This window comes from Pseudomonas carassii (assembly GCF_036324045.1).
GTDB classification, from domain to species: Bacteria; Pseudomonadota; Gammaproteobacteria; order Pseudomonadales; family Pseudomonadaceae; genus Aquipseudomonas; species Aquipseudomonas peradeniyensis.
On sequence record NZ_JAZDCT010000044.1, the window covers coordinates 1 to 41,046 of the forward strand.

Annotated in this window: 44 protein-coding genes; 19 read left to right on the forward strand and 25 right to left on the reverse strand. The window is 64.4% G+C overall.

The features are described 5' to 3' along the window. Positions 1-697 precede the first annotated feature (697 nt). The 11 genes from V0R62_RS23870 to V0R62_RS23920 all read right to left on the reverse strand — a co-directional run bounded on the left by V0R62_RS23870 (position 698) and on the right by V0R62_RS23920 (position 10,204). Positions 698-1,999: an IS4 family transposase gene (locus tag V0R62_RS23870; protein WP_207853417.1), complete on the reverse strand. Its 1,302-nt coding sequence runs from the start codon at positions 1,997-1,999 to the stop codon at positions 698-700. A gap of 280 nt (positions 2,000-2,279) precedes the next feature. Beyond that, the gene (hisC, locus tag V0R62_RS23875; RefSeq protein ID WP_050704105.1) at positions 2,280-3,329 is read right to left on the reverse strand and encodes a histidinol-phosphate transaminase; all 1,050 of its coding nucleotides are present in this window, start codon (positions 3,327-3,329) and stop codon (positions 2,280-2,282) included. A 2-nt stretch (positions 3,330-3,331) separates the two neighbouring features. Continuing rightward, positions 3,332-4,654, reverse strand: coding sequence for a histidinol dehydrogenase (hisD, locus tag V0R62_RS23880; RefSeq protein ID WP_330105478.1), 1,323 nt, complete (start codon positions 4,652-4,654; stop codon positions 3,332-3,334). Between the two features lie 126 nt (positions 4,655-4,780). Further along, positions 4,781-5,416, reverse strand: coding sequence for an ATP phosphoribosyltransferase (gene hisG / locus V0R62_RS23885; RefSeq protein WP_330105479.1), 636 nt, complete (start codon positions 5,414-5,416; stop codon positions 4,781-4,783). A gap of 90 nt (positions 5,417-5,506) precedes the next feature. Continuing rightward, on the reverse strand, positions 5,507-6,772 hold the full coding sequence (gene murA, locus V0R62_RS23890) for a UDP-N-acetylglucosamine 1-carboxyvinyltransferase (RefSeq protein ID WP_330105480.1): 1,266 nt from the start codon (positions 6,770-6,772) through the stop codon (positions 5,507-5,509). A 23-nt stretch (positions 6,773-6,795) separates the two neighbouring features. Further along, the gene (locus tag V0R62_RS23895) at positions 6,796-7,035 is read right to left on the reverse strand and encodes a BolA family protein (protein ID WP_028689666.1); all 240 of its coding nucleotides are present in this window, start codon (positions 7,033-7,035) and stop codon (positions 6,796-6,798) included. A gap of 118 nt (positions 7,036-7,153) precedes the next feature. Then, a complete protein-coding gene (locus V0R62_RS23900) occupies positions 7,154-7,456 on the reverse strand; it encodes an STAS domain-containing protein (RefSeq protein WP_186735120.1) in 303 nt (100 codons plus the stop codon). Beyond that, entirely contained in the window at positions 7,453-8,106 is a 654-nt protein-coding gene (locus V0R62_RS23905; protein ID WP_330105481.1) for an MlaC/ttg2D family ABC transporter substrate-binding protein, read from the reverse strand. The genes V0R62_RS23900 and V0R62_RS23905 overlap by 4 nt, the downstream gene beginning before the upstream one ends. A 9-nt stretch (positions 8,107-8,115) precedes the next feature. Continuing rightward, positions 8,116-8,601: an outer membrane lipid asymmetry maintenance protein MlaD gene (mlaD, locus tag V0R62_RS23910; protein ID WP_028689663.1), complete on the reverse strand. Its 486-nt coding sequence runs from the start codon at positions 8,599-8,601 to the stop codon at positions 8,116-8,118. After that, the gene (mlaE, locus tag V0R62_RS23915; RefSeq protein WP_186713855.1) at positions 8,601-9,395 is read right to left on the reverse strand and encodes a lipid asymmetry maintenance ABC transporter permease subunit MlaE; all 795 of its coding nucleotides are present in this window, start codon (positions 9,393-9,395) and stop codon (positions 8,601-8,603) included. Before mlaE ends, mlaD begins: the two co-directional genes overlap by 1 nt. Next, complete coding sequence (locus V0R62_RS23920; protein ID WP_028689661.1) at positions 9,395-10,204, reverse strand: ATP-binding cassette domain-containing protein; 810 nt, start codon at positions 10,202-10,204, stop codon at positions 9,395-9,397. Before V0R62_RS23920 ends, mlaE begins: the two co-directional genes overlap by 1 nt. A gap of 244 nt (positions 10,205-10,448) precedes the next feature. Here V0R62_RS23920 and V0R62_RS23925 point away from each other — a divergent pair, with 244 nt between their 5' ends. The 12 genes from V0R62_RS23925 (at position 10,449) to V0R62_RS23980 (ending at position 18,236) form a co-directional block, all read left to right on the forward strand. Continuing rightward, positions 10,449-11,423 carry a KpsF/GutQ family sugar-phosphate isomerase gene (locus tag V0R62_RS23925; RefSeq protein ID WP_330105482.1) on the forward strand — a complete coding sequence of 325 codons (975 nt, stop codon included), beginning with the start codon at positions 10,449-10,451 and terminating at the stop codon, positions 11,421-11,423. Further along, on the forward strand, positions 11,424-11,948 hold the full coding sequence (locus V0R62_RS23930; protein ID WP_217868485.1) for a KdsC family phosphatase: 525 nt from the start codon (positions 11,424-11,426) through the stop codon (positions 11,946-11,948). 8 nt (positions 11,949-11,956) lie between these two features. Further along, positions 11,957-12,529, forward strand: a complete 573-nt coding sequence (gene lptC / locus V0R62_RS23935) for an LPS export ABC transporter periplasmic protein LptC (protein ID WP_330105483.1) — start codon at positions 11,957-11,959, stop codon at positions 12,527-12,529. Then, positions 12,516-13,040: a lipopolysaccharide transport periplasmic protein LptA gene (gene lptA / locus V0R62_RS23940; protein ID WP_203650835.1), complete on the forward strand. Its 525-nt coding sequence runs from the start codon at positions 12,516-12,518 to the stop codon at positions 13,038-13,040. Before lptC ends, lptA begins: the two co-directional genes overlap by 14 nt. Further along, positions 13,041-13,766, forward strand: a complete 726-nt coding sequence (lptB, locus tag V0R62_RS23945) for an LPS export ABC transporter ATP-binding protein (RefSeq protein WP_011532417.1) — start codon at positions 13,041-13,043, stop codon at positions 13,764-13,766. Positions 13,767-13,938: 172 nt separating this feature from the next. Next, complete coding sequence (locus tag V0R62_RS23950; RefSeq protein WP_330105484.1) at positions 13,939-15,438, forward strand: RNA polymerase factor sigma-54; 1,500 nt, start codon at positions 13,939-13,941, stop codon at positions 15,436-15,438. Between the two features lie 78 nt (positions 15,439-15,516). Next, entirely contained in the window at positions 15,517-15,825 is a 309-nt protein-coding gene (gene hpf, locus V0R62_RS23955) for a ribosome hibernation-promoting factor, HPF/YfiA family (RefSeq protein ID WP_011532415.1), read from the forward strand. 12 nt (positions 15,826-15,837) lie between these two features. After that, on the forward strand, positions 15,838-16,302 hold the full coding sequence (gene ptsN / locus V0R62_RS23960; RefSeq protein ID WP_330105485.1) for a PTS IIA-like nitrogen regulatory protein PtsN: 465 nt from the start codon (positions 15,838-15,840) through the stop codon (positions 16,300-16,302). A gap of 2 nt (positions 16,303-16,304) precedes the next feature. Continuing rightward, positions 16,305-17,159: an RNase adapter RapZ gene (gene rapZ / locus V0R62_RS23965; protein WP_330105486.1), complete on the forward strand. Its 855-nt coding sequence runs from the start codon at positions 16,305-16,307 to the stop codon at positions 17,157-17,159. A gap of 20 nt (positions 17,160-17,179) precedes the next feature. Then, entirely contained in the window at positions 17,180-17,452 is a 273-nt protein-coding gene (locus V0R62_RS23970; protein WP_050704095.1) for an HPr family phosphocarrier protein, read from the forward strand. Between the two features lie 98 nt (positions 17,453-17,550). Next, the gene (locus V0R62_RS23975) at positions 17,551-17,919 is read left to right on the forward strand and encodes a type II toxin-antitoxin system RelE/ParE family toxin (protein WP_186713852.1); all 369 of its coding nucleotides are present in this window, start codon (positions 17,551-17,553) and stop codon (positions 17,917-17,919) included. Continuing rightward, the gene (locus tag V0R62_RS23980) at positions 17,916-18,236 is read left to right on the forward strand and encodes a helix-turn-helix domain-containing protein (RefSeq protein ID WP_186713851.1); all 321 of its coding nucleotides are present in this window, start codon (positions 17,916-17,918) and stop codon (positions 18,234-18,236) included. The genes V0R62_RS23975 and V0R62_RS23980 overlap by 4 nt, the downstream gene beginning before the upstream one ends. A 52-nt stretch (positions 18,237-18,288) precedes the next feature. Here V0R62_RS23980 and V0R62_RS23985 read toward each other — a convergent pair whose 3' ends face one another. The 6 genes from V0R62_RS23985 to pmbA form a co-directional block, all read right to left on the reverse strand. Further along, complete coding sequence (locus tag V0R62_RS23985) at positions 18,289-19,182, reverse strand: ZIP family metal transporter (RefSeq protein ID WP_330105496.1); 894 nt, start codon at positions 19,180-19,182, stop codon at positions 18,289-18,291. 11 nt (positions 19,183-19,193) lie between these two features. After that, positions 19,194-19,805, reverse strand: coding sequence for a superoxide dismutase (locus V0R62_RS23990; RefSeq protein ID WP_062572908.1), 612 nt, complete (start codon positions 19,803-19,805; stop codon positions 19,194-19,196). A gap of 1 nt (position 19,806) precedes the next feature. Continuing rightward, complete coding sequence (locus V0R62_RS23995; protein ID WP_330105487.1) at positions 19,807-20,268, reverse strand: DUF2753 family protein; 462 nt, start codon at positions 20,266-20,268, stop codon at positions 19,807-19,809. 25 nt (positions 20,269-20,293) lie between these two features. Further along, the gene (locus V0R62_RS24000; RefSeq protein ID WP_330105488.1) at positions 20,294-21,670 is read right to left on the reverse strand and encodes a class II fumarate hydratase; all 1,377 of its coding nucleotides are present in this window, start codon (positions 21,668-21,670) and stop codon (positions 20,294-20,296) included. Then, complete coding sequence (locus V0R62_RS24005) at positions 21,663-22,064, reverse strand: FagA protein (protein ID WP_330105489.1); 402 nt, start codon at positions 22,062-22,064, stop codon at positions 21,663-21,665. The genes V0R62_RS24000 and V0R62_RS24005 overlap by 8 nt, the downstream gene beginning before the upstream one ends. Before the next feature lie 127 nt (positions 22,065-22,191). After that, entirely contained in the window at positions 22,192-23,538 is a 1,347-nt protein-coding gene (pmbA, locus tag V0R62_RS24010) for a metalloprotease PmbA (RefSeq protein WP_186735139.1), read from the reverse strand. A 109-nt stretch (positions 23,539-23,647) separates the two neighbouring features. On the opposite strand from pmbA, the gene yjgA reads away from it, so the two are divergent. Then, positions 23,648-24,169, forward strand: coding sequence for a ribosome biogenesis factor YjgA (gene yjgA, locus V0R62_RS24015; RefSeq protein ID WP_330105490.1), 522 nt, complete (start codon positions 23,648-23,650; stop codon positions 24,167-24,169). Between the two features lie 122 nt (positions 24,170-24,291). Here yjgA and tldD read toward each other — a convergent pair whose 3' ends face one another. The 8 genes from tldD to mreB all read right to left on the reverse strand — a co-directional run bounded on the left by tldD (position 24,292) and on the right by mreB (position 35,382). After that, positions 24,292-25,731: a metalloprotease TldD gene (gene tldD / locus V0R62_RS24020; protein WP_330105491.1), complete on the reverse strand. Its 1,440-nt coding sequence runs from the start codon at positions 25,729-25,731 to the stop codon at positions 24,292-24,294. 2 nt (positions 25,732-25,733) lie between these two features. Then, complete coding sequence (locus tag V0R62_RS24025) at positions 25,734-26,585, reverse strand: carbon-nitrogen hydrolase family protein (RefSeq protein WP_028689645.1); 852 nt, start codon at positions 26,583-26,585, stop codon at positions 25,734-25,736. A 12-nt stretch (positions 26,586-26,597) separates the two neighbouring features. Beyond that, the gene (locus V0R62_RS24030) at positions 26,598-30,413 is read right to left on the reverse strand and encodes a YhdP family protein (RefSeq protein ID WP_330105492.1); all 3,816 of its coding nucleotides are present in this window, start codon (positions 30,411-30,413) and stop codon (positions 26,598-26,600) included. Between the two features lie 82 nt (positions 30,414-30,495). Further along, positions 30,496-31,953: a ribonuclease G gene (gene rng, locus V0R62_RS24035; RefSeq protein WP_050704083.1), complete on the reverse strand. Its 1,458-nt coding sequence runs from the start codon at positions 31,951-31,953 to the stop codon at positions 30,496-30,498. Between the two features lie 81 nt (positions 31,954-32,034). After that, positions 32,035-32,634, reverse strand: coding sequence for a Maf family protein (locus V0R62_RS24040; RefSeq protein WP_028689642.1), 600 nt, complete (start codon positions 32,632-32,634; stop codon positions 32,035-32,037). Positions 32,635-32,666: 32 nt separating this feature from the next. Next, on the reverse strand, positions 32,667-33,155 hold the full coding sequence (mreD, locus tag V0R62_RS24045) for a rod shape-determining protein MreD (RefSeq protein ID WP_028689641.1): 489 nt from the start codon (positions 33,153-33,155) through the stop codon (positions 32,667-32,669). Further along, complete coding sequence (gene mreC, locus V0R62_RS24050) at positions 33,155-34,123, reverse strand: rod shape-determining protein MreC (protein ID WP_408005736.1); 969 nt, start codon at positions 34,121-34,123, stop codon at positions 33,155-33,157. Before mreC ends, mreD begins: the two co-directional genes overlap by 1 nt. Positions 34,124-34,344: 221 nt before the next feature. Further along, the gene (gene mreB, locus V0R62_RS24055; protein WP_003255163.1) at positions 34,345-35,382 is read right to left on the reverse strand and encodes a rod shape-determining protein MreB; all 1,038 of its coding nucleotides are present in this window, start codon (positions 35,380-35,382) and stop codon (positions 34,345-34,347) included. Between the two features lie 203 nt (positions 35,383-35,585). Between mreB and gatC the strand changes: the two genes are divergently transcribed. The 6 genes from gatC (at position 35,586) to V0R62_RS24085 (ending at position 40,812) form a co-directional block, all read left to right on the forward strand. Then, positions 35,586-35,873: an Asp-tRNA(Asn)/Glu-tRNA(Gln) amidotransferase subunit GatC gene (gene gatC, locus V0R62_RS24060; protein WP_028689639.1), complete on the forward strand. Its 288-nt coding sequence runs from the start codon at positions 35,586-35,588 to the stop codon at positions 35,871-35,873. Between the two features lie 15 nt (positions 35,874-35,888). Further along, positions 35,889-37,340, forward strand: a complete 1,452-nt coding sequence (gatA, locus tag V0R62_RS24065) for an Asp-tRNA(Asn)/Glu-tRNA(Gln) amidotransferase subunit GatA (RefSeq protein ID WP_330105493.1) — start codon at positions 35,889-35,891, stop codon at positions 37,338-37,340. An 11-nt stretch (positions 37,341-37,351) separates the two neighbouring features. Continuing rightward, complete coding sequence (gene gatB / locus V0R62_RS24070) at positions 37,352-38,797, forward strand: Asp-tRNA(Asn)/Glu-tRNA(Gln) amidotransferase subunit GatB (protein WP_062572899.1); 1,446 nt, start codon at positions 37,352-37,354, stop codon at positions 38,795-38,797. A 138-nt stretch (positions 38,798-38,935) separates the two neighbouring features. Continuing rightward, positions 38,936-39,310: a septal ring lytic transglycosylase RlpA family protein gene (locus V0R62_RS24075; protein WP_330105494.1), complete on the forward strand. Its 375-nt coding sequence runs from the start codon at positions 38,936-38,938 to the stop codon at positions 39,308-39,310. A gap of 61 nt (positions 39,311-39,371) precedes the next feature. Beyond that, the gene (locus V0R62_RS24080) at positions 39,372-40,415 is read left to right on the forward strand and encodes a calcium/sodium antiporter (RefSeq protein WP_330105498.1); all 1,044 of its coding nucleotides are present in this window, start codon (positions 39,372-39,374) and stop codon (positions 40,413-40,415) included. Between the two features lie 10 nt (positions 40,416-40,425). Next, a complete protein-coding gene (locus V0R62_RS24085) occupies positions 40,426-40,812 on the forward strand; it encodes a carboxymuconolactone decarboxylase family protein (protein ID WP_330105495.1) in 387 nt (128 codons plus the stop codon). Positions 40,813-41,046: the final 234 nt, after the last annotated feature.

Genomic DNA, 41,046 nt, shown 5'->3' on the forward strand with positions numbered 1-41,046 from the left:
TTCACCTTTCCGCCCTTACGGCGGGTTACTTTGGTCTTGGCCAAAGTAACCAAAGCCGTGGCGCTCCATTCATCCGGCCCTCCGCTTCGCTCCGGGTTCCCTCACTCCGGCCTTGCTCCCGGGAGGGCCACGCTGCAGGGCCCATCCTGGGCCCCAGCGCTTGACGGGCATCCATGCCCGTCACCTCCCTCCGCAAGACCTGCGTTCGGCCTCCTGAAGTCGCGAAGTTACGGGCGGCGCCTGGACTGGCGCAGCTGTCGCTAGTTGGAACTTAGTTGATCTCTCGATCGTATCGGGGGGCAAGCCCGCTCCCACGCAATAGTCGTCATATAGATCTTTGTAGGAGCGGGCTTGTCCCACGAAAGGGCCGGACCAGCCAATCTATAACTAATAGTCAAATAACTAACTTCGCGCTTCTTACTCTTGCTCTTGCTCTTGCTTCTAAGCGCGCGATAGTTCAGGCGCCACCAATTGCGACTTCAGGAGGCCGAGCGGAGTTCTTGCGGAGGGAGGTGACGGCCATGGATGGCCGTCAAGCGCTGCGCCCCAGGATGGGGCGTTCAGCGCGGTCCTCCCGGGAGCAAGGCCGGAGTGAGGGGACCCCGGAGCGAAGCGTAGGGGCCGGATGAATGGAGCGAGGATTTTTTGGTTCCTTTTTGATCCTTCAAAAAGGGACCCGCCGTAAGGGCCATCCCTTTCAAGGTCTTTTGGTTTTAGCGGCCTTGATGACCCGATCCGTCGAAACGTGGGCATGTACAGCCGTCCCTTGCACCCAGGCCTTCGCTTTGGGCACCTTGGGGCCTCGTGGGCTTTTCGCAACCTGTTTGGGCTGGATATTTCTGGCCAGCTCCAGCAGGCGCTGGGCCAGTTGTTCCATCGGTACAACCGGCATGTATTCGGATGGCAGGGCAATCTGCATGCCTTCGTAACCCCCTCTGATCTGCACCGCCAAGTGATAAATCGAGGCTTCCCAATTCTCGGGCAAGGCATCACGGTGAGCCTGTTCAACACTTCGCTTGAGCAAGGCCAGAACGTTGTATGCCAGCACGGCAGTGGTGAATCCAAGCAAGGCGGCTCGCGGACTGCCGAGGGTTTCAATTTCACTTTCCAGAATTGCCTCGAGCCGCTGGAACATCCCTTCAATGCTCCAGCGGCGCCGATAAAACTCTGCGATCTGTTGCGCACTGATGCTCTCGGGGAGGTTGCTCCAGAACATCAAACTGTTATCTCCCGAGTCGTTTGGTGAATGAAGCGTTAACTCGACACGCCGCCAGCGGTGCCCGCCTTTTACTTCGATGGATTGTTCGCGCACAGTGCCTGTGGCGGCGGGCATCGGTGCTTGCCACTCACCTTCTTGGATCAAGCGGGGATGCTTGGCCTGCTGGCGAATGACAAATGACGTGTTCACCTGTTCACACGCCTCCATTACAGGCAGCGTGCAGTAGAGCCGGTCAGCAATCCAAACCTGATTGGCCTTTGCTTCAGCTAATAACGGTAAGACACAAACTCGTTCGCTTGCGTAGGCGTCCTCGCACGGCTGGAGGTCAATTACCTGATCCAGATCGGGGTCGTAAACCACCACAGAAAACCCGGGACGAGCCGCCCCGCGCTCTTGGCGCAGCACACCAAGACGCTTTTCGGTAGAGGCCAGGTGGCTGCCATCGACCACCCGAACTTGCCAGTCAGGAAGCATGGCTGAGCAGCCCAATTCATGGATTGTCGGCGCCAAGCGCTGCGCACAGCCAGTCACCAGAGCGCGCAACAGGGCAGGTTCGGTTCGACTGATCTTGTCGTACAGGGCTGCCAGACTGACGGGAAGGTCGTCCAGTTGTCTTGCCGCAGCATGCAGCGATGGCTTCAAGCCCAATGAAACAAGCGACATCAACTTGACGATGGTCGAGAACAGCAGCTCGCGAGAATACTGCCGTTGCCGGTGCTCCTCGAAAACCTGATCGACCCACTCCGGCGCAATGGCCTGCTCCAAGGCAAGTTTGGCCATTACGCTGGCAGGTGCTTTTTTCTCGAATCGCGCTAGTACATCAGCCCACATCGCTCGGGTCTTCCTGACTGGATTTCGGTGAATTCTACCGAAGACCTTGAAAGGGATGGCCGTAAGGGCGGAAAGGTGAATAAGCGTCGACATCACAAATGAATGCGCATACAACTTCCAAAACCACCAAACAACAACAACAACAACAACAACAACAACAACAACAACAAGGGGCGAACCAGAAGTCAGAACAGCCAACTCCAATCCGCCCCCAGTCAACCCCCTGAAATCAATTCAAAGCATCAAGCAAAGCCTGGTTCATCTCCGGCGTCCCAACGGTAATCCGCAGGAACTGCGCAATCCGCTCCTGCTTGAAATGCCGAACAATCACCCCCTGCTCCCGAAGCCGCGCCGCGATCCCCGCAGCATCCTCCCCGGGATGCCGGGCAAAGATGAAGTTCGCCGCCGAAGGCAGCACCTCGAACCCCCGCGCCACCAACTCGGCAACCAACACCTCTCGGCTATCGATAACCTTGCGACAGGTCTCATCGAAATACTCACGGTCGTCAAACGCCGCCGCCGCCCCGACAATCGCCATGCGATCCAACGGGTAGGAGTTGAAGCTGTTCTTGATCCGCTCCAACGCCTCGATCAAATCAGGATGACCAACCGCCAACCCAACCCGAAGCCCAGCCAGCGAACGCGACTTGGACAAGGTCTGGGTCACCAGCAGGTTGTCGTAGCGATCGACCAGGCTGATAGCCGTCTCGCCACCGAAATCGATGTAGGCCTCGTCAACCACCACCACCGAATCCCGGTTGGCCTGCAGCAGTTGCTCGACCGCTTCGAGCGGCAACAGGCAACCGGTCGGCGCATTGGGGTTGGGGAAGATAACCCCGGCATTGGGCTTGCTGTAGTCCGAAACCCGGATCTGGAACTGCTCATCCAGCGCCACCTGCTCGAACGCGATACCGTACAGACCGCAATACACCGGGTAGAAGCTGTAGCTCACGTCCGGGAACAGCAGTGGCCCACGGTCATGCTGGAACAGGCCGTGGAAGATGTGCGCCAGCACCTCGTCCGAGCCGTTGCCGACGAACACCTGCGCCGGCGTCACGCCGTAATACTCGGCCACCGCCTGCTTGAGCCGGTCACCGTTCGGGTCCGGATACAGCCGCAGGTTATCGTTGAGCTCGCCACGCATGGCTTCCAGCGCCTTGGGCGACGGGCCATAGGGGTTCTCGTTGGTATTCAGCTTGACCAGCCGCGCAAGCTTGGGCTGCTCGCCCGGCACGTAAGGCACCAGGTCCTTGACGAAGGGACTCCAGAATCGACTCATGCTCAGTTCCCCTTCTCGTTGAGGATGCGGTATTCGGCGCTGCGCGCGTGGGCGGTCAGCGATTCGCCCCGGGCCAGCACGGAAGCGGTGTGACCCAGCTCGGACGCGCCCTGCTCGGAGCAGAAGATGATCGACGAACGCTTCTGGAAGTCATACACACCCAAGGGCGAAGAGAAGCGCGCGGTGCCGGAAGTCGGCAGCACGTGGTTGGGGCCGGCGCAGTAGTCGCCCAGCGCCTCGCTGGTGTGGCGGCCCATGAAGATCGCGCCGGCGTGGCGAATCTGCGGCAACCAGGCCTGCGGATCGGCCACCGACAGCTCCAGGTGCTCGGGGGCGATGCGGTTGGCCACCTCGATGGCCTGCTGCATGTCACGCACCTGGATCAGCGCGCCACGGCCATTGATCGACTTCTCGATAATCTCGGCACGCTCCATGGTCGGCAACAGCTTGTCGATGCTGGCGGCCACCCGATCGAGAAACTCGGCATCCGGACTGACCAGGATGGCCTGGGCGTCTTCGTCGTGCTCGGCCTGGGAGAACAGGTCCATGGCAATCCAGTCCGGATCGGTCTGGCCATCGCACACCACCAGGATCTCCGAAGGGCCGGCGATCATGTCGATGCCGACTTGGCCGAACACATGGCGCTTGGCGGTGGCCACGTAGATATTGCCTGGGCCGACGATCTTGTCCACCTGCGGCACGCTTTCAGTGCCATAGGCCAGGGCCGCGACTGCCTGGGCGCCACCGATGGTGAACACCCGGTCGACACCGGCAATGCAGGCCGCGGCCAGCACCAGCTCGTTGACCTCTCCACGCGGGGTCGGCACGACCATCACTACCTCGGCCACACCGGCCACCTTGGCCGGAATCGCGTTCATCAGCACCGACGATGGGTACGATGCCTTGCCGCCCGGCACGTACAGGCCGGCGCGGTCCAGCGGGGTGACCTTCTGGCCGAGCACGGTGCCGTCGGCCTCGGTGTACTGCCAGGAATCCTGCTTTTGCCGCTCGTGGTAGATGCGCACACGGTTGGCGGCTTTTTCCAGGGCTTCGCGCTGCACCGGGGTAATGCGGGTCAGGGCAAGTTCCAGGCGCGCGCGATCCAGGATCAGATCATTGATCGATGTGGCATCGACACCGTCGAAGCGTTGGGTGAATTCCACCAGCGCCGCATCGCCACGCTCGCGCACGGCCTTGATGATATCGAGCACGCGCTGGTTGACCGCGTCATCGGACACGCTTTCCCAGCTCAGCAGATGATCCAGATGTCGGGCGAAATCCTGGTCAGCGGCGTTGAGACGGGCAATTGCAGTGGACACGGTCATGGCGAGGGCCTCGTTATTAGCGGATGTTCAGGCGCCCTAAAGCTACCACTCCATCCGCGCGGGCACCTGAGAAAATTGGCTATGACGCGGATAGACGGGCGCGACAGCGGAGGTCGCGCGCAGAGGTCAGCCGCGGTGTCGCGATTCGACGGCGTTGCGCAGGGTGTCGATCAGACTCTGGATACGGGCGTGCTGCATTTTCATGGAGGCCTTGTTGACCACCAGGCGCGAGCTGATCGTGGCGATCAGTTCCTGGGGCTCGAGGCCGTTGGCGCGCAGGGTGTTGCCGGTGTCGACCACGTCGATGATCTTGTCGGCGAGATTGATCAGCGGCGCCAGCTCCATGGAGCCATACAGCTTGATGATGTCCACCTGGCGGCCCTGTTCGGCGTAGTAGCGTTTGGCCACATTGACGAACTTGGTGGCCACGCGCAGGCGACCCTTGGGCTCGGCCGCGCCGGTTACGCCAGCGGTCATCAGCTTGCATTGGGCGATCTGCAGGTCCAGGGGCTCGTAAAGGCCCTGGCTGCCGTATTCCATCAGCACGTCCTTGCCGGCCACACCGAGGTCGGCGGCACCATGCTCGACATAGGTCGGCACGTCGGTGGCACGCACGATGAGCAGGCGGACATCATCCTGGGTGGTCGGGATGATCAGCTTGCGGCTCTTGTCCGGATTCTCGGTCGGCACGATACCGGCTTCGGCCAGCAGTGGCAGGGTATCGTCGAGAATACGGCCTTTGGATAGCGCGATGGTCAACATTGGAACGTCGGTCCTTAAGCAGCTATAGCCGGCCGGGCACAGGGCCCGACCGCAAAAGATTCAGGGCGCGTCCCTGCGCCGTACAGACGACTAGCCCGGTACGCGACGGATCTTCGCGCCCAGCATCTGCAGTTTTTCCTCGATGCACTCGTAGCCACGGTCGATGTGGTAGATGCGGTCGATCAGGGTGTCGCCTTCGGCGACCAGCGCCGACAGCACCAGGCTGGCGGAAGCGCGCAGGTCGGTGGCCATTACCGGAGCACCTTTGAGCGCATTGACGCCAGTGACGATGGCGGTGTTGCCCTCGACCTGGATCTGCGCGCCCATGCGGTGCATCTCGTAGACGTGCATGAAGCGGTTTTCGAAGATGGTCTCGATCACCGCGCCAGTGCCTTCGGCGATGGCGTTGAGCGAGATGAACTGCGCCTGCATGTCGGTCGGGAACGCCGGATACGGGGCGGTACGCAGGTTCACGGCCTTCGGACGCTTGCCGTGCATGTCCAGCTCGATCCAGTCTTCACCGGTGGTGATGTCGGCGCCGGCTTCCTTGAGTTTCTCGAGGACGGCTTCGAGGATGGTCGGATCGGTGTCCTTGACCTTGACGCGGCCACCGGTCACGGCAGCCGCGACCAGGTAGGTGCCGGTCTCGATACGGTCGGGCATGACGCGATAGGTGGTCGGCTGCAGACGCTCGACGCCATCGATGGTGATGGTGTCGGTGCCAGCGCCCTGGATCTTCGCACCCATGGCGATCAGGAAGTTGGCCAGGTCGACCACCTCCGGCTCACGGGCGGCGTTCTGCAGCACGCTGCGGCCCTTGGCCAGGGCAGCGGCCATCATGATGTTCTCGGTGCCGGTGACGCTGACGGTGTCGAAGAAGAAGTGCGCGCCGCGCAGGCCGCCCTCGGGCGCCTTGGCCTTGATGTAGCCGCCTTCGACGTCGATTTTCGCACCCATGGCCTCCAGGCCGCGGATGTGCAGGTCGACAGGACGCGAACCGATGGCGCAACCGCCCGGCAGGGCGACTTCGGCCTCACCGAAGCGGGCGACCATCGGGCCGAGCACCAGGATCGAGGCGCGCATGGTCTTGACCAGCTCGTAGGGGGCGACCAGGGTCTTGATGGTGCGCGGATCGATTTCCACCGAGAGCTTCTCGTCGATCACAGGCTCGATGCCCATGCGGCCGAACAGCTCGATCATGGTGGTGATGTCGTGCAGGTGCGGCAGGTTGCCGACCGTGACCGGACCATCGCACAGCAGGGTGGCCGAGAGGATCGGCAGCGCCGAGTTCTTCGCGCCGGAAATGCGGATCTCGCCGTCAAGGCGCGCGCCGCCAGTAATAATCAGTTTGTCCATACGTATCTCGCCGCCAAGTTGGCTCAGGTGCGCTCAGCCCAGGCTGCGCTGCTGAAGAATTTCATGGTTACCGCGTGAATGCTGCCGTTGGCGATCCACGGATTGAGGTGAGCATAGATCGCCTGCTGACGCTTGACCGGGCTCTGGCCGGCCAGCTCGTCGCTGATCACGTTCAACTGGAAGTTGCAGCCTTCGCCTTCAACTTCGACCCGGGTTCCCGGCAATTTCTCTTCCAGAAAGCTTTTGACTTCTACGGCCTGCATGCTCAACCTCGATCGGCGCCCAACGCGCGCGGGTCGGCCATCATACAAAAAAGCCCCTCGCCTGCGAAGCCCAAGAGAGGGTGCGCTGACCGAGGGGCCTTTCCCGAATGGCAGGGCATCAGCCTGCCAGGACTTCATCGAGGTCGTAGACCCCGGCGATTTCCCGCATATCCTCGGGAATACCGCGCAGTTCCCAGGTCTTGCCGGCCGCCTGGGCATCGCGCATGAAGCCCAGCAACAACGACAGGCCGACGCTGCTCGACTTCACCACCGCGGAGCAATCGAGCACCAGGCGCGGTTCGCGGCACGCCTCGACCAGCGCCTTGCCCTGCGTTCTCAGGGCCGGGCCGCTGCGGTAGTCCAGCACGCCGGCCAGGGCGAGAACGCCCGGCTCGGCCATGCTCACGGCGGCGTCGCTCATTTGACTTCCTTATCCGGCGAGCTGTCCGCCGTTTCCTTGGCCTTGGCCACTTCGCCGGCCCAGCCGTCGATGGTCTTGTCCAGGTTGTTGCCGTTGCGCTGCATGGCATCCTGGAACTGGTCGCGGAACAGCTTGCCGATGTTGATGCCGTTGACGATGACGTTGCGCACCTTCCACTCGCCATCGAGCTTCTGCATGGTGTACTGCACCGGATAGACCGCGCCGTTGGTGCCGGTGATTTTCATGCCGACGCTGGTGCGGTCGCCGTCCTCGGCCTTGGCCGGGTCGACGGTGATGCCCTGGTTGTTGTACTCCAGCAGGGCGTTGCCGTAGAACTGCATCAGGCTGCGCTTGAAGTTCTCCTGGAAGCGCTGCATCTGCGCAGGCGTCGCCTTGCGCGAGTACTTGACGGTCATGATGCTCTTGGAGATGCCATCGGCATCGACCACCGGGCCAAGGTTGCTGTTGAGCGCGTTGTAGAACGCCTCAGGGTTGGCCTTGTACTGCTCCTTGTTGGCCTTCAGGTCGCTGAGCAGCTGCGTGGTGGTGCCCTGGATCACATCACGGGCGGATTGTCCCGGCGCCGCCAGGGCCAGCAGGGGGAAGGCCGCCAGCAGAACCAGCAGGCCACGTCGCAGGATCGAAATCATGGAAACTCCTTAATTAGCCGGTTGCGCTTCTTTCGGTTCCTTGCCCACCGAGTTGAGCAGGAACTTGCCGATCAGGTCTTCCAGCACCAGCGCCGACTGGGTGTCGTGGATGGTGCTGCCGTCCTTGAGTACCGCGTCCTCGCCACCTACGCTGATGCCGATGTACTTCTCGCCCAAGAGGCCTGCGGTCAGGATCGAGGCAGTGGAGTCAGTCGGCAGGTTGTCGACATGCTTGTCCAGCTGCAGCGTGACCCGACCGGTGTAGGAATCGCGGTCCAGATCGATGGCGGTGACCTTGCCGATGGTCACACCGGCCATGGTCACTTTAGCTCTGACCGTCAAACCGGCGATATTGTCGAAGTACGCATAAACTTTGTACGTGTCGCTGCTCGGGCTGGCCGACAGCCCGCTGACACGCAGGGCCAGCAGCAGCAGCGCCAGGATCCCGGCCAGGAGGAACAGGCCGACACCGATTTCCAGGGTGCGGTTTTGCATCAGAAATCTCCAAACATCAAGGCGGTCAGAATAAAGTCCAGACCCAGGACTGCCAACGAGGCATAGACCACGGTCTTGGTGGTGGCACGGCTGATCCCTTCTGAAGTGGGCTCACAGTCGTACCCCTGGAATACGGCGATCCAGGTGACGACGAAGGCAAACACCAGGCTCTTGATCAGCCCGTTGATCACGTCGTCGCTGAACGAAACGCTGTTCTGCATGTTGGCCCAGAACGAACCCTCATAGACGCCCAGCCAGTCCACGGCGACCCACGATCCGCCCCAGATACCGACCACGCTGAAGATCAGCGCCAGCAGCGGCAGCGAGATGAAGCCAGCCCACAGGCGCGGGGCGACGATGTACTTGAGCGGGTCGACGCCGATCATCTCCAGGCTCGACAGCTGCTCGGTGGACTTCATGTTGCCGATCTCGGCGGTCAGCGCGGAGCCCGCGCGGCCGGCGAACAGCAAGCCGGTGACCACCGGCCCCAGCTCACGCAGCAAGGTCAGGGCGACCATCTGCCCCACGGCCTGCTCCGAGCCGTACCTGGCGAGGATGCTGTAGCCCTGCAGGGCCAGCACCATACCGATGAACACGCCGGACACGACGATGATCGCCAGCGACAGCACGCCCACCGAATACAGTTGCCTGACCAGCAGCTGGAAGCCACCAACGCCGCTGCGCCCGCCTAGAGAATGGCCGAGGAACAGGCACGAGCGTCCCAGCACGGCCAGCACATCGATGGCCGAACGGCCGAACAGACGGATACGTTCGAGTAAGGATTTTCTGCGCATCAACGCGTCCCCAGCAGATCGGCGCGGTAGTCAGGCGCAGGGAAGTGGAAGGGTACCGGGCCGTCCGGGTCGCCTTTCATGAACTGGCGGATGCGCGGATTGTCCGAGCCCATCAGTTCGTCCGGCGTGCCCTGCCCCAGCACCTGGCCGTCGCCGACCACATAGATGTAGTCGGCGATGCTCGCGGTTTCCGCGAGATCGTGGGAAACCACGATGCTGGTGATGCCCAGAGCATCGTTGAGCAGGCGGATCAGGCGCACCAACACGCCCATGGCGATCGGGTCCTGGCCGACGAACGGTTCGTCGTACATGAGGATCTGCGGATCGAGGGCGATCGCCCGGGCCAGTGCCACGCGGCGCTTCATGCCGCCGGACAGTTCGTCGGGCATCAGGTCGATGGCGCCGCGCAGGCCCACGGCCTGCAGCTTCATCAGCACGATGTCACGGATCATCTCGTCCGACAGCTGCGTATGCACCCGCAGCGGGAAGGCCACGTTCTCGAACACATCCAGGTCGGTGAACAGCGCGCCGCTCTGGAACAGCACGCCCATCTGCTTGCGCGCATCGAACAGGTCACTTCGCGACAGCGCGGGCAGGTTCTGCCCATTGACCCAGACCTCGCCACCGGACGGGCGCAACTGCGCGCCCATCAGGCGCAGCAAAGTGGTCTTGCCGCACCCCGAAGGCCCCATGATGCCGGTGACCTTGCCGCGGGGAATGCGTATGTCCACGTTGCTGAAAATGCTGCGCGAACCGCGCTTGAAGGTGACGCCCTTCAACTCGACCGCGTAGGCGCTATCCACACTCATCTAGACTCCTTGCTAGTGCAGCCTCGTCATGTGGACGCCTGCCTTGATCTTGAAGGCACACAGGTCCCCTGCGGGCTGAATAGCGGCGAACTATAGCACCGCTGATAGGCCCGCCCCAAGGGCGTCCCCTCACTCGTTCAGGGCGCAGACAGGCTGGCGCGGCATCCATATGACATTCGAAGGATGAGCCTTTCACACATTGCGGCTATAATCGCCGCCTTTTCATCAGGCATTGCGTTTCGACATGACCCAATCCAGCGAGCTGATCCAATCCGCCCAGCGCACCCTGCGCCTCGAACTCGAAGCCGTGGAGGCCCTGCTGGCCCGCATCGACGGTGACTTCGTCAAGGCCTGCGAACTGATCCTGGCCAGCAAGGGACGGGTCGTGGTGGTGGGCATGGGCAAGTCGGGGCACATCGGCAACAAGATCGCCGCCACCCTGGCCAGCACCGGCACCCCGGCGTTCTTCGTGCACCCGGCCGAAGCCAGCCACGGCGACATGGGCATGATCACCCGGGACGATGTCATTCTTGCCCTGTCCAACTCCGGCAGCACCGCCGAGATCGTCACCCTGCTGCCGCTGATCAAGCGCCTGGGCATCCAGATGATCAGCCTCACCGGCAACCCGGGCTCGCCCCTGGCCCAGGCCGCCGAAGTCAACCTCGACGCCAGCGTCGCCCAGGAAGCCTGCCCGCTCAACCTGGCGCCGACCTCCTCCACCACTGCCGCGCTGGCGCTGGGCGACGCCCTGGCTATCGCCCTGCTCGAGGCCCGTGGCTTCACCGCCGAGGATTTCGCCTTCTCCCACCCCGGTGGCGCGCTGGGTCGTCGCCTGCTGCTGAAGGTCGAGAACGTCATGCATGCCGGCGAGGAGCTGCCCCTGGTCAAACGCGGCACCCTGCTCAAGGACGCGCTGCTTGAAATGTCCCGCAAAGGCCTGGGCATGACCGTGGTCCTGGGTGACGACGGCAAGCTTGCCGGCGTGTTCACCGACGGTGACCTGCGCCGTAGCCTGGACCGCAACATCGACGTGCACAAGACCCTCATCGACGAGGTCATGACCGTCCACGGCAAGACCGCCCGCGCCGAGATGCTCGCCGCCGAGGCACTGAAGATCATGGAAGACCACAAGATCAGCGCGCTGGTGGTCGTCGATCAGGACGACCGCCCGACCGGCGCCCTGAACATGCACGACCTGCTGCGCGCCGGAGTGATGTAAATGAACCAGGACCTGATGCAACGCGCCAAGGCCATCAAGCTGGCGGTGTTCGACGTCGACGGTGTACTCACCGACGGCCGCCTGTACTTCCTCGAGGACGGCAGCGAGTTCAAGACCTTCAACACCCTCGACGGCCACGGCATCAAGATGCTCATGGCCGCGGGCGTGACCACCGCGATCATCAGCGGGCGCAAGACCCCGGTGGTCGAGCGTCGGGCGAAGAACCTCGGCATCCCGCACCTGTTCCAGGGCCGCGAGGACAAACTGGTGGTGCTCGACGGCCTGCTCGCCGAACTCAATCTAAGCTATGAACAGGTCGCCTACCTCGGCGACGACCTGCCCGACCTGCCGGTGATTCGTCGCGTCGGCCTGGGCATGGCGGTACAGAATGCCGCTGCATTCGTTCGCCAGCACGCTCACGGCGTCACCCAGGCTCGCGGCGGTGAAGGCGCCGCCCGCGAGTTCTGCGAACTGATCATGCAGGCCCAGGGCACCCTGGACGCTGCCAACGCCCATTACCTGTAAGGCTGCCCATGCTCAGCAAGAAGATCAGAAATGTCGCGCTGCTAGGCGGGATCGCCGCCCTGCTGGTTGCGGTAGGCTACTGGAACGTCAGCCCGGAGAGCTTCCTCGACCAGCCGCAGGCCCAGGTCGACCAGAGTGCCATCGACTACTACGCGATCAATGCACACAGCCTGCAGTTCCTGCCCGACGGCAAACTGCAGTACGAGATGACCGCCGCCAAGGTCGAGCACCTTAAGGCCAGCGAGGTCACCCTGGTGACCACGCCCGACCTGCACATGTACCGCGGCACCGAGTATCCGTGGCACGTGCAGAGCAAGCGCGCCGAGGTCAACCCGGACGGCACCGAGGTCGAACTGATCGACGATGTGCGCGTGGCGCGCACCGACGAGAAGCAACGTGAAACCATCATCACCAGCACACGCATGACCGTGTTCCCGCAGAAGCAATATGCGCAGACCGAGCAAGCCGTTAGAATCGACGGCGCCGGTGGCACGACTACGGGCAAAGGAATGAAAGCGTATTTGAAAGAAGGCAGGATGGACCTGCTCTCTAACGTAAGAGGACAGTATGAGGCTCGTTAAAACCATCCCCCTTCTGCTCAGCCTGGGCGTAGCACTGGGAAGCGCGAGCGCCTTCGCCCTGCCGAACGACCGTGACCAGCCGATCCGCATCCAGGCGGACAACGCCCACCTGGACGACAAGCAGGGCGTTGCCACCTACACCGGCGACGTGATCATCACCCAGGGCTCGATGATGATCAAAGGCAACACCGTGACCATGACCCGCTCCGCCTCCGGCGACATCGACGTGGTTACCTCGGTGGGCAACCTGGCCTACTTCGAGCAGCAGCAGAGCGCCGCAAAGCCCGACAAGATGAAAGGCTGGGCCGTGACCATCCAGTACCAGGCGCAGAAAGACACGGTGATTCTCACCGACCGCGCCAAGGTCGAGAACGAAGGCAACACCACCGAAGGCGAGAAGATCGTCTACAACACCAAGACCCAGGTGGCTACCGCCGGTCGCGGTGGCAACGTGACTGCACCACGTCAGCGCATCGACATGGTCATTCAACCGAAGAAAAAGGCCGAGTAAATGGCAACCCTCAAAGCCCAGCACCTGGCCAAGAGCTACAAGGGCAGGCAGGTCGTTCGCGACGTCAGCCTGTCCATCGACAGCGGCCAGATCGTCGGCCTGCTCGGCCCCAACGGCGCCGGCAAGACCACCTGTTTCTACATGATCGTCGGCCTGGTCCAGGCCGACCAGGGTCGCGTGCTGATCGACAGCCTCGACGTCAGCCACCAGCCCATGCACGGGCGCGCCCAGGCTGGTATCGGCTACCTGCCGCAGGAAGCCTCGATCTTCCGCAAGCTGTCGGTGGCCGACAACATCATGGCCATCCTCGAGACCCGCAAGGACCTCGACCGCGACGGCCGGCGCAAGGAGCTGGAAAGCCTGCTGCAGGAATTCCACATCAGCCACATCCGCGACAACCTCGGCATGAGCCTCTCCGGCGGCGAACGCCGCCGCGTCGAGATCGCACGCGCCCTGGCCACCGCGCCCAAGTTCATCCTGCTGGACGAACCCTTTGCCGGTGTCGACCCGATCTCCGTCGGCGACATCAAGCAGATCATCCACCACCTCAAGAACAAGGGCATCGGCGTACTGATCACCGACCACAACGTTCGCGAGACCCTGGACATCTGCGAGACCGCCTACATCGTCAACGATGGCCAGTTGATCGCCGAAGGCGACGCCGAGACCATCCTGGCCAACCAGCTGGTCAAGGAAGTGTACCTGGGGCACGAGTTCCGACTCTGACCCGGCCTGCCCGGAGCACTGGCGCAGGCGCCTGTTCGAGGCTTTAGTTGTTACAGTGCTCTAGGCAAACGCTGCAATTTCAGGCATATAACTTGCTTAAAATCGGCGCCCAGGCGCCCTCCGTGTAGTGGATGGCGCATGCGCGCCGGCAACAAGGTATCAAGCCCCAGCCATGAAACCATCGCTCGTCCTAAAAATGGGCCAGCAACTGACGATGACCCCGCAGTTGCAACAGGCCATCCGTCTGCTTCAGCTCTCCACCCTGGACCTCCAGCAGGAAATCCAGGAAGCGCTGGAGTCCAATCCGATGCTCGAACGTCAGGAAGACGGCGAGGACTTCGACAACAGCGACCCGATGGCGGACAACGCCGAGAACAAGCCGGTCGCCGAAGTCCAGGACAACAGCTTCCAGGAAACCAGCACCAGCAGCACCGCGGAAAACCTCGAAGACGGCGAATGGGCCGAACGCATTCCCAACGAGCTGCCGGTCGACACCGCCTGGGAAGACATCTACCAGACCAGCGCCAGCAGCCTGCCGAGCAACGATGACGACGAGTGGGACTTCACCACCCGCACGTCGGTCGGCGAGAGCCTGCAGAGCCACCTGCTGTGGCAGCTCAACCTGGCGCCGATGTCCGACACCGACCGCCTGATCGCCGTCACCCTGATCGACAGCATCAACGGCCAGGGCTACCTGGAAGACACCCTTGACGAGATCTGCGCAGGCTTCGACCCGGAGCTCGATATCGAGCTGGACGAGGTCGAGGCGGTGCTGCATCGCATCCAACAATTCGAGCCCGCCGGAATCGGCGCCCGCTCCCTCGGTGAATGCCTGCTGTTGCAACTGCGCCAGCTGCCGGCGTCGACACCGTGGATGAGCGAGGCCCAGCGCCTGGTCACCGACTTCATCGACCTGCTCGGCAGCCGCGACTACAGCCAGCTGATGCGCCGCATGAAGCTCAAGGAGGACGAGCTGCGTCAGGTCATCGAACTGGTGCAGACCCTCAACCCGCGCCCCGGCTCGCAGATCGAGTCCAGCGAGCCCGAGTACGTCGTGCCCGATGTCATCGTGCGCAAGGACAGCGAGCGCTGGCTGGTCGAGCTCAACCAGGAAGCGGTACCGCGCCTGCGGGTCAACCCGCAGTACGCCGGCTTCGTGCGCCGCGCCGACACCAGCGCCGACAACACCTTCATGCGCAACCAGCTGCAGGAAGCGCGCTGGTTCATCAAGAGTCTGCAGAGCCGCAACGAGACGCTGATGAAGGTGGCGACGCAGATCGTCGAGCACCAGCGCGGCTTCCTCGACCATGGCGACGAGGCCATGAAGCCGCTGGTGCTGCACGATATCGCCGAGGCGGTGGGCATGCACGAGTCGACCATTTCCCGGGTGACCACGCAGAAATACATGCACACCCCACGCGGCATCTACGAACTGAAATACTTTTTCTCCAGCCACGTGAGCACCGCCGAAGGCGGCGAATGCTCGTCCACGGCGATCCGCGCGATCATCAAGAAACTGGTGGCGGCGGAAAATCAGAAAAAGCCATTGAGTGACAGCAAGATCGCTGGTTTACTGGAGGCACAAGGCATCCAGGTAGCCCGTCGCACCGTCGCCAAGTACCGCGAATCGTTGGGCATCGCCCCGTCGAGCGAGCGCAAGCGACTGATGTAGCCCCGGGATGTGCCACAGCGTTTCAGTGGCAGGTGCAATACCTGCCTCTTTATGCACGGGCAACAAAGGAGAAGCTGTATGCAAGTCAACATCAGTGGACAGCATGTAGAAGTCACCCAACCACTGCGCGATTACGTGCTCGAGAAGCTCGCCCGCGTGGAGGGTCATTTCGACAAGATCACCAATGCGACGGTGATCATGAAGGTCGAGAAGCTGCAGCAGAAGGTGGAAGCCACACTCCAGATTCCCGGTGGCGAAGTCGTCGCCAACGCCGAACATCAAGACATGTACGCGGCGATCGACGCCCTGGCCGACAAACTCGATCGCCAACTGAAAAAACACAAGGAAAAACAGCAAAGCCTGCTGCAAGGCGCAGCCGCCCGCTGATCCCCCTCATCCATGATCCGACTTGAAACCATCCTGACCCCCGGCCGTTCCCTTGTGAACGTGCCGGGCGGCAGCAAGAAGCGCGCCCTGGAAAAGGTCGCCAACCTGATCGCCGAGCAAGTACCCGAGCTGGAGATGCAAGACGTCTTCGACAAGCTCATCGCTCGGGAAAAACTGGGCTCCACCGGTTTTGGCAATGGCATCGCCATTCCCCACTGCCGGCTTGTGGGCTGCACCGCGCCAGTGAGCGCCCTGCTGCACCTGGACGCCCCCATCGATTACGATGCCATCGATGGCGCCCCGGTCGACCTGCTGTTTGTCCTGCTGGTCCCGGAAGCCGCCACCGATGCCCACCTTGAACTGCTGCGCCAGATCGCCAGCATGCTCGATCGCAAGGAGGTCCGCGATCGCCTGCGTGCCGCCGACAGCAGCGAGACCCTTTACCAGGTCGTCCTGGACGTACAGAACGAGCACTGAACATGCGCCTGATCATCGTCAGCGGCCGCTCCGGCTCCGGCAAGAGTACCGCCCTCGACGTGCTGGAAGACAACGGCTACTACTGCATCGACAACCTGCCCGCCGGGTTGTTGCCGCAGTTGGCTGAAAACGCGCTGATCAACACCGAGCTGCTGCAACCGAAGGTGGCGGTGTCCATCGACGCGCGCAACCTGCCCAGCCACCTGTCACGCTTCCCCGAACTGCTGGCGGAGGCACGCTCACGGCATATCCAGTGCGACGTGCTGTACCTGGACGCCGACGAAGACACCCTGCTCAAGCGCTTCTCGGAAACCCGCCGCCGCCACCCGCTGACCAACGACAGCCGTTCGCTGGCCGAGGCGATCCGTGTGGAAAGCGAGCTGCTCGGGCCGATCGCCGACCTCGCCGACCTGAAGATCGACACCACCAGCCTGAACCTCTACCAGCTGCGCGATTCGATCAAGCTGCGCCTGCTCAACCAACCCGAGCCAGGCACCGCGTTCCTGGTCGAGTCCTTCGGCTTCAAGCGCGGCATGCCGGTGGATGCCGATGTGGTGTTCGATGTGCGCTGCCTGCCCAATCCGTACTGGAAGCCGGAACTTCGCGAGCATTCCGGCCTCGAACAGCCGGTGATCGACTACCTGGCCGCCCAGCCGGACGTCGAGGAAATGTTCCAGGACATCTCCGGTTACCTGCTCAAATGGCTGCCGCGCTTCGCCGCCAGCAACCGCGCCTATGTCACCATCGCCATCGGCTGTACCGGCGGCCACCACCGCTCGGTGTACATCACCGAACGGCTTGGCCAACTGCTCCAGCAATCCCTGAAAAACGTCCAGGTCCGCCACCGCGACCTCTAGCCCACAGGATCCGCCCCACGATGCCCGCCCGCGAAATCACCATCATCAACAAGCTGGGCCTGCATGCGCGGGCGGCCGCCAAGTTCGTCGGCGTGGCCGGTCGCTTCCCCTGCCAGGTGCGGGTCGGCCGCGCGCCGGACAAGCTGGTGGACGGCAAGAGCATCATGGCGGTGATGATGCTCGCCGCCGGCAAGGGCACGCCAGTGCACCTGCACACCGAGGGCGAGCAGGACGCTGAAGCCATGGATGCGCTGGTCGAGCTGATCAACAACTTCTTCGACGAAGGCGAGTAACGCTTTCTCCTCCCGCAACATCCTCTTCCAATTGTCCGGATGCAGCTTCGCCAGATTGAATTTATACCTATATAGGTATAAATTCAGCAGGTGATTTCATGGAATCGGACAGGCAACCCAAGCCGCTTTACTGGGTCGCAAGCAGCAAAAAGGATCTGCTGTGCCTCCCCGAAGACGTCCAGCAAACCGTCGGCTTTGCTCTGCATCTGGCTCAGACGGGAAGCAGGCACCTCCAGGCGAAAGTCCTCAGAGGGTTTTCAGGCGCTGGCGTGCTCGAGGTCGTGGAGGACCATGACGGTAATACCTATCGCGCGGTCTATACCGTACGTCTTGGCGCTGCGGTGTATGTCTTGCATTGCTTCCAGAAGAAGTCCAAGGCGGGCATCAGGACGCCCGAAACAGACATCGCCCTGGTGCGCAAGCGATTGAAGCTTGCACAGGCCCACTCAGAAGGAATCCAGACATGAGCGAAATCGAACAGGGCAGCGGCAATGTCTACGCAGACCTCAACTGCCCGGATGCAGACGAGATGCTGGTCAAGGCACGCCTGGCGAGCAAGATCTGCAGCATCATCAAGGCCCGTCATCTGACCCAGATGCAAGCCGCGCAAATCCTTGGCCTGCCTCAGCCAAAAGTATCGGAAATGATTCGCGGAAAATTCCGTGGCATCAGCGAAAGCAAGATGATCGACTGCCTGGCTCGCCTTGGTCGAGACGTGCAGATCGTGGTCAAGGCCGCACCGCGCTCACGGCCTCAAGGGCGGGTGGAAGTCATCTTCGCCTGAGCAACGCTCAAAGCAAGCGCAACGAGAAGGTCGACCCACCCTCCTGCTCTTTTCACGACAGCGCCGTGTCCATCACCATCATCAGGCAGAACCCAACACACAGCCCCAGGCTCGCCAGGCGGTGATGCCCGTTGCTGCGCGATTCGGGAATAATCTCCTGGGTCACCACCAGCAGCATCGCCCCCGCCGCGCAGGCCAGGCCCAGCGGCAGCAGCAGTTCGGCGATGTTCACCAGCCAGGCGCAGATCACCGCGGCCAGCGGCTCGACCAGCCCGGACGCCGCACCGATCAGGAACGCCTTGAACCGCGGCATGCCGGCCCCGGCCAGCACCAGGGCGATCACCAGGCCCTCCGGTACATCCTGCAGCGCGATGCCCATGGCCAGGCTGTCGGCATCGGGCATGCCACCGCCGGCGGACACACCGATGGCCATGCCTTCGGGGATGTTGTGGGCGATGATGGCAATGACGAACAACCAGATCCGCGCCGCGATCACCGGCTGCTGATCGCTGCCGACCAGGGCCTCTGGCGAGGCGCCGGAGACCTTTAGGTCGACCAGGAACAGGCACAGCGCACCGAACAGCAAGCCGCTGCTGATCAGGCCACCGGCGCCCCATGGGCTGAAACCGATGGATTGGGCCGCATCCAGCCCCGGCATGATCAGCGAAAACGCGGTGGCCGCCAGCATCACGCCGGCACCGAAGCCAAGCAAGGTGTCGGCCACGGCCACCGGCATGTTGCGAATCACCAATACCGGTACCGCGCCCAACGCCGTCCCCAGTGCGCACAATGCGCCGCCCTCGAGGGCACGCAACATGCGCGGCTCCAGGTCTAGCCAGGCGATGCCGCGTGCCACCAGCAACGCGGTGCCAACCAGCAACAGCATGGTCCCAAGCGCCAGGCGGAACAGGCGCACACTGCTGACAGACATCACCTCGGCACGCATACCGGTCAGGCTCACTTCAGGGCTTCAAGGTAGCGACGTTCCACTTCGGCCCAGTCGACCACGTTGTAGAAGGCGCCAATGTATTCCGGACGACGGTTCTGGTACTTCAGGTAGTAGGCGTGCTCCCACACGTCCAGACCGAGGATCGGCGTGTTGCCGTGCATCAGCGGGCTGTCCTGGTTGCCGCTGCTCTCAACTACCAGAGTGTTCTGCGGGGTCACGCTCAACCAGGCCCAGCCGCTACCGAAACGGGTCAGCGCGGCCTTGGTGAAGGCCTCCTTGAACGCCTCGAAGCCGCCGAGCTGCGCATCGATGGCCTTGGCCACCTGCCCTGCCGGCTGGCCGCCGCCCTTGGGCGACATGACGGTCCAGAACAGGGTGTGGTTGGCATGCCCGCCGCCCTGGTTGATCACCGCGCCCTGGAGCTTCTCGGGCAGTTGCTTGACCGCGCCCACCAGCCGTTCCACCGGCCATTCGGCCCACTCGGTGCCCTCGATGGCGGCGTTGAGGTTGTTGATGTAGGTCTGGTGATGCTTGCTGTGGTGGATCTCCATGGTCTGGGTGTCGATGTGCGGTTCCAGCGCATCGTAGGCATAGGGCAACGCAGGCAAGGTATGCGGCATGTCAGTGGATTCCGTAGGCAGGTGTGCGATCAGTGATATCCGTATGTGCGACCAGCTCGCTGGCCACCGGGGCCTGCCGGTTGAGCAGGCGCTCGGTACGCGGGTACTGGCCGTATTCGGCGATGAAGCTCAGCAACTCGGTGTAGGTGCGCCCGCTGTGGCGCAACGCAGCGTCGCGCAGGGCCTGGGGCAGGCGCGGATCCTGGCTGGCCTGGAGCAGCCGCTGGTGCGCCGCGCACAGGTAGTCGGCGCTTTCCTGCGGCTGGTTCAGGCGCAGGTGCAGGTCGGCCAGGTTGTGATGGGCGATGACCAGTGCGGCCACCGCCTCGTCGACGTCATGCCAGCGCTCGAACAGCACCTGGGCCAGGGCCAGGGCTTGCAGGTAGTGTTCCCGGGCATCGACCAGCTCGCCCTGCTCGAACAGGCGGTTGGCGTCTTGCGTGGTGCGTTTCCAGTGCTGCATGACGTGTCTCCTGGGCGGCCCGGGCTCAGATGCCGCCGGCGGTGAGTTTTTCCGGATCCAGCAGCGCCTCGAGCTGGTCACGCGACAGGTCGGTGTGCTCCAGCGCCACGTCGATGATCGGGCGACCCTGCTTGTAGGCGGTCTTGGCGATCTCGGCGGCCTTGAGGTAGCCGATGATCGGGTTCAACGCGGTGACCAGGATCGGGTTGCGCGACAGCGCCTCCTTGAGCTTGGTTTCGTTGACCTTGAAGCTGGCGATGGCCTTGTCGGCCAGCAGGCGGCTGATGTTGCCCATCAGCTCGATGCTCTCCAGCAGGTTGCGGGCGATCACCGGCAGCATCACGTTGAGCTCGAAGTTGCCCGACTGCCCGGCCACGGCGATGGTGGCGTCGTTGCCGATCACCTGGGCGGCGACCATGGCGGTGGCTTCCGGGATCACCGGGTTGACCTTGCCCGGCATGATCGATGAACCCGGCTGCAGGCCCTGCAGCTCGATTTCACCGAGGCCGGCGAGCGGGCCCGAGTTCATCCAGCGCAGGTCGTTGGCGATCTTCATCAGCGCCACGGCGGTGGTCTTGAGCTGGCCGGACAGGGCCACGGCGGTGTCCTGGGAGCCGATCAAGGCGAACAGGTTCTCGCCGGGCGTGAACTTGACCTGGGTCAGGCCACTCAACTGGCGGGCAAAGCCTGCGGCGAACTGCGGGTGGGCGTTGATGCCGGTGCCCACGGCAGTACCGCCCTGAGCCAAGGCCTGCAGGCTCGGCAGGGTGGCTTCGATATGCGCCTGGGCGCCCTTGACCTGTGCGGCCCAGCCACCGAGCACCTGGCTCATGCGCACCGGCATGGCATCCATCAGGTGGGTGCGACCGGTCTTCACGTGCTTGTGCACTTCGAGCGCCTTGGCCTCGATCACCTGGGTGAGGTGGCGCAGGGCCGGCAGCAACTGCTCGTGCAGGGCCAGGGCGGCGCTGACGTGGATGGTAGTCGGGATGATGTCGTTGCTGCTCTGGCCACAGTTGACGTGGTCGTTGGCATTGACCGGTTCGCCCAGCACGCGGCTGGCCAGGGTAGCAATGACCTCGTTGGCGTTCATGTTCGAGCTGGTGCCGGAACCGGTCTGGAACACATCCACCGGGAAGTGCTGGATGAAATCCCCGGCCAGCAGTTGCTCCACCGCCTTGACGATGGCCTCGCCCTGCCCCGCGCTCAGCTGAGACAGCTCGACGTTGGCCTTGGCCGCCGCCGCCTTGGCCAGCAGCAGGGCACGGATGAACTGGGCCGGCATCGGCTTGCCGCTGACCGGGAAGTTGTCGACCGCGCGCTGGGTCTGGGCACCGTACAGGGCCTGGGCCGGCACCTGCAGTTCGCCCATGCTGTCACGCTCGATACGGGTATCACTCATCATCAAGTCCTTGCATCAGTTCTTCGGGAGAAATCGACGGCAGCAGCACGCTGTTGGCGAGCTGCATCGCGTAGGGCTGCCAGCGCTGGTTCTGCTCGCGGCGATCGAGGTTGCGCAGGTCGAGCAAGGGCCGCCAGGCCTGGTCCAGGCACAGGCAGCGCCAATGCCACGGCAGCATGCGATCGTTGGCGGTATCCAGCAGCAGGCGGAAGGCGGTCAGCGCCACGGTCCAGGGCGAGGTTTCGGTGCAGCACACCAGGTAGCGGCCTTCGGCCAGGTAATGCTCGATCAGGCGCGGCTCGTCGGGTTCGAGCGCGCAGCGGATGCGCCGGCTGAGCCAGCGCCAGTTTTCCAGGTAGGGCAGTTCGTGGAGGACGGGTTTCATGAACATCATCGCCGGGTTACTGGATAATGATATTCATTATTATGTGATAAATAGAATCAGTTCAAGATAGACGATGGGCAAAAGAAACCCGGCGCGATGGCCGGGTCCTTTGCGAGACATGAGCGAGGGGCCTCGATCAACTGCCCGCCACCGTCATCCGCTCGATCAGCACCGAGCCACTGTGGATATTGCTGCGGGTCTCGATATCGCTGCCGATCGCCACGATCTGCTGGAACATGTCCTTCATGTTGCCGGCGATGGTCACTTCCTGGACCGGGAACTGGATCTCGCCATTTTCGACCCAGAAGCCCGCCGCGCCACGGGAATAGTCACCGGTCACCATGTTCAGGCCATGCCCCATCAGCTCGGTCACCAGCAGGCCGCGGCCCATGCGGCGAATCAATGCCGCCTGGTCCTCAACGCCATGGGTGACGAACAGGTTGTGCACGCCCCCGGCGTTGGCGGTGCTCGGCAGGCTCAGCTTGCGCCCGGAATAGGTGCCGAGGATGTAGGACACCAGCTCGCCCTTGTCGACGAACGGCTTGGCGTAGGTGGCCAGGCCATCGCCGTCGAACGCCGCGCTGCCCAGCGCACGCGGGATGTGCGGCCGCTCGTCGAGGGTCAGCCAAGTGGGGAACAGGCGCTGGCCGATGGTGCCTTCGAGGAACGACGACTTGCGGTACAGGTTGCCGCCGGAAATCGCCGACAGGAAGCTGCCAAACAGGCCGCCGGCAAGCTCCGCCGAAAACAGTACCGGCACCTCGCAGGTCGGCACCGGACGCGCACCCAGGCGGCTGGCGGCGCGTTGCGCGGCGCGCTGGCCGATGCTGCGCGGATCGGCCAGCAGGTTGCCCTGGCGATTGACGTCGTACCAGTAGTCGCGCTGCATCTGCCCTTCGGCCTCGGCGATCATCACGCAGCTCAGGCTGTGTCGGGTGGACGCGTAGCCGCCGATGAAGCCGTGGCTGTTGCCGTAGACTCGCACGCCCTGGTGGGTATTGAGGGTGGTGCCGTCGGCGTTGAGGATGCGCTTGTCGGCATCGAACGCCGCCGCCTCGCAGGCCAGCGCCATCTCGATGGCCTTCTCCGGCTCGATGTCCCAGTCGTGGTACAGGTCCAGGTCAGGGATCTCGCGGGCCATCAAGGCGGCATCGGCCAAACCCGAACATTCGTCCTCGGAGGTGTGCTTGGCGATTGCCAGGGCCGCCGCGACGGTCTCGCGGATAGCCTCAGGGCCACTGGCCGAGGTGCTGGCCGAACCCTTGCGCTGGCCGACGTAGAGGGTGATGCCGAAGCCCTGATCGCGGTTGAACTCGACCGTCTCGACTTCGCGCTGGCGCACCGTGGTGGACAGGCCCTGCTCCAGCGACACCGCCACTTCGCAGGCGCTGGCGCCCTGACGGCGCGCCTCGGCAACGATCGCCTCGACCTGTTCCTGCAACGCCGGCAGGTCCTTGGGGCCTACGCTCTGGACTGCACTCATGGTTCTCTCCACTGAAAATTCTGCGTTCGGCTTGGGTCATTCTACGACCGGGCCGGACAAGCGGCCCCCGACTGGTTATCATGGCGGCGATTTCCTGCGGACTGCCCCCATGGTTGATTCTTACGACGACGCCTTCGACGGCGAAAAAAGCAAAACCCAGATCAAGCGCGAGCTGCATGCGCTGGTCGAGCTCGGTGAGCGCCTCACCACCCTCAAGGCCGACACCCTGGCCCGCCTGCCGTTGACCGACGAGCTGCGCAAGGCGCTGGAAGAGGCCAGCAAGCACACCGCCCACGGCGCCCGCAAACGCCACATGTCGTTCGTCGGCAAGCTGATGCGCGCGCAGGACCTGGACGCCATCCATGCCGTGCTCGAGCAGGTCGACAGCTCGACTCGCCAGTACAACGAGCGCTTCCACGGCCTCGAGCGCTGGCGCGACCGCCTGATCGACGGCAACGACGAGGACCTCGAGCGCTTCGTCAACGAGTTCCCCGACACCGATCGCCAGCACCTGCGCTCGCTGATCCGTCATGCCCAGCACGAGAAGGCGCGGAACAAGCCGCCTGCGGCTGCGCGTAAAGTGTTCAAGTACATCCGCGACCTCGACGAGGTCCAGCGCGGCCTGCGTTAAACCCGGCATCCTGGGGCTGCCACGCAGCCCATCGCGGCACAAGGCCGCTCCTACAGGGAACGCGCACACCTGTAGGAGCGGCCTTGCGCCGCGAAAGGACCGCAAAGCGGTCCCTGCCGGCATCACGCCCCTGTACCACCGACAGTGATCGCATCCAGCTTCAGGGTCGGCTGGCCAACCCCTACCGGCACCGACTGCCCATCCTTGCCGCACGTGCCCACGCCGCTGTCCAGCGCCAGGTCATTACCGACCATCGACACACCCCGCATCGCCTCCGGACCATTGCCGATCAAGGTCGCGCCCTTCACCGGCGCGGTGATCTTGCCGTCCTCGATCAGGTAGGCCTCACTGGTGGAGAACACGAACTTGCCGCTGGTGATGTCCACCTGGCCACCGCCGAGGTTGGCACAGTAGATGCCCTTCTTCACCGAGCGGATGATTTCCTCGGGGTCGCTGTCGCCGGCACGCATGTAGGTGTTGGTCATGCGCGGCATCGGCAGGTGGGCGTAGGATTCACGCCGGCCGTTGCCGGTCACCGCCATGCCCATCAGGCGGGCGTTGAGCTTGTCCTGCATGTAGCCCTTGAGAATGCCGTTCTCGATCAGCGTGGTGCATTCGGTCGGCGTGCCTTCATCATCGATGCTGAGCGAGCCGCGACGGCCCTCCAGGGTACCGTCGTCGACGATGGTGCACAGTTTAGAGGCCACTTGCTCGCCGATACGGCCACTGAACGCCGAACTGCCCTTGCGGTTGAAGTCGCCTTCCAGGCCGTGACCGACCGCCTCGTGCAGCAGCACGCCGGACCAGCCCGGGCCAAGCACCACCGGCAGCGTGCCGGCCGGCGCCGGAATGGCCTCGAGGTTGACCAGCGCCTGGCGCAGCGCCTCGCGGGCATAGCCCATCACCCGCTCCTCGGTGAAGTAGCGGTAGTCGGTACGCCCGCCACCACCCTGTCCGCCGCGCTCGCGGCGGCCGTTCTGTTCGACGATCACGCTGACGTTGAAACGCACCAGCGGACGTACATCGGCGGCCAGGCTGCCATCGGCGGCGGCGACCAGGATCCGCTCCCAGACCCCGGCCATGCTCACGCTGACCTGCTGGATGCGCGGGTCGAGGGCGCGGGTGGCGGCATCGACGCGCTTGAGCAGGTCGACCTTCTCGGCGCGGCTCAGCACATCCAGGGGATTATCAGACGCGTAAAGGGCAGTCACATCCTGGCTGCGGAACGCCTGCACCTTGCCGTTCTGCCCGGCGCGGGAGATCGAGCGGGCGGCGCGGGCCGCCGAGGTCAGGGCTTCGAGGTTGATCGCATTGCTGTAGGCGAAGCCGGTCTTCTCGCCGGACTGGGCGCGCACGCCCACGCCCTGGTCGAGGTTGAAGCTGCCCTCTTTGACGATGCCGTCCTCCAGCGCCCAGGTTTCCGAGATCTGCCCCTGGAAATACAGGTCGGCGGCATCGATGCCGGGGCCGGCCAGCTCGCCCAGCACCGTCTGCAGGCTGTCGAGGGTCAGGCCGCCCGGGGCCAGGAGCTGCTCGCTGACGGTGGATAAAATCTCGCTCATAGTCACTCCGAGGTGTGCGCAGGCCGCAAGGCGTCCTGCGAGAAAAAGCGCCGGTGCGTGACCACCGGCATGCGCGCCCGGATGGACGCCTGTTCTTCACTGTCGCGCGTGGCGAGCAATACCGCTTCGCCCCGCGCCTGTTGCGCGACGATCCGCCCCCAGGGGTCGACGATCGCCGCCTGGCCGTGGGTTTCCCGCGGCCCCGGATGCAGGCCGCCCTGGGCGGCCGCCAATACATAGCACTGGGTCTCGATGGCCCGTGCGCGAATCAGTACTTCCCAATGCGCCGCGCCGGTCACCGCGGTAAACGCCGCCGGTGCGCTGATCAGCTCGGCCCCGGCGGCGCGCAAGGCGCTGTACAGCTCGGGGAAGCGCAAGTCGTAGCACACCGACAGGCCCAGCCGGCCCACGGGCGTGTCGGCCACCACCACCTGGCTGCCGTGGGCGTAGTCGTCCGACTCGCGGTAGCGGCCACGGTTGTCGGCCACATCCACATCGAACAGGTGCAGCTTGTCGTAGCGGGCGGCGATCTCGCCGTGCTCATCGACCAGCAGCGAACAGGCGTGGGCCTTGGCTTGCGGCTGGCCGACCGGCGGCAGCGGCAAGGTACCGGCGACTATCCATAACCTGAGGTCGCGGGCGGTGCGTTTCAACCAAGGCAGGATCGGTCCCTCGCCCAGTGCCTCGGCCCGACCGATGGCCGCGGCGTCGCGTCGGCCCATGGCGGCAAAGTTCTCCGGCAGCACCGCCAGGCGCGCGCCACCGGCGGCGGCCTGTTCGAGCAGTGCCGTGGCACGTTGCAGGTTGGCCAGCACATCGTCCTGGCTGACCATCTGGATCACAGCTGACGTCATGACCACCCCGGGTTATTTGTCGAAAGGTTTCACAAAGGTGATTTTAGGCTCTTTGACCGGACCTTCGACGCGATAGTGCACACTGGCGAAGCGCGCCACCCGGTCACCGATCAGGCGATCGACCAGGAACAACGCGCCGCCGATCGCCGGCGCGCCGACGATCAGCGCGGCCAGCGGCAGGTTGTTGGTCACCGGCAGTGTCACCAGCAGCTTGGCATCGACCCGGTCACGGACGAAGTCCATGGTGCCGTCGAGCTCGAAGTTGCTCGACGGCCCGGTGACGGTGATCGGCTCACGGGTCACGTAGACCCCTTCGCTGGCCACCAGCAGCCCCTTGACCCGGTCGTAGGCCAGGCCCTTGCTGAACAGGTCGGAGAAGTCCAGGCGCAGGCGCCGGCCGATGGAGTTGAAGTTGAGCAGCCCGAACACCCGCAAGGCCTGGGCGCTGCCCTCGACCTCGACGAACTGGCCGCTGCGCAAGGCCGCGTCGAGGCTGCCAGAATAACGGTTGAGGCTGACCCAGGCCGGCGAGCCCGGCCAGCGGCCGTCCACGTCCATGCGGAAGTCGCGGCTGGTGACCGTAGGCGCAAAGCCCCAGGCCTTGAGCACATCACCCAGGTTCTTGCCATCCAGCCGGCCCTTGTACCAGCTCGAACTGCTGCCCGGCTCGCCTTCCCAGCCACCGCTGCCATCGATGTGCAGGCCCTTGAGGTCCAGGTCGACATCGCTCATGGCCATGCCTTTGGGCGTCTGGCGCAGCTTCAGGTTGACGCTGCCGAACAGGTCGTCGCCGCGATACAGTTTGTCGATGGTCAGGTCCAGTGGCGGCACCTTGCGCGGGTCGACCCCGGCCAATGGGTCCGGCGCGTTCTCGTCCTGGGCTTCATTCGGGTCCGCCGGCGGCAGGCGCAGGCTCTGCAGGCGGACGGTCATGGGCGTGGCCTTGGCATCGGGAATACGGGCATTGCCGATGACTTCCTGGCTGTCCAGGCGCAGGTCCCAGGCCGGGCCGCCGCGCATCAGGCGGATCACCGCCTGGTTGAGGTCCATGCCGAAGGCCTTGAGCTGGCCGATGCTCAGGTCCACGCTCTGCAGGTTCTGCCGGGCGCTGCCGCCTGGATCCTTGCCGGCCAGGCGCTCCATCTGTTGCTGCCAGGGGGCCAGGTCCAGGGTCTCAAGCCGGCCACGCACACGCAGGCCCTGGCCGCTGGGGAGGCTGGCTTCGCCCGTGCCCAGCAGCAGCTCGCCACGTCCCTGGGCCAGCTTGTCGGCGGGCGCGGCGTAGGCGAAGCGGGCAAGGTCGGCGTAGCTGGCATCGATGCGCCGCTCGGGGCCTTGCAGGGTCAGACCGAAACGGCTGTCGCGGGTTTCCCCGGCGGTTTTTCCGAAAGGCGCTGGCAAGTCGATGGCCAATCCCTTGAGCGAAGAACTGACGCTCAAGCGGTTGTCGCGGCTGCCGAGTGTCACCTGCAACTGATAGGGCAGCTCACCCGAAGCCGGCAGCGGCTGCTGGTACTGCAACCAGTCGGTCAGGGCCTTGAGGCCGACCTGGCCATTGGCGTTGATGCGGGTCTGGATCTGCCCGCCCTGTCCTTCGGCGGTAATCTGCGCGGTCACCGGTTTGCCGAAGGCGTGCAGGCTGATGTCCTTGCCGCTCAGGCCCTTGTCGAAATCGAAGCTGAAGTCGCCTTTGAGCTGGGTCAGTTCCAGGCTCGGCGGCGCCACTTTCAGGGTCGCGTCGTGGGTCGCGAAGTCCACCAGCACCTTGGGCCGCTGCCCGCGGACCAGGGGGATATCCAGCTTGACCTTGCCCTTGAGCGGCCCTTCGCCTTCCCAGCCGGCGAAGATCTCGCCCGTGCCGATGGGCGCTTCCTTGAGGATCTTCAGGCCATCGCCGAGACTGCCGTCGAAATCGCCATCAAGGAACAGGTGGCTGTGCTGGTCGCCCTCGACATGGGGAATGTCGACGCTGACATCGCTGACCTGGGTGTCCAGCAGCAGACCTTTGCGGGCCTGGATGCGCACGCCGGTGTCCTCGATGTAGACATTGCCGTCGACCTGCTGCACCTGCGGCCAGCCTGGCTGGAAATCCAGCGCGGCGTCGTGGACCTTGAAGAACAGGCTGATATCGCGGGCATGGGGCGGCGCGTTGTGATGCAGCGAGCCCTGGTACTGGAAGTAGCCCTCGTCGACATTGCCCTTGACGATGGCGCTGCGCAGCCATTCGTCCAGGGCCGGGCTGAGCACCTCGGGCAGGTACTTGGCGGTGTAGCGACCGTCGCCCTCGGTGAGGCCGACGCGCAGGTCCATGTAGTCTTCGTGGCCCGGTTGCAGGTGGATGCGAATCAGGAAGTCCGCGGCGATCTTGCCCTCGTCGCCCAGCACCTTGATATAGGGGGCCACCAGGGTGAAGGCTTCCTTGTCCAAGGTCCAGGTCAGCCGTGCGTTGGCCTTCGGGTAATGCCAGGGTTTGCCGAAGATCGGATACAGATGCAGCATGAAGGCCTGGGTATCCAGGCGCAGTTCGCCGTGCCCGAGGTCACCGCTGATGGCGCCGCTGACGTTGCCGGCAGCCGGCGCGCCGTGATAGGCGTCAAAGCCGACTTTCTCCAGGTTGGCGGCGAACTGCAGGCGCTGGTCGCCCTCGGCCTTGGGGCGGATGTCCAGGCGCACGTTGCGCAGGGCACCGGTCACCTTGAGCGCGTCGACCACCGTCATCAGTTTTTCCGGCAACGGCGCCAGGGCGTCGATCACCGGGGTCAGCAGGGTCAGGTCGAGGCGGTCCGCCTGCACCTGCCAGCTTTCCTCGGCCGGGCTCTGACCAGGGCGCTGCGCCAGTTGCAGGTGCGACTCCCAACGGGTCTTGCCCAGGCTCATGGCCAGGGAGTCGACGACGACGTCAAAGCCCTGGTCCTGGCGCTGGAACCAGGCCGACAGGGCCAGGTTGTCCAAGGTGATGGCCTTGCGCCCGGTGTAGGCACCCTTGAGCTGCGGGGCATTGAGACGAACCATCGCCTGCTGCAACTGCCCCTTGCTCCAGTCGATCCAGAACTCGCCACCGGCACGCAGGGTGTCGGCCTGCCACTGGCCCAGCAGCTGCGGCGGCAGCCAGCGCGCCCAATCGCTTTGCGGCAGGCTCAGGTAGGCCTGCACGCGGCCGTCGCGCCAGGCCTTGGCGGTGGCGCGACTGTTCAGGTTCAGGGCCAGGGGCTGGCCATCGGGCAGCGTCGCGCGCAGGTCAACGCTCTGGCGCGACGCCCCGGCCTGCAATCCCAGGCTGACATAGGTGAGGGTCAGGGGATCGCGTTGCCAGGGCTGCAGGGTGACCTGGCTGTCGAACACATCGATCCGCCCCAGTTGGCGCAGGCGCTTGAGCGCATCGGCCGGATCGAGCGGCGCATCATCCTTCTGCGGCAGGCCTTCCAGGGTCCAGGCGCCCTGCTCGCTCTCGCGCAGGATCAGTTGCAGCCCGCTGAGCTGGATGCGCGCCAGGCGCACTTCACGGGCCTTGAGGCTGGCCCACAGGTCGGGCACCAGCTTGACGTCGTCCAGGCGCAAGGCCGCCTTGCCTTCGCCCAGCTGCAGGTCGCGCACGCGCAACACCGGCGCAAGGCCACTCCAGCGCCCTTCCAGGGCACCGACGTGCACGGGCATGCCCAAGGCCTGTTCGGCCTTGAGCTCGGCGTCGGCGCGGTATTCGGCGACCAGGGGTACCAGTTGCCGACCGAGGCTGACATACAGCGCCACCAGCACCGCCAGCAGGGCGCAGATTCCCAGCCCCCAGCGGGTCAAGGCGCCCAGAACGCGGGTCAGACGTTCCATGGCCATGGCCCTCCAAGTCGTCCCTTAACTATGGCCGGTGAATAGCGCTTTGCCAGCCCGTCCATGGGGCGACCGCCATTAGCGCGGGTCAGAGCAGCACCACATCGTATTGTTCCTGGGAGTACATGGACTCCACCTGGAAGCGGATAGTTCGCCCGATGAACGTCTCCAGTTCGGCGACGTTGCCCGACTCTTCATCGAGCAGGCGGTCCACCACCTTCTGGTTGGCCAGTACCCGATAGCCCTCGGCCTGATAGGCGCGGGCCTCACGCAGGATTTCACGGAAGATTTCGTAACAGATCGTCTCGGGGGTTTTCAGCTTGCCTCGCCCCTGGCATGCCGCACAGGGCTCGCACAGCACCTGCTCAAGGCTTTCGCGGGTGCGCTTGCGGGTCATCTGCACCAGGCCCAGCTCGGTGATGCCGATGATGTTGGTCTTGGCATGATCACGTTCGAGCTGCTTCTCCAGGGTCCGCAGGACCTGGCGCTGGTGCTCCTCGTCTTCCATGTCGATGAAGTCAATGATGATGATCCCGCCGATGTTGCGCAGGCGCAGTTGCCGGGCAATAGCGGTGGCGGCCTCGAGGTTGGTCTTGAAGATGGTTTCCTCGAGGTTGCGATGGCCGACGAACGCCCCGGTGTTGACGTCGATGGTGGTCATCGCCTCGGCCGGGTCGACCACCAGGTAGCCGCCGGACTTGAGCGGCACCTTGCGCTCGAGGGCGCGCTGGATCTCGTCCTCCACGCCATACAGGTCGAAGATGGGCCGCTCGCCAGGGTAATGCTCCAGGCGATCGGCGATCTCCGGCATCAGCTCGGCGACGAACTGCGTGGTCTTCTGGAAGGTTTCCCGCGAGTCGATGCGGATCTTCTCGATCTTGGGATTGACCAGGTCGCGCAGGGTGCGCAAGGCCAGGCCAAGGTCCTCGTAGATGACCACGGGCGCCCCGCAGGTCTTGATCTGCGAGCCGATCTGCTCCCACAGGCGGCGCAGGTAGCGGATGTCCTGGAGGATATCTTCGGCGCGGGCGCCCTCGGCGGCGGTGCGCAGGATGAATCCGCCGGCGTCCTTCATGTCTTCCTGGGCCATGCAGTCGGTGACCACCTGCTTGAGGCGCTCGCGCTCGGCTTCTTCCTCGATCTTCAGGGAAATGCCGACATGGCTGCTGCGCGGCATGTACACCAGGTAGCGCGACGGAATCGACAGCTGGGTGGTCAGGCGCGCGCCCTTGCTGCCGATGGGGTCCTTGGTGACCTGCACCACCAGCGCCTGGCCTTCGTGCACCAGCGCGGTGATGTTCTCCACCGCGGAGCCTTCGCGCTGGGAGATCTCCGAGGCATGGATGAACGCCGCACGCTCCAGGCCGATGTCGACGAACGCCGCCTGCATGCCCGGCAGGACCCGCACCACCTTGCCCTTGTAGATATTGCCGACGATGCCACGGCGCTGAGTGCGCTCCACGTGCACCTCCTGCAGGACGCCGTTCTCCACCACCGCCACGCGTGACTCCATCGGGGTGATGTTGATCAGGATCTCTTCACTCATGGCAGGCTCTCGTCAAAGGTCTCGGGTAATGATGGATCGCTGCGGGATGGCTGGCTAGGCACTATACGAAATGTAAAGGCCCTAGCGCGGTGTCGTGTCCTCTTGCTGTTGCCAACAGGGGATGGCGAACTGTTCGAGCAGCTCGGCGGTCTCGCTCAGGGGCAGGCCGACCACCGCCGAGTAGCTGCCCTCGATAGCGCTGACGAACACCGCGCCCAGGCCCTGGATGGCATAGCCGCCGGCCTTGTCGACCGGTTCGCCGCTGTCCCAGTAGCGCAGCGCTTCCTCGAAGGAAATGGTGCGAAAACGCACGGTGGTGCTGACGCAGCGGCTGATGCTGCGCTGGCCGTCGGTCAGCGCCACGGCGGTGAGCACCTGGTGCTCGCGCTTGGACAGGTCGCCAAGCATGGCCAGCGCCTGCTCGCGGTTCTCGGGCTTGCCGAGGATCTGGCCATCGAGCACCACGGTGGTGTCGGCGCCCAGCACCACCCCGGCGCCGTCGGTGTGGGCGAAGCCCGCCACGGCCTTGGCCTGGGCCAGGCGCTCGACATAGGCCGCCGGAGCTTCGCCCGGCAGCGGGGTTTCATCGATGGGCGCGCTGACGACGGTGAACGGTACGCCGATCTGGGTCAGCAGTTCACGCCGGCGCGGCGAGCCGGAGGCCAGGTACAGCTGAGTCATATGGACATCTCCCTGTCAGTGGCGGCGGGTCGTCAGTGAATGTGCAGGCGAACGCGCAGGCCGCGCAGGGCGAAACTCACCCAGGGCCAGAGCAGGGCGCTGATCACCGCCGACCAGACCAGGGCCAGGGTCGGCAGACGATTGCCGGTGAGCGCGCTGAGCCACAGCTGGATCAGCTGGGCGATGCCGAAGATCACCAGGATCACCAGGCTCTGCTGCCACATGGGGAACATACGCAGGCGCTGCTGCAACGACAGCACCAGGAAGGTGATCAGGGTGAGAATCAGGGCATTCTGGCCAAGCAGGGTGCCGTACAGCACGTCCTCGGCCAGGCCGAGCAGGAATGCCGTGGTCATGCCGACCTTGCCGGGCACGGCGAGGGTCCAGAAGGCCAGCAGCAGGGCCAGCCACATGGGCCGGAACACTTCCATGAACTGCGGCATGGGCGAGACGCTGAGCAACAGGCCGATGGCGAAGGTCAGCCAGATGGCCCAGCCGTTTCTGCTACGGGTGCTGGCCATTATTGTCTCCGGGGTTGGGCGGGCGCGGCGGCCGGTTGCGCCGGCGCCGGGCTGGCCGTCGTTGGCGCAGCTGCGGGAACGTTGCCAGACGCGGGCTGCGCGGCATGGGCCGGCGCGGGCGTGGCCGCTGGCGGAGTGTGGCCGGCGCCCTGACGGTCGGCCTCTTCCTGGGCGATCGCCGCCTCGGTGGCGCGCTCTTCCGGAGTACGCCGGTCGCTGAACACCAGCAGCATGTAGCGGCTGCGGTTGAGCGCGGCGGTCGGAATGGCGCGGACGATGGCGAACGGCTGCCCGGAGTCGTGGATCACTTCGTTGACCGTGGCCACCGGATAACCGGCCGGGAAGCGCTGGCCCATGCCGGAGCTGACCAGCAGGTCGCCTTCCTTGATGTCAGCGGTGTCGGCCACATGGCGCAGTTCGAGGCGCTCCGGATTGCCGGTGCCGCTGGCGATGGCGCGCAGGCCGTTGCGGTTGACCTGCACCGGAATACTGTGGGTGGTGTCGGTGAGCAGCAGCACTCGCGAGGTGTACGGCATCAGCTCGACCACCTGGCCCATCAGGCCACGGGCATCGAGCACCGGCTGGCCGAGGAACACGCCGTCGCGCTCGCCCTTGTTGATCAGGATGCGGTGGGTGAAGGGATTGGGGTCGACACCGATCAGCTCGGCGACCTCGACCTTCTCGTTGACCAGCGCCGAGGAGTTGAGCAACTCGCGCAGGCGCACGTTCTGCTCGGTCAGGGCCGCCAGCTTCTGCAGGCGCCCCTGCAACAACAGGGCCTCGGTCTTGAGCTTCTCGTTCTCGGCGATCAGCTCGGTGCGGCTGCCGAACTGGCCAGCCACGCCCTGCCACATGCGCTGTGGCAGGTCGGTGATCCAGTAGGATTCCATCAGCACCAGGCCCATCTGGCTGCGCACCGGCTTGAGCAGGTCGAAGCGCGAGTCGACCACCATCAGCGCGACCGACATCACCACCAGCACGAGCAGGCGAACGCCCAGCGAGGGGCCCTTGGAGAAAAGCGGTTTAATAGGCCGTTCCTCGTGGACGACTCAGAAGGTCATGGGACATGGGGCAATGCACCGGCCTGCTGCGGATTGACGGAAACGGCGCCCGGGCGGGCGCCAGCACAGCGCATACAGGTAGCACTGTGCGTGCCACCTGTAAACCTGAGGATGCTACTGCGCAGCGATCACTCGCTGGAGAGCAGGTCCATGGCGTGCTTGTCCATCATTTCCAGGGCACGACCACCGCCGCGGGCGACGCAGGTCAGCGGGTCTTCGGCGACGATCACCGGCAGGCCGGTTTCCTGGGCCAGCAGCTTGTCGAGGTCACGCAGCAGCGCGCCACCACCGGTCAGCACCAGGCCGCGCTCGGCGATGTCCGAAGCCAGTTCGGGCGGCGATTGCTCCAGGGCGCTCTTGACCGCCTGGACGATGGTCGCCAGGGATTCCTGCAGCGCTTCGAGCACTTCGTTGGAGTTCAGGGTGAAGGCACGCGGCACGCCTTCGGCCAGGTTGCGGCCACGGACGTCGACTTCGCGCACTTCGCCGCCCGGGTAGGCGGTACCGATTTCCTGCTTGATGCGCTCGGCGGTGGATTCGCCGATCAGGCTGCCGTAGTTGCGGCGCACGTAGGTGACGATGGCTTCGTCGAAGCGGTCGCCACCGACGCGAACGGATTCGGCGTAGACCACGCCGTTGAGCGAGATCAGGGCGATTTCGGTGGTACCGCCACCGATGTCGACGACCATCGAGCCGCGGGCCTCTTCGACCGGCAGGCCGGCACCGATGGCGGCGGCCATCGGCTCTTCGATCAGGAACACTTCGCGGGCACCGGCGCCAAGGGCCGACTCACGGATGGCACGGCGCTCGACCTGGGTCGACTTGCACGGCACGCAGATCAGCACGCGAGGGCTGGGCTGCAGGAAGCTGTTTTCGTGCACTTTGTTGATGAAGTACTGCAACATTTTTTCACAAACGCTGAAGTCGGCAATCACGCCGTCCTTCATCGGGCGAATGGCCGCGATGTTGCCGGGGGTGCGGCCCAGCATGCGCTTGGCTTCAGTCCCGACTGCGACGACGCTTTTCTGGTTGCCGTGGGTACGGATGGCAACCACCGAGGGCTCATTCAGGACGATACCGCGCTCACGCACGTAAATAAGGGTGTTGGCAGTACCCAGGTCGATGGACAGATCGCTGGAAAACATGCCACGCAGTTTCTTGAACATGGGAAAGTGACCCTGGGGAAAGCGTGGGTAAAAAAGTGCGGCAAACTCTAACAATGGCAGGGATTTTGGGCAAGGAGCCAATATGTTAAATTGGCTGTTTTTCCGAGCATGCCTGCCGATGATCGCGGCCCTTTGACCGCCAGAATCCCAGCATGTTCCTCATTTGCGGACTCATTCCGTCTGTCGTTTTCCTGGAGATCCCCATGGCGCTTCAACGCTCCGACGTGGAAAAGATCGCCCATCTGGCCCGCCTGGGCCTGAATGAAGGCGAATTGCCACGCACCACCGATGCCTTGAACAGTATTCTCGGGCTGGTCGACCAGATGCAAGCCGTCGACACCACTGGCGTGGAACCCCTCGCCCACCCGCTGGAAACCACCCAGCGCCTGCGTCCCGACCAGGTCACCGAAAGCAACCAGCGCGACCGCTACCAGGCCGTCGCTCCGTCGACCGAGAACGGTCTGTACCTGGTTCCGAAAGTCATCGATTAAGGGATAGCGCCTGCCATGCATCAACTCACTCTGGCCGAGATCGCCCGTGGCCTCGCCGACAAGTCGTTCTCCTCGGAAGAACTGACCGGCGCCTTGCTGTCGCGCATCAAGCAGCTCGACCCGCAGCTCAACAGCTTCATCACCGTCACCGAAACCCAGGCCATGGAGCAGGCGCGAGCCGCCGACGCCCGTCGCGCCGCCGGCGAGACCGGCGCGCTGCTGGGCGCGCCGATCGCCCATAAAGACCTGTTCTGCACCAACGGCGTGCGTACCAGCTGCGGCTCGAAGATGCTCGACAACTTCACCGCCCCGTATGACGCCACCGTGGTCGCCAAGCTGGCCGAGGCCGGCATGGTCACCCTGGGCAAGACCAACATGGACGAATTCGCCATGGGCTCGGCCAACGAGTCCAGCCACTACGGCGCGGTGAAGAACCCATGGAACCTCGAGCACGTGCCGGGCGGCTCGTCCGGCGGCTCGGCCGCCGCCGTGGCCGCGCGCCTGCTGCCGGCCACCACCGGCACCGACACCGGCGGCTCGATCCGCCAGCCGGCGGCGCTGACCAACCTCACCGGACTCAAGCCAACCTACGGCCGCGTGTCGCGCTGGGGCATGATCGCCTACGCCTCGAGCCTCGACCAGGGCGGCCCGCTGGCCCGCACCGCCGAGGACTGCGCCCTGCTGCTGCAAGGCATGGCCGGTTTCGACGCCAAGGACTCGACCTCGGTCGACGAGCCGGTGCCAGACTTCAGTGCCAACCTGAACGCCTCGCTGCAAGGCCTGCGCATCGGCCTGCCGAAGGAGTACTTCGGCGCCGGCCTCGACCCGCGCATCGCCGACCTGGTCCAGGCCAGCGTCAAGGAGCTGGAGAAGCTCGGCGCGGTGGTCAAGGAAATCAGCCTGCCGAACATGCAGCACGCCATTCCGGCGTACTACGTGATCGCTCCGGCGGAGGCTTCCTCCAACCTGTCGCGTTTCGACGGCGTGCGCTTCGGCTACCGCTGTGAAGAGCCCAAGGACCTCACCGACCTGTACAAGCGTTCCCGTGGCGAAGGCTTCGGCGCCGAAGTGCAGCGCCGCATCATGGTCGGCACCTACGCCCTGTCGGCCGGCTACTACGACGCCTACTACGTCAAGGCGCAGCAGATCCGCCGCCTGATCAAGAACGACTTCATGGCCGCCTTCGAAGAGGTCGACGTGATCATCGGCCCGACCACGCCGAACCCGGCCTGGAAGATCGGCGCCAAGGCCGGCGACCCGATCGCCGAGTACCTTGAAGACCTGTACACCATCACCGCCAACCTGGCGGGGCTGCCGGGCCTGTCGATGCCGGCCGGCTTCGTCGACGGCCTGCCGGTGGGCGTGCAACTGCTGGCCCCGTACTTCCAGGAAGGCCGCCTGCTCAACATCGCGCACCGTTACCAGCAAGTCACCGACTGGCACACCCGCGCCCCCAACGGCTTCTGAGGAGTTCACACATGCAATGGGAAGTTGTGATCGGGCTGGAGATTCATACCCAGCTCGCCACCCAGTCGAAGATCTTCTCCGGCAGCGCCACCACCTTCGGCTCCGAGCCGAACACCCAGGCCAGCCTGGTCGATTTGGGCATGCCCGGCGTGCTGCCGGTGCTCAACCAGGAAGCCGTACGCATGGCGTGCATGTTCGGCCTGGCAATCGATGCCGAGATCGGCCCGCGCAATGTGTTCGCGCGCAAGAACTACTTCTACCCCGACCTGCCCAAGGGCTACCAGATCAGCCAGATGGACCTGCCGATCGTCGGCAAGGGCCACCTGGACATCGCCCTGGAAGACGGCACCATCAAGCGCATCGGCGTGACCCGCGCGCACCTTGAAGAAGATGCCGGCAAGAGCCTGCACGAAGACTTCAACGGCGCCACCGGCATCGACCTGAACCGCGCCGGCACGCCGCTGCTGGAGATCGTCTCCGAACCGGACATGCGCAGCGCCAAAGAGGCGGTGGCCTACGTCAAGGCCATCCACGCCCTGGTGCGTTACCTGGGCATCTGCGACGGCAACATGGCCGAAGGCTCGCTGCGTTGCGACTGCAACGTCTCGATCCGCCCGAAAGGCCAGACCGAGTTCGGCACCCGCTGCGAGATCAAGAACGTCAACTCGTTCCGCTTCATCGAGCGGGCGATCAACAGCGAGATCCAGCGCCAGATCGACCTGATCGAGGATGGCGGCAAGGTGGTGCAGGAAACCCGCCTGTACGACCCGAACAAGGACGAGACCCGCTCCATGCGCAGCAAGGAGGAAGCCAACGACTACCGTTACTTCCCCGACCCTGACCTGCTGCCGGTGGTCATCGAGCCAAGCTTCCTCGACAGCGTGCGCGCCGCCCTGCCGGAGCTGCCGCCGCAGAAGGTCGAGCGCTTCCAGAGCCAGTACGGCCTGTCGGCCTACGACGCCAACGTGCTGGCCTCCAGCCGCGAGCAGGCCGACTACTTCGAGCAGGTTGCGAAGATCGGCGGCGACGCCAAGCTGGCCGCCAACTGGGTCATGGTCGAGCTGGGCAGCCTGCTGAACAAGCTGGGTGTCGAGATCGACCAGTCGCCGGTCAGCGCCGAGCACCTCGGCGGCATGCTGCTGCGCATCCGCGACAACACCATCAGCGGCAAGATCGCCAAGACCGTATTCGAGGCCATGGCCGCCGGTGAAGGCGATGCCGACGGCATCATCGAAAGCAAAGGTCTCAAGCAGGTCACCGACACCGGCGCTATCGACAAGATGCTCGACGAGATGCTCGCCGCCAACGCCGAACAGGTCGAACAGTACCGCGCCGCCGACGAGGCCAAGCGCGGCAAGATGTTCGGCTTCTTCGTCGGCCAGGCGATGAAGGCCTCGAAAGGCAAGGCCAACCCGGGGCAAGTGAACCAATTGCTCAAGGCCAAGCTCGAAGGGTGATCTGAGAACGCGGCGAGGGCTTTGCCCTCGATCGCGACGCAAGGCCGCTCCCACAGGATCGTGCTGTACCTGTAGGAGCGGCCTTGTGCCGCGAAAAGACCGCGCAGCGGTCCCAGTGCCTGAATCGGAGCATTCGACTTGATCAAGCGTTCCCTCACCACCCTCACCCTCTTCTCGCTCCTGGCCGGCTGCGCCAGCCATGACATCGACCCACGCGGCTACGACCAGACCGGCACCGCCTCCTACTACGGCTCCCGCCACCACGGCAAACGCACCGCCAGCGGCGAACCCTTCAACCAGCACGGCCTCACCGCCGCCCACCGCAGCCTGCCTTTCGGCAGCCGGGTACTGGTCACCAACCTGTCCAACCAGCGCAGCGTCGTGGTGCGCATCAACGACCGCGGCCCGCATACCCGTGGCCGGCTGATCGACCTGTCACGCGCCGCCGCAGAAAAAATCGGCATGCTCCGTAGCGGAACCGCGCGAGTCCGGGTACAAGGTCTGAGCGATTGACCTGACTGGAGCCCTCGCCATTTTCGACCTGGCCACCCTCCCCGCCTTCAGCCTGCTGCAACTGGGCCTGGGCCTCGTGCTGCTGATCATTGGCGCCGAACTGCTGGTACGCGCCGCGCTGCGCCTGGCCGGCCGCCTGCACGTGCGCCCGCTGATCATCGGCCTGAGCCTGGTGGCCTTCGGCAGTACCGCGCCACAGCTGACCGTGAGCCTGCAGGCCGCCTACCAGGGCGCGCCGGACGTGGCACTGGGCAGTGTCGTGGGCAGCAATATCTTCAACGTGCTGGTGATCCTCGGCCTGGCGGCGTTGATCATTCCGCTGCGCGTGTCGCGCCAACTGGTGCGCCTGGACATCCCGCTGATGATCCTGGCCAGCGCCCTGGTGTACCTGCTCGCGCTCAACGGCCAATTGGGGCGCCTGGAAGGTGGCCTGCTGCTGCTCGGCCTGCTGGCTTACCTGGCCATGCTCTGGCATCAGTCACGCCACTACGCCCGCACCTACCCCGCGCCGAGTACCCTGCATGCCCGCCCGCTGCGTTTCTGGAGCGGCGCGGTGTTGCAGATCGTCGTAGGCCTGGGCCTTCTGAGCCTGGCCGGGCACCTGCTGCTCGAGGCGGTGGTGGAGGTGGCCACCGACCTGGGCCTGTCCGAGCGCATCATCGGCCTGACCGTGGTGGCCGTGTGCACCTCGTTGCCGGAGCTGGCCGCCGCGCTGATCGCGGCCCTGCGCGGCGAACGGGAGATCGCGGTGGGCACAGTGATCGGCAGCAACCTGTTCAACCTGCTGGCGGTGCTGGGGCTCACGGCGGTGATCACCCCCGAGCCCTTGTCGATCTCACCCAACGCCCTGGACTTCGACCTGCCAGTGATGCTCGGTGTCGCCGCCCTGTGCCTGCCGGTGTTCTATTCAGGCTACCGGGTCACCCGCGCCGAAGGCCTGGTGTTCCTGTGCCTGTACCTGGCCTACGGCCTGCATGTGGTGGCCTTCACCACCGGCATGCCGCTGGCCGGACGCCTTGAACGATTGATGCTGTTCTATGTGATGCCCGTGCTCGGGGTCGTGCTGCTGTACACCACGGCCCGCGCCTGGCGCCGCCAACACTAAGGAAAACAACATGGCTGACACGAAACAGACCGGCGAAGGCATTCGCCGCCAGGTGATGGGTGATGCCTTCGTCGATCGCGCCCTGGGCAACGCGACTGCGTTCACCCAACCGCTGCAGGACTTCGTCAACGAACATGCCTGGGGGAGTGTCTGGGCCCGTGACGGGCTGCCGCTGAAGACCCGCAGCCTGATCACCCTGGCCACCCTGACCGCGCTCAAGTGCCCGCAGGAGCTCAAGGGGCACGTACGCGGGGCGCTTAACAACGGTTGCACCGTTGAGGAGATCCGCGAGGCGCTGCTGCATTGCGCGGTGTATGCCGGGGTGCCGGCGGCGATCGATGCGTTTCGGGCGGCGCAGGAAGTGATTGACAGCTATCAGGCGAGTTCTAGCGATTAAGGGCGGGCGCCCTGGCCTCGTGACTGTTACCTATGTGGGTGAACTACTGTGTAACCCATGTGGGTGATCCATACAGCTTGGCGATCAGAAGATTAACCACCCCGTCCACTAGCGACAGCTGCGCCAGCCCAGGCGCCGCCCGTACCTTCGCGACTTCAGGAGGCCGAACGCAGGCCTTATGATTAACTCCCAAGCCTGCTAGCGACAGCTACGCCAGCCCAGGCGCCGTCCGTG

Bases quoted from the DNA above. Each gene is read 5' to 3' on its own strand.
- V0R62_RS23870 (WP_207853417.1), bottom strand. From the start codon at position 1,999: ATGGCCAAACTTGCCTTGGAGCAGGCCATTGCGCCGGAGTGGGTCGAT.
- hisC (WP_050704105.1), bottom strand. From the start codon at position 3,329: ATGAGTCGATTCTGGAGTCCCTTCGTCAAGGACCTGGTGCCTTACGTG.
- hisD (WP_330105478.1), bottom strand. From the start codon at position 4,654: ATGACCGTGTCCACTGCAATTGCCCGTCTCAACGCCGCTGACCAGGAT.
- hisG (WP_330105479.1), bottom strand. From the start codon at position 5,416: ATGTTGACCATCGCGCTATCCAAAGGCCGTATTCTCGACGATACCCTG.
- murA (WP_330105480.1), bottom strand. From the start codon at position 6,772: ATGGACAAACTGATTATTACTGGCGGCGCGCGCCTTGACGGCGAGATC.
- V0R62_RS23895 (WP_028689666.1), bottom strand. From the start codon at position 7,035: ATGCAGGCCGTAGAAGTCAAAAGCTTTCTGGAAGAGAAATTGCCGGGA.
- V0R62_RS23900 (WP_186735120.1), bottom strand. From the start codon at position 7,456: ATGAGCGACGCCGCCGTGAGCATGGCCGAGCCGGGCGTTCTCGCCCTG.
- V0R62_RS23905 (WP_330105481.1), bottom strand. From the start codon at position 8,106: ATGATTTCGATCCTGCGACGTGGCCTGCTGGTTCTGCTGGCGGCCTTC.
- mlaD (WP_028689663.1), bottom strand. From the start codon at position 8,601: ATGCAAAACCGCACCCTGGAAATCGGTGTCGGCCTGTTCCTCCTGGCC.
- mlaE (WP_186713855.1), bottom strand. From the start codon at position 9,395: ATGCGCAGAAAATCCTTACTCGAACGTATCCGTCTGTTCGGCCGTTCG.
- V0R62_RS23920 (WP_028689661.1), bottom strand. From the start codon at position 10,204: ATGAGTGTGGATAGCGCCTACGCGGTCGAGTTGAAGGGCGTCACCTTC.
- V0R62_RS23925 (WP_330105482.1), top strand. From the start codon at position 10,449: ATGACCCAATCCAGCGAGCTGATCCAATCCGCCCAGCGCACCCTGCGC.
- V0R62_RS23930 (WP_217868485.1), top strand. From the start codon at position 11,424: ATGAACCAGGACCTGATGCAACGCGCCAAGGCCATCAAGCTGGCGGTG.
- lptC (WP_330105483.1), top strand. From the start codon at position 11,957: ATGCTCAGCAAGAAGATCAGAAATGTCGCGCTGCTAGGCGGGATCGCC.
- lptA (WP_203650835.1), top strand. From the start codon at position 12,516: ATGAGGCTCGTTAAAACCATCCCCCTTCTGCTCAGCCTGGGCGTAGCA.
- lptB (WP_011532417.1), top strand. From the start codon at position 13,041: ATGGCAACCCTCAAAGCCCAGCACCTGGCCAAGAGCTACAAGGGCAGG.
- V0R62_RS23950 (WP_330105484.1), top strand. From the start codon at position 13,939: ATGAAACCATCGCTCGTCCTAAAAATGGGCCAGCAACTGACGATGACC.
- hpf (WP_011532415.1), top strand. From the start codon at position 15,517: ATGCAAGTCAACATCAGTGGACAGCATGTAGAAGTCACCCAACCACTG.
- ptsN (WP_330105485.1), top strand. From the start codon at position 15,838: ATGATCCGACTTGAAACCATCCTGACCCCCGGCCGTTCCCTTGTGAAC.
- rapZ (WP_330105486.1), top strand. From the start codon at position 16,305: ATGCGCCTGATCATCGTCAGCGGCCGCTCCGGCTCCGGCAAGAGTACC.
- V0R62_RS23970 (WP_050704095.1), top strand. From the start codon at position 17,180: ATGCCCGCCCGCGAAATCACCATCATCAACAAGCTGGGCCTGCATGCG.
- V0R62_RS23975 (WP_186713852.1), top strand. From the start codon at position 17,551: ATGGAATCGGACAGGCAACCCAAGCCGCTTTACTGGGTCGCAAGCAGC.
- V0R62_RS23980 (WP_186713851.1), top strand. From the start codon at position 17,916: ATGAGCGAAATCGAACAGGGCAGCGGCAATGTCTACGCAGACCTCAAC.
- V0R62_RS23985 (WP_330105496.1), bottom strand. From the start codon at position 19,182: ATGCGTGCCGAGGTGATGTCTGTCAGCAGTGTGCGCCTGTTCCGCCTG.
- V0R62_RS23990 (WP_062572908.1), bottom strand. From the start codon at position 19,805: ATGCCGCATACCTTGCCTGCGTTGCCCTATGCCTACGATGCGCTGGAA.
- V0R62_RS23995 (WP_330105487.1), bottom strand. From the start codon at position 20,268: ATGCAGCACTGGAAACGCACCACGCAAGACGCCAACCGCCTGTTCGAG.
- V0R62_RS24000 (WP_330105488.1), bottom strand. From the start codon at position 21,670: ATGAGTGATACCCGTATCGAGCGTGACAGCATGGGCGAACTGCAGGTG.
- V0R62_RS24005 (WP_330105489.1), bottom strand. From the start codon at position 22,064: ATGATGTTCATGAAACCCGTCCTCCACGAACTGCCCTACCTGGAAAAC.
- pmbA (WP_186735139.1), bottom strand. From the start codon at position 23,538: ATGAGTGCAGTCCAGAGCGTAGGCCCCAAGGACCTGCCGGCGTTGCAG.
- yjgA (WP_330105490.1), top strand. From the start codon at position 23,648: ATGGTTGATTCTTACGACGACGCCTTCGACGGCGAAAAAAGCAAAACC.
- tldD (WP_330105491.1), bottom strand. From the start codon at position 25,731: ATGAGCGAGATTTTATCCACCGTCAGCGAGCAGCTCCTGGCCCCGGGC.
- V0R62_RS24025 (WP_028689645.1), bottom strand. From the start codon at position 26,585: ATGACGTCAGCTGTGATCCAGATGGTCAGCCAGGACGATGTGCTGGCC.
- V0R62_RS24030 (WP_330105492.1), bottom strand. From the start codon at position 30,413: ATGGCCATGGAACGTCTGACCCGCGTTCTGGGCGCCTTGACCCGCTGG.
- rng (WP_050704083.1), bottom strand. From the start codon at position 31,953: ATGAGTGAAGAGATCCTGATCAACATCACCCCGATGGAGTCACGCGTG.
- V0R62_RS24040 (WP_028689642.1), bottom strand. From the start codon at position 32,634: ATGACTCAGCTGTACCTGGCCTCCGGCTCGCCGCGCCGGCGTGAACTG.
- mreD (WP_028689641.1), bottom strand. From the start codon at position 33,155: ATGGCCAGCACCCGTAGCAGAAACGGCTGGGCCATCTGGCTGACCTTC.
- mreC (WP_408005736.1), bottom strand. From the start codon at position 34,123: ATGTCGGTCGCGCTGATGGTGGTCGACTCGCGCTTCGACCTGCTCAAG.
- mreB (WP_003255163.1), bottom strand. From the start codon at position 35,382: ATGTTCAAGAAACTGCGTGGCATGTTTTCCAGCGATCTGTCCATCGAC.
- gatC (WP_028689639.1), top strand. From the start codon at position 35,586: ATGGCGCTTCAACGCTCCGACGTGGAAAAGATCGCCCATCTGGCCCGC.
- gatA (WP_330105493.1), top strand. From the start codon at position 35,889: ATGCATCAACTCACTCTGGCCGAGATCGCCCGTGGCCTCGCCGACAAG.
- gatB (WP_062572899.1), top strand. From the start codon at position 37,352: ATGCAATGGGAAGTTGTGATCGGGCTGGAGATTCATACCCAGCTCGCC.
- V0R62_RS24085 (WP_330105495.1), top strand. From the start codon at position 40,426: ATGGCTGACACGAAACAGACCGGCGAAGGCATTCGCCGCCAGGTGATG.